General features: G+C 67.0%; 33 protein-coding genes and 4 pseudogenes. 14 read left to right on the top strand and 23 right to left on the bottom strand.

Annotated features, from left to right (window positions below; translation table 11 throughout):
• A partial coding sequence (locus AB0J09_RS10720; protein WP_360688456.1) for a dihydrofolate reductase family protein occupies positions 1 to 469 on the top strand: 469 nt, incomplete at its 5' end.
• A 300-nt stretch (positions 470 to 769) separates the two neighbouring features.
• On the opposite strand, the gene AB0J09_RS10715 is transcribed toward AB0J09_RS10720, so the two are convergent.
• From AB0J09_RS10715 to AB0J09_RS10700, 4 genes are all read right to left on the bottom strand, one after another.
• Positions 770 to 1783, bottom strand: coding sequence for a PHB depolymerase family esterase (locus AB0J09_RS10715; protein WP_360688453.1), 1014 nt, complete (start codon positions 1781 to 1783; stop codon positions 770 to 772).
• 206 nt (positions 1784 to 1989) lie between these two features.
• On the bottom strand, positions 1990 to 2505 hold the full coding sequence (locus AB0J09_RS10710) for a sigma-70 family RNA polymerase sigma factor (RefSeq protein WP_360688450.1): 516 nt from the start codon (positions 2503 to 2505) through the stop codon (positions 1990 to 1992).
• A 1350-nt stretch (positions 2506 to 3855) separates the two neighbouring features.
• Entirely contained in the window at positions 3856 to 4494 is a 639-nt protein-coding gene (locus AB0J09_RS10705; RefSeq protein ID WP_360688447.1) for a hypothetical protein, read from the bottom strand.
• A 353-nt stretch (positions 4495 to 4847) separates the two neighbouring features.
• Positions 4848 to 6140, bottom strand: coding sequence for a dihydrodipicolinate synthase family protein (locus AB0J09_RS10700; RefSeq protein ID WP_360688444.1), 1293 nt, complete (start codon positions 6138 to 6140; stop codon positions 4848 to 4850).
• A 118-nt stretch (positions 6141 to 6258) separates the two neighbouring features.
• On the opposite strand from AB0J09_RS10700, the gene AB0J09_RS10695 reads away from it, so the two are divergent.
• Positions 6259 to 7230: a LysR family transcriptional regulator gene (locus AB0J09_RS10695; RefSeq protein ID WP_360688441.1), complete on the top strand. Its 972-nt coding sequence runs from the start codon at positions 6259 to 6261 to the stop codon at positions 7228 to 7230.
• Here the strand turns inward: AB0J09_RS10695 and AB0J09_RS10690 are convergent.
• Positions 7227 to 7841 (bottom strand): NAD(P)-dependent oxidoreductase, encoded by a 615-nt coding sequence (locus AB0J09_RS10690; protein ID WP_360688438.1) that lies wholly within the window; start codon positions 7839 to 7841, stop codon positions 7227 to 7229. The two genes, AB0J09_RS10695 and AB0J09_RS10690, sit on opposite strands and share 4 nt — an antisense overlap.
• The gene (locus AB0J09_RS10685) at positions 7799 to 8197 is read right to left on the bottom strand and encodes a hypothetical protein (RefSeq protein ID WP_360688435.1); all 399 of its coding nucleotides are present in this window, start codon (positions 8195 to 8197) and stop codon (positions 7799 to 7801) included. Before AB0J09_RS10685 ends, AB0J09_RS10690 begins: the two co-directional genes overlap by 43 nt.
• 517 nt (positions 8198 to 8714) lie before the next feature.
• On the opposite strand from AB0J09_RS10685, the gene AB0J09_RS10680 reads away from it, so the two are divergent.
• The 3 genes from AB0J09_RS10680 (at position 8715) to AB0J09_RS10670 (ending at position 11100) form a co-directional block, all read left to right on the top strand.
• Positions 8715 to 10082 carry a ferric reductase-like transmembrane domain-containing protein gene (locus tag AB0J09_RS10680; protein ID WP_360688432.1) on the top strand — a complete coding sequence of 456 codons (1368 nt, stop codon included), beginning with the start codon at positions 8715 to 8717 and terminating at the stop codon, positions 10080 to 10082.
• A gap of 30 nt (positions 10083 to 10112) precedes the next feature.
• Positions 10113 to 10613: an FMN-binding protein gene (locus tag AB0J09_RS10675; protein WP_360688429.1), complete on the top strand. Its 501-nt coding sequence runs from the start codon at positions 10113 to 10115 to the stop codon at positions 10611 to 10613.
• A 199-nt stretch (positions 10614 to 10812) separates the two neighbouring features.
• The gene (locus tag AB0J09_RS10670; RefSeq protein WP_360688426.1) at positions 10813 to 11100 is read left to right on the top strand and encodes a hypothetical protein; all 288 of its coding nucleotides are present in this window, start codon (positions 10813 to 10815) and stop codon (positions 11098 to 11100) included.
• Here AB0J09_RS10670 and AB0J09_RS10665 read toward each other — a convergent pair.
• The 4 genes from AB0J09_RS10665 to AB0J09_RS10650 all read right to left on the bottom strand — a co-directional run bounded on the left by AB0J09_RS10665 (position 11097) and on the right by AB0J09_RS10650 (position 21775).
• The gene (locus tag AB0J09_RS10665; RefSeq protein WP_360688423.1) at positions 11097 to 11729 is read right to left on the bottom strand and encodes a CPBP family intramembrane glutamic endopeptidase; all 633 of its coding nucleotides are present in this window, start codon (positions 11727 to 11729) and stop codon (positions 11097 to 11099) included. The genes AB0J09_RS10670 and AB0J09_RS10665 overlap by 4 nt on opposite strands.
• Before the next feature lie 180 nt (positions 11730 to 11909).
• Positions 11910 to 12350 (bottom strand): DUF1877 family protein, encoded by a 441-nt coding sequence (locus AB0J09_RS10660; protein WP_360688420.1) that lies wholly within the window; start codon positions 12348 to 12350, stop codon positions 11910 to 11912.
• A gap of 27 nt (positions 12351 to 12377) precedes the next feature.
• Positions 12378 to 13232, bottom strand: a complete 855-nt coding sequence (locus AB0J09_RS10655) for a hypothetical protein (protein ID WP_360688417.1) — start codon at positions 13230 to 13232, stop codon at positions 12378 to 12380.
• 134 nt (positions 13233 to 13366) lie between these two features.
• Positions 13367 to 21775, bottom strand: coding sequence for a DNRLRE domain-containing protein (locus AB0J09_RS10650; protein ID WP_360688459.1), 8409 nt, complete (start codon positions 21773 to 21775; stop codon positions 13367 to 13369).
• A 1867-nt stretch (positions 21776 to 23642) separates the two neighbouring features.
• On the opposite strand from AB0J09_RS10650, the gene AB0J09_RS10645 reads away from it, so the two are divergent.
• On the top strand, positions 23643 to 24200 hold the full coding sequence (locus AB0J09_RS10645) for a hypothetical protein (RefSeq protein ID WP_360688414.1): 558 nt from the start codon (positions 23643 to 23645) through the stop codon (positions 24198 to 24200).
• A 73-nt stretch (positions 24201 to 24273) separates the two neighbouring features.
• Here AB0J09_RS10645 and AB0J09_RS10640 read toward each other — a convergent pair whose 3' ends face one another.
• Entirely contained in the window at positions 24274 to 24591 is a 318-nt protein-coding gene (locus AB0J09_RS10640; protein ID WP_360688411.1) for a GntR family transcriptional regulator, read from the bottom strand.
• A gap of 82 nt (positions 24592 to 24673) precedes the next feature.
• On the opposite strand from AB0J09_RS10640, the gene AB0J09_RS10635 reads away from it, so the two are divergent.
• Positions 24674 to 25294: a DUF4352 domain-containing protein gene (locus AB0J09_RS10635; RefSeq protein ID WP_360688408.1), complete on the top strand. Its 621-nt coding sequence runs from the start codon at positions 24674 to 24676 to the stop codon at positions 25292 to 25294.
• A gap of 47 nt (positions 25295 to 25341) precedes the next feature.
• Here AB0J09_RS10635 and AB0J09_RS10630 read toward each other — a convergent pair whose 3' ends face one another.
• Positions 25342 to 25701 carry a hypothetical protein gene (locus tag AB0J09_RS10630; protein WP_360688468.1) on the bottom strand — a complete coding sequence of 120 codons (360 nt, stop codon included), beginning with the start codon at positions 25699 to 25701 and terminating at the stop codon, positions 25342 to 25344.
• Between AB0J09_RS10630 and AB0J09_RS10625 the strand changes: the two genes are divergently transcribed.
• Positions 25702 to 25959 (top strand): hypothetical protein, encoded by a 258-nt coding sequence (locus tag AB0J09_RS10625; protein ID WP_360688465.1) that lies wholly within the window; start codon positions 25702 to 25704, stop codon positions 25957 to 25959.
• A gap of 99 nt (positions 25960 to 26058) precedes the next feature.
• On the opposite strand, the pseudogene AB0J09_RS10620 reads toward AB0J09_RS10625, so the two are convergent.
• Positions 26059 to 26283, bottom strand: a pseudogene (locus AB0J09_RS10620) (aldo/keto reductase); the annotation flags it as partial.
• Between the two features lie 243 nt (positions 26284 to 26526).
• Between AB0J09_RS10620 and AB0J09_RS10615 the strand changes: the two are divergent.
• The 4 genes from AB0J09_RS10615 to AB0J09_RS10600 all read left to right on the top strand — a co-directional run bounded on the left by AB0J09_RS10615 (position 26527) and on the right by AB0J09_RS10600 (position 31157).
• Positions 26527 to 27729, top strand: coding sequence for an EfeM/EfeO family lipoprotein (locus AB0J09_RS10615; RefSeq protein WP_360688405.1), 1203 nt, complete (start codon positions 26527 to 26529; stop codon positions 27727 to 27729).
• A complete protein-coding gene (gene efeB, locus AB0J09_RS10610; protein ID WP_360688402.1) occupies positions 27726 to 28946 on the top strand; it encodes an iron uptake transporter deferrochelatase/peroxidase subunit in 1221 nt (406 codons plus the stop codon). Before AB0J09_RS10615 ends, efeB begins: the two co-directional genes overlap by 4 nt.
• A 151-nt stretch (positions 28947 to 29097) precedes the next feature.
• A complete protein-coding gene (locus AB0J09_RS10605) occupies positions 29098 to 30822 on the top strand; it encodes an alkaline phosphatase family protein (RefSeq protein WP_360688399.1) in 1725 nt (574 codons plus the stop codon).
• Between the two features lie 107 nt (positions 30823 to 30929).
• The gene (locus AB0J09_RS10600) at positions 30930 to 31157 is read left to right on the top strand and encodes a LuxR C-terminal-related transcriptional regulator (protein ID WP_360688396.1); all 228 of its coding nucleotides are present in this window, start codon (positions 30930 to 30932) and stop codon (positions 31155 to 31157) included.
• A gap of 321 nt (positions 31158 to 31478) precedes the next feature.
• Here the strand turns inward: AB0J09_RS10600 and AB0J09_RS10595 are convergent, their stop codons facing one another.
• The 3 genes from AB0J09_RS10595 to AB0J09_RS10585 form a co-directional block, all read right to left on the bottom strand.
• Positions 31479 to 31691: a hypothetical protein gene (locus tag AB0J09_RS10595; protein ID WP_360688393.1), complete on the bottom strand. Its 213-nt coding sequence runs from the start codon at positions 31689 to 31691 to the stop codon at positions 31479 to 31481.
• A 124-nt stretch (positions 31692 to 31815) separates the two neighbouring features.
• Positions 31816 to 32481, bottom strand: coding sequence for a response regulator transcription factor (locus AB0J09_RS10590; protein ID WP_360688390.1), 666 nt, complete (start codon positions 32479 to 32481; stop codon positions 31816 to 31818).
• Positions 32478 to 34439: a sensor histidine kinase gene (locus AB0J09_RS10585; RefSeq protein ID WP_360688387.1), complete on the bottom strand. Its 1962-nt coding sequence runs from the start codon at positions 34437 to 34439 to the stop codon at positions 32478 to 32480. The genes AB0J09_RS10590 and AB0J09_RS10585 overlap by 4 nt, the downstream gene beginning before the upstream one ends.
• 171 nt (positions 34440 to 34610) lie before the next feature.
• Between AB0J09_RS10585 and AB0J09_RS10580 the strand changes: the two genes are divergently transcribed.
• Positions 34611 to 35327: a hypothetical protein gene (locus tag AB0J09_RS10580; protein WP_360688384.1), complete on the top strand. Its 717-nt coding sequence runs from the start codon at positions 34611 to 34613 to the stop codon at positions 35325 to 35327.
• 259 nt (positions 35328 to 35586) lie between these two features.
• Here the strand turns inward: AB0J09_RS10580 and AB0J09_RS10575 are convergent, their stop codons facing one another.
• Together AB0J09_RS10575 and AB0J09_RS10570 are read right to left on the bottom strand one after the other, a co-directional pair.
• On the bottom strand, positions 35587 to 35715 hold the full coding sequence (locus AB0J09_RS10575; protein ID WP_360688462.1) for a hypothetical protein: 129 nt from the start codon (positions 35713 to 35715) through the stop codon (positions 35587 to 35589).
• An 83-nt stretch (positions 35716 to 35798) separates the two neighbouring features.
• Positions 35799 to 36098 (bottom strand): annotated as a pseudogene (locus AB0J09_RS10570) (GNAT family N-acetyltransferase); the annotation flags it as partial.
• Between AB0J09_RS10570 and AB0J09_RS10565 the strand changes: the two are divergent.
• A pseudogene (locus tag AB0J09_RS10565) lies at positions 36094 to 36318 on the top strand (DDE-type integrase/transposase/recombinase); the annotation flags it as partial. The pseudogenes AB0J09_RS10570 and AB0J09_RS10565 overlap by 5 nt on opposite strands.
• A 356-nt stretch (positions 36319 to 36674) precedes the next feature.
• On the opposite strand, the gene AB0J09_RS10560 reads toward AB0J09_RS10565, so the two are convergent.
• The 5 genes and pseudogenes from AB0J09_RS10560 to AB0J09_RS10540 all read right to left on the bottom strand — a co-directional run.
• Positions 36675 to 37880 (bottom strand): tyrosine-type recombinase/integrase, encoded by a 1206-nt coding sequence (locus AB0J09_RS10560; protein WP_360688381.1) that lies wholly within the window; start codon positions 37878 to 37880, stop codon positions 36675 to 36677.
• Between the two features lie 167 nt (positions 37881 to 38047).
• On the bottom strand, positions 38048 to 38257 hold the full coding sequence (locus tag AB0J09_RS10555; protein ID WP_360688378.1) for a helix-turn-helix domain-containing protein: 210 nt from the start codon (positions 38255 to 38257) through the stop codon (positions 38048 to 38050).
• Positions 38258 to 38561: 304 nt separating this feature from the next.
• Positions 38562 to 38861: a hypothetical protein gene (locus AB0J09_RS10550; protein ID WP_360688375.1), complete on the bottom strand. Its 300-nt coding sequence runs from the start codon at positions 38859 to 38861 to the stop codon at positions 38562 to 38564.
• Positions 38861 to 40816: a hypothetical protein gene (locus tag AB0J09_RS10545; RefSeq protein WP_360688372.1), complete on the bottom strand. Its 1956-nt coding sequence runs from the start codon at positions 40814 to 40816 to the stop codon at positions 38861 to 38863. Before AB0J09_RS10545 ends, AB0J09_RS10550 begins: the two co-directional genes overlap by 1 nt.
• A gap of 10 nt (positions 40817 to 40826) precedes the next feature.
• Positions 40827 to 41627, bottom strand: a pseudogene (locus AB0J09_RS10540) (hypothetical protein); the annotation flags it as partial.

Below are 41627 nucleotides of genomic sequence, written 5' to 3'. Positions count from 1 at the left end.
CGAAAACCGTGAGCCCGACGCCCCGGCGCACCTCGACTTTCTCCAGAGCGCGTACGCACACATCATGGGCCGCACCGCCTACGAGGGCATCGCCGCGGCGATGACAACGTCCACCGACCACCCGTTCGCCGACATCCTGAACGCCGGGCGCAAGGTCGTCTTCTCCCGGACCCTGACGACGGCCGACTGGGCCAACACCACCATCGCCGCTGGTGACACGGCAGAAGAGATCGACAAGCTCAGGCTGGGCGGCGACGGCCACATCGTGGTCTGGGGCGGCGTCAGCCTCTGGCGGTCGCTCATGCGGCTCGACCTGATCGACGAGCTCCAGCTGAGCGTGTTCCCCTACGTTGCGGGCGAGGGCACCCGGCTGTTCGACGGCGTCCCCAAGTCCTGCCAGCTCGACCTGATCTCCAGCACCGCCTCCAGCAACGGGATCGTATATCTGCAGTACCGGCGACACCGCTAACCCAGCGGCCGACATGCACAACGAGCGGCAGTCACGCGAGCACCGCTACCTGTCCGAGGAGTCCACGACCCAACTCAAACCAACCGGCGACACCGGCGGCATCGCCACGATCGACAGCGGCAAGTAGACACCGAGACTCAACCTCAAAGCCCACCACTCCACGGGGCATAGCCTCCGGGTGCTGCTACTTCTCGCTTCTTTGCGGGCCTCGCGTTCGTAGTCATCATGATCTTCGGCATGCTCACGTTCGGATGATGACCGTGGGTCGCTGTGGCGTTATTCCGGCGTGACGGCGCGGCGTTAGCGCGAGGGGGTGTGGTCGAAGGCGTTGAGGATGAGCGCGGTGGCGTCGAGATCGCGGGCGGTCTTGCCGAGCCGCGACACCTCGATCGGGCCCGGCCAGGTGTGACCGCCCCCGTCCACGGTGTACAGCCGCAGCATGGCCCGGCCGGGGCAGGACTTCCAGGATCGCACCCGTACCTGCGTCCCGAAGCGGCCAGCGGCGGGGCCGCTGGTGGGGCTGGTGCAGCCGAGCGAGTGTGCCCACTCCTCGACGGTCCGCTCCACCGGCGGCAGCACCACCAGGTCGGCGAGGGTGCGCAGGCTGCCGGTGGCGTCCCGGAAGGGATGGCCTCCGCGGTAGGGGACGATGCGGTCGGCGGTGCCGTGGAAGACCACGATCGTGGTGGGGGTGGGCCGCTCGCAGGGGCGCACGATGTTCACCCCGGCCACGGGCGCGACGCCGGCCAGGCGGCCCTGCAACGCGCAGACCAGCGCTGCCGCCATCCCGGCCCCGTAGGACATGCCTGCGGCGAACTCGCGGTGCGCGTCCACGCACAGGCCCCGTTCGAGGTGGTCGAGCAGCGCCGCCAGGAAGCCGGTGTCGTCGGGCCCGGCCGTGTGCGGCAGCGTCCAGCCCGTGCGCCCCTGTGCGGCCTGCGGGGTGGCCACGACGTAGCCGCGGCGCGAGCCGACCTCGGCCAGGCGGCTGTAGGCGCTCTGCTGGGCGGCCGAGGAGCCGAGTCCATGCAGGTCGAGCAGGATGGGGTGGGGGCCTGGGCCGTCAGGGACCGACAGCAGGAAGAGCCGATCGAGGCCGCCGAAACGCAGCCGGTGCCGGCCGGGCTTTAGAGGGTGCGCGGTGGCGCACCCGCTGGTGGGCGCGGCCTGCGCACTCTTGCCGAGCTGGCTGGTCCGGCCCGGGCTTGCCGAGGGAGGGGTAGTCGGGGCCGGGCCGGTTGAGGCCGGGGCGGTTAAAGGTGGCGCGCCGCTGCAACCTGCGGCAAGCAGCGCCGCCACCACCAATCTGATCAAGCCCTTGACCATCGTGACTCTCCCCCTCCATTGGCGGCAGTGTGCGCGACTGCGGCCCGCGCACGCTGGCGCCGTCCAGGTGCCGTGAGGCCCTGTGGACATCATGACTCGCCGACGGTGACCACGGTGGGCAGGGCATGACGGCGCCCTGCGGCCCACGACGGCCGCGGCCGCAGCGCTGCCTGTGAACTGGCTGGTCGGGCCTTCTACGCCCGTCCGGTTGCCAGCTCATAGGCGCCTAGGGCGGCTTGGATTGCCAAGCGGTCCAGATTGCGTTGCATTCGTTTCCGGGCATGATGCAGGTTCACCCGGACGGTGTTGGCGCTCAGTCTCAGGAGCCGGGCAATCTGGGCAGGCATGTAGCCCTGACGGCTCAGCTGGAGCACTTGTTTCTGTCGGGGTGGCAGGTCGGCTAGAGCTTGGTACGCGGCGCGTTCCTCCGAGCTGTTAACGACCGGCTGCGAAGGCCTCGACATCGACGTCGGCGGCCCATGCTCGACCAGGTCCCATCTGAACTGTTCGGCATCGGCGTTGCTGGCCTCTACGGTCATTTGGTTCAAGAACGCGGCACGGAGGATCTCGCGCCCTTGAGCTAGACGCCGGTGGACAAGGCGCTGCGGGATGTCGAGCAGGAGGGCGGTCTCCTCGACTGAGTAACCATCCACTCGAAGGGCAATCGTCGCCCGCACTGGCGGCGACAGCGTCCGCATCCAGGCGAGCACGAGGTCGCGCTGGACGCTCGCTTCGGAGACCTGGTCGACGTCCGGAGGCGATCCCGAACATGCTGAGCTGCTGGATCGTCATCGGGAGTTCTCTGCCCCAGTTGCGCGCGTCTTTCCAGACACGACGGCGGGCTACGGTCCCCGCCCATCCTGTGATGCTTTTCGGCCTTCTGCCGCGGCGTAGATCGTTCAGCAGATCCTCGAGGATCTGCTGAACGATGTCGTCGATATCGGGCCGGCCCCGATTCGGCCGCCCTCCTGCACGAGGTCTGGGACGCCGCGGACTTGCCGTTCCGGTCGGGCCTGGCCCTTTGGCGGTCGTCAGCTTGCCGCGCCGCGGTCGGTGGAGTAGGGCATCTCACGCAGGAGGCAGCGAGCGTCCGTCGCGCTGCCGGGGTGTCACCGTCGGCCCGTTCGAAGCCGCAGCCGCTGCGCTCGCGAGGCCCGGACCCGCGGGCGCCCTTGCCGTGGCGGACGTGCAGCTTGCCGAACCGGCCCAGGTCCCACTTGATGTCGGCCAGGTCGAGCTTGCACGCCTCGTTCACGCGCAGCCCGACCTCGGCCATCAACCGGCAAGCGGTGTAGTTGCGGGCGGTCGGGGCGAACTTCCGGCAGGTCGCCAGCTCCTGCCGCCACCCGGCGAACAGCCGATCCACCTGGTCGACAGTGGGCGGGATGCGCAGCTTGCCTTGCGGGCCGCCGCTCGGCCGGTTCATCTCATCGATCGGGCACTCAATGACGCGGCCGGTCATCTGGTAGACCTCGACCTCGTGCCACAGCTCCAGGAACAGGAAAACGTCTTGATCGCCTGGGCCCGGGCCAGCCGGGTGCCCTTCGCAGTGGCGCGCAGTACCTTGCCGAAGTATGCGTCGGCGTCGGCGGGCTCCATCTCCCACAGCGGCCGGCCGAACCAGGCCCGCGCCTGCTCCAGGTGCACCACGTCGGAGGAGATCGTCCCGTCCGACAGCCCCCCGCCGCCCAGGCGAGCACGAACCCTGCCAGCACGTCGGTCTCCAGCGCCTCCAGATCCTCCGTCGTGGCCGGGGCACGCGCCACCCGAAGATCCTTCACCACCGCCAGACCCAACTCCGGCCACCTCGCCTTCACCCGGTCAGTAAGAAGCTCGGTCACATCGACGGATCTTCACGAAGAGTGAAGGTACTTAAACTCAATGTGATCGAACTGAGGAAGGCGGAAAGTTCCAGCCCCCAGGCCATAACAGCGCCATCCGGAGAGCCAGAGATGATGGGGAACTCAGGGGGTCATTTCTTAAGTACTCCCGACGGGCTGACCCGGACGTTCCACCTCTTCCGCACTGCAGCTCGCGCAGATAGGCGTGTTTCGCCTGTCCTACGGGGACTCCGCGGCTGTCACAGAGCGTCGGCGTCGCTCCACAAGGAGGAAGCGGACCACGACGAAGCCAATACTCACGGCAGCCGCCAGCCACACGACTGTCTTCCCGATGGCCGCGATCACCTCGTTTCTGCCGGGCGGGAGCATGACCATCTGGACGGCGGCGCCGACCGGCACAGTCAATCTCGCGAGCAACCCAATAGCACCCGGCCGCCTGACGCATGCACCAACGCAACCCAGAGGCCCTCCGAATATGAAGCTGGCGAACCACCACACGGATTCGGACTCGTACCAGGGGAACTGCCCACCGCTACGGATGGTGTCCACGATGCTGTAGGCGGCCGTGGCCGCAAGCAGGGCCAGCACACCAGCGGCAGCGCCTTGCGCCAGTGCCGCCAGCCGGCTCTCTCCGGCGCGTGTGACCAGCCACCCCGCTGCCACCGCCAGACCCGCCCAAGCCCAGCCGGAGTCGAGCAGCACACTCACGACTTCTGCGACTGACCACCCGCTGGTGGTATAGGCACGGCTTTCAAGGTTGGCGAAGCTGCCGGAGAGGGCGTTGACGAGGGAGGTCGCCGCGCCGAATCCCACTCCGGCCACCAGGGCACTTATAAGGATCCCCACGAGCCGGGTCACACGGGAGCGGTCCCGCCGTCGACGGCCATGTCGCTGATCGCTAATCACGGTGCCTTCCTACCGCACAAGCGCACCCGGCTCCGGAGAGGGTTGCGGGATCTTCGTCTAATGAGGCCCTGGCCTGCACTTACCTCCGAAGGACCATGCCACCTATGGGGTGCTGGCCCACTGTGGACCCACGATCATGGCGCAAATCGCCGCAGCAATTGTTGGTTCGGCTTCGGGGTGCATTCGTGGAGTTCGCGCTAACGTTTGCGGGCGATGCTGAGCAGCTGCGTCGAGTCGCTCACCGGGTCACGCCCCTTGGCCGCCTCGGACAGATCGACGCTGATCCACGGGGACGAGCCATGCTGCTACGTCGTGGGAGTGTCCAGCCGGCGGTCGGGTGTGATCTGAGAGGGGTCGGTGCGGATCTCGATGACGGCGGGGCCGGGATGTGCTCGGGCCGCCGCGAACGCGTCCGCGAACTGGCCGGTCTCCTTCACGACCCAGGCCGGCGCACCGAATGATCTCGCGTACTGGACGAAGTCGGGGTTGCGCAGGTCGGTGGCGATGGCGCGGCCTGGATAGTGCCGCTCCTGGTGCATCCGGATGGTGCCCAGCATGCCGTTGTTGACGATGACGAGAACGAGGTCGAGGTTCTCCTGTACGGCCGTCGCCAGCTCGCTGCCGCTCATCAGGATGCAGCCATCGCCGGCGAAGGCGACCACCGGGGAGTCGGGGCGGACGGCCGCCATGGCGAGCGCTGCGGGGAACCCGTATCCCATGGCGCCGTTGTGCGGTGCGATCTGCGTGCCATGGCGGCGGAACTCGAAGAACCTCTGCAGCCACACGGTGTAGTTCCCGGCCCCGTTGGTGACGATCGCGTCGTCGGGGAGCTCGGACCGGATGTGCCGCATGATCTCCGCGAGGTCAACCGTCCCATCGACAGCGGGAGGTGTGGAGAACCTCTCGTAGCTCGCGCGAAGGGCGTGCAGCCACTTGTCCCGCCCCGCGGGGGCCTCGGCGGTGTGCTCGGACAGCAGCCGGGTCAGAGGCTCGAGGGAGCAGACGACCACGTCGTCCGGTATCAGCGCGCGGCACGCCTCGTCCGGGTCGTCGCTCACCACGATCACCCGCTGCCCCTGCTTGGGCCGCGCGGTCAGGGTGAACCCGTCGGTCGTCGGGTCGTCCAGCCGGGGCCCCAACGCGACGATCAGGTCGGCCTCCAGAGCCGCGCTTCTCAGCTCCGGTGATCCCCCCAAACCGAGGTACCCCGCGTAGACGGCGCTGCGATTGTCCACCGCGTCCTGGTACCGGAACGCCGCCGCGATCGGGATCGAGCTCCGCTCCGCGAAGGCGCGAACGGCCATCTCAACGGCGGTCGCGGTGCCGTATCCGGCAGCCCCCATGACCGCGGTCCCGCGCGGAGCCACAACCACCGCCGCCCTGATCACCTGAGCCGCCTCGGCGAGCGTCAAGGCGAAGAACTCTCCCGTACCGCCGGCGGCCGTCATGCCGGCCGGGCCATAGGAGCCCAGCCACTCCAGGTGAGTCTGGTAAGCCTTCTCGTCGAACCGCAGGTCAGCAGTGGTGTGGGTCACGGGAAAGCACAGAAGACCGCTACCCAGGACGGCCTTGAGCTCGGCAGGTTCGTATCGGGACATGGTCAGCGCTCCGCATGACGTGTGATGGTTCTCGGAGGCTAGGACCACGTATCATTGCGCGTCCAACACAGTCTTGGCATTGATTAATACCCTTATGCGCATAGACCGGAGCGCTGTCATGTACACACTCGAGCAGCTACGTGGATTCGTCGCTGTTGCCGAAGAGCGAAGCTTCGGTAAAGCCGCCATCCGGCTGCGCATGACGCAGCCGCCGCTGAGCAGGCAGATCCAGCGCCTTGAGCGGGCCATCGGCTTCGAGGTGTTCGTACGTACCTCCCGCTCGGTCGCCCTGACCCCCGCCGGCAGGATCTTCCTCGACGAGGCGCGTCGGGTGCTGCATCAGGCCGACGCCGCGCCCCTGCTGGCGCGGCGGGTGGCCCGCGGGACCGCCGGCCAGATCCGGATCGGCTTCACGGCAGTGGCCGCGCTGAACATCTTCGGCGACTGGATCAGACGGATCCACCAGCAGTTGCCCGACATCGACGTGGTGCTCACGGAGATGATGACGAGCTCCCAGATCGAAGCGCTTCTCGCGAGCGAGATCGACGTCGGGATCATACGTGGCGTGCCGCGCTCGAACCTGCTGGACGCCCGGCTGATCCACGCGGAGGCGCTGGTGGTCGCAGTCCCCGAGCGGCATCCGCTGACCGCGTTCACCCGGCCCCCGACGTTGAACGAGATCGCCGACCACGACGTCGTGACGTACGGCCCCGCGCCGGCGCGATACTTCCACGAACTCGTGATCTCGACGTTCCACAATGCCGGAGCCGTGCCGAACTACGTGCAGTACGTGAGCCAGGTGCACAGCCTGCTCGTACTCGTCGACGCGGGCATCGGAATCGCCCTGCTCCCACGGTCCGCCGCCCGGCTTGGCCCGCCGAACGTCCGCTTCCTTGATGTCGCTGGGATGCCCGAGGATCACGTGGAGCTGCACTGCTCCTGGCGGGCTGACAGTGACAACCCCACGCTGCCGGCCGTCCTGGCCGTCCTCGACGAGATCACGGGCTCATCCGGCAGCGTCGATCACGCCAATCGGCTCGGCGAGGTCGCAGCCAGGTGTACGGAGCTGCGGGAGTCGGCTAGCGGCTAGGCGATCACGTCGATCGCGCCGGTCGGGGTGAGACCGCCTAGCACGTCGAGCAGACCCTGCGCGGACACCAGGCCGGAGCGCCGCTGCGCCTCCTCGGTGCGGCCCGCGCGGTGAGGAGTGGCGACGACCTGATCCAGTGCCAGCAGCGGATTGTCCGGCCGGGGTACCTTGCCTTCCCAGACGTCGATCCCGGCGCCCGCGATCCGCCCCTCGACTATGGCCTTCGCCAGCGCCTTCTCATCGACGATGCCACCACGGGAGACGTTGACCAGGACCGCGTCGGGTCTCATCAGCGCGAACTCCGCCGCCCCCAGCATGCCCCTGTTCTGCTCGGAGAACGGCACCTGGACGCTCACGACATGGCACTGCCGCAACAGTTCTTCGAGGCTCGCGGCCGGCTCCGCTCCGAGTGCCCGGACCTCGTCGTCCGTACGGCGTGGATGGTAGGCCAGCACCTCCATGAGGAAGCCGTGGCGAGCGATCCGGGCGACCTCCCTGCCTATCCGGCCCATCCCGATGATGCCGAACCGCTTGCCGGACAGGTCGTGCGACAGCTCACCTTCACGCGTCAGAGCCAGATCGGCTCGGCCGCACGAAGCCGCCGTTCCCACGCGGGGATCCGGCGGAAGGCGGCGAGCGTGAGAGCGAACACCATCTCGGCCACCGTCCGCGAGTTGGCGTCGGGCGTCACCAGGACGGGGATGCCGCGAAGGCGGGCGGCCTCGACTGGGACGTTCTCGAAGCCGGCGCCAGCGCGGGCGACCACCCGAAGCTTAGGGGCGTTGCGGATGACCTCGGGCGCGATGCCGTCATGCCGCAGAAGCAGACCTTCGACCCGATCCAGCACATCGGTAACGGGCTCAGCCTGCGGCCCGAACCCCACATGCACGTCGGCGTGCTCCCGCAGCAGAGCCAGGCCATCGGGGTGAATCGGCTGCGTCACGTACACCACGGGTCTGTCTTTCACGGGTATGAGGCTACATCTGCCCGAAACGGTGATCTCCGGCCCAGCACGAACCACCCTCACGGTCTTGTACTCATCGGCAGCGACTCAACACCGGACATGATCACTCCAAGGCCGTCTCGCTGTCCGCGAAACGATCAAACCTCCGCTCAGCACAACGATTCGGAGGATAAAAGAACAAGCTGAGAGGTGGCACGGGTGTGAATGCGATCAAGCGGAATCCCACGCGCGGACGCGCACGCCTATCACTGACTGATCGCCCCATATGCCGCTCTCATTCTGCATGTCTCCGCTGCCGTCCGTTGGGTTCTGCCAGCTCGCATGACCTGCGGCGTCACATGGGCCGTGGGCTGCAGTGGATGTACGCGGAAAAAGATCGGACAACTCGTAATGCGTGGGGTTGCCGCGAGCGGAGAGAAACTTCTGACTTCTCTCTGAATCGGGGGGCGAGTGGTGCGCTCAGAGGGCCTGCAGAAATTCCATTGGAAAAGTGGCAGCCCGAGTCGACGAGAGGAGTCCCGTGGCTACCACGTCAACGTACGCCACCCGTGCCAGGGCTCACCCCCGGCAGCCCGCCGTACTATCCCCTGGCACCGTTCCGATCCTGGCCCAGCTGCTGATCTACGCCGGAGCCGCAGTTGTGGTGGGCCTCTGGTGGGTCGACACCACCTCGGTGGTTGGTCTCACCGGGTGGCTGACCGACGCCGGCCGGATCACCGGCCTGCTCGCCGGTTACGCCTGTGCGGTGCTGCTCGCGTTGATGTCCCGCTTTCCGCTGCTGGAACGGGGTGTTGGCTCGGACCGCATCGCCCGCTGGCACGCGCTTGGCGGCCGCTACACCATTTCGCTCACCCTCGCCCACACGCTGCTGATCATCCTCGGCTACGCGGCGGGCGCCCACGTCAGCGTCGTCAGTCAGACCACCACGCTCGTCCTCACCTATCCCGACATGCTCAAGGCCACTGCGGGCTTCCTGCTCCTGGTCGCTACCGGAATCATCTCGGCTCGCGCCGCGCGCCGCCGACTGCGCTATGAGACGTGGCACTACCTGCACTTCGCCACGTATCTCGCCATTTTCCTGGCCTTCTTCCACCAACTCTCCGACGGCGTCGACTTCGTCGCGCACCGCCCTGCCGAGCTCGCCTGGTACGCCCTCTACATCAGCGTGGCAGCGTTGCTGGTCTGGTACCGCTTCCTCACCCCGGTGCGGCAGGCGCTACGGCACCGGCTGACCGTGGCCGAGGTACGGCCGGAGGCACCCGGCGTGGTGTCGGTCATCATGACCGGGCAGCACCTGGACGAGCTGGGCGCCGAGCCCGGCCAGTTCTTCCGCTGGCGTTTCCTCGCCCCCGGGATGTGGTGGACGGCGAGCCCATACTCGCTGTCCGCGCCGCCGAACCGGGACTTCCTGCGGATCACGGTGAAGGCCGTCGGTGGCCACAGCGAGGCGCTGGCCAGGCTCCGGCCCGGCACCCGGGTGTGGGCTGAGGGGCCGTACGGCGCCTTCACGGCGGCGCGGCGCAGAGCACACAGAGTCCTGCTGCTGGGCGGCGGCATCGGCATCACCCCGCTGCGTGCTCTCTTCGAGACGCTGCCCGGCGAGGTCACTGTTGTGTACCGGGCACGTCGGCCGGAGGAGCTGGCGCTCTGGCAGGAGCTCGATGCCATAGCGGCCGATCGCGGCGCGACCGTGCACTACGTGGTCGACGAACCCATCCAGCACTCCTCGCCACTCACCGCGGCGGGACTGGTCTCCCTCGTGCCGGACATCGCCAAGCGCGACGTCTACCTGTGCGGCCCGCCGGGAATGACGGCCGCCGCCATACCGGCGCTGCGCCGGGCCGGGGTGCCGCGCCGCCGCATCCACCACGAGTTGTTCGCGTTCTGAGCGTTCCCAGATCCTCGAAGGAGCACTCCCATGGCAATGCGCCGTGCCGCCGTTCTGACCACCTCAAGCATCGCGGGCCTGGTCCTGCTGCTGGCCCTGAAACCGCACCATACCGTCCTGCCCGTGCTGGCCACTTCCCGCGGCGGTGCCACAGTGTCCTCACCCGAGCCGGGCCCCAGCTCCAGCCGGTCGAGTAAGTCCAGCAAGTCCGGCAAATCCAGCACGCAAAAGCGCGGAAGCAGCAGGGGCGGCGCCACCGGCACCTACACCGGTGACGTCGAGCAGACTCCGTTCGGCCCGGTCGAGGTTGCCGTCACCCTCTCCCACGGCAAGCTGACCAAAGTCAAAACACTGCAGACCCCGAACGATGCCGGGCAAAGCCGCGCGATCGCCGCACACGCGGTGCCCATCCTGACCCGGGAGGCGCTGGCCGCGCACAGCGCGCACATCGATGCCGTGTCCGGCGCCTCCTACACCAGCGAGGGATACATCGAGTCCCTCCAGAGCGCACTGGACAAGGCCCGCGCTTGAGTGCCCGTGTACAAACTGATCCCTGAGCCCGCTGCGTGGGACGATAAATGGGCAAGTTGGTGACGTAGCGCGAATATTCAGAGACATAGAGTAACTTTCTGATGAACACCGACACCGACATGACGAAGCTGAAGTTCCTGGCCCGTGACCGCGGCCAGTTCACCGATGCCTTCGACGCGGTCTTCGCCTCCTGGACAGCATGCTCATCCTCAACGAGCACCATCTACGCCGAACCCTCACCCGCTACCTGGCGCATTACAACACGGCCCGACCTCACCGCGGCATCGAACAGTTGTCCCCATCGCAAGCCGAAACAGGACCGCCAACCCCCAGCCCGAGTTGGCCAGCAGGGTCCCCGAGCCGTCAAACGCACCCGACGAAGCAGCTACAGGGAACGCCACCCCCTCCGACAAGGGCATCCGGCACGCAGGACCGGCCACCGTCACGCTCTTGCCGCGGCAACCTCGAACCAGAGAATGATCGTTAACTAATCGGCATTGGCGTCGTTCGCCGTGATGATCGCAGCACGAGCCAGGGAACCACCACCAGGGACATCAGGTCCAGCCAGAGGTGCAGCACGATCGGCACGAACAGGCTTCCGCTCGACAGATAGATGATCGCAAGAACAACGCCGATCACGCCTGTCCGCAGCATGCCCTGCACACCTTGATAAAGATGCGCGAAGGCAAAGGCGATCGACGATATGGCCACTGCCGTCCACGTCGGCAAATCGAGCAGGCCCGCGAACAAAGCGATAAGGAACCCTCGGTAGAACAGTTCCTCCGCGACTCCTGCCGTCACCACCAACGAGAGGACCACGGGTAGATCTTTGCTCGACTGCAGTATCAGCAGCCGGTCCGGGCGGCGGGCGATCAGGTCATGACCACGCCGGCGCACTGTCATCACTGCCAGGGCGACGCCGACCACTGCACCCGCCGTGACGGCGACCAGGAAGAACGTGGGAGCCAACGCAGCGCCGAAGCCGATGTCGGACAGCACGAAACGCGGATCAAGGAGCAGCCAGCCGCCGATGAGCAGACATATGATGAGCCAGTTCAGATTTCGTCGCAGGATATATCGAGCTCGCGTCCGGTGGGAGAGCCGGGGCACGGCCATGAGTTGAAGATACCTCCTGTGGCCATATATCGGTAATACCACGACCACGAATATTGTTAAGCCCAGTGCTAGCGTACTGGCAGCCGTCTCTCGAATGACATTCATGGGGGCAACCTCCCCTGTGCGGACACATAGAGATCATTGAGGGCGTGCATTGTCGTCAACGCGATGGCGGCCGGACTAGCCGCTGAGTCTTTTCACCACTGCGTTTCGGGCCTCGGCCGCGGCCCGGTAGAAGCTACGCAGTTCTTCGAACCTCGGGAGGAGATCCTCGTTCACGATCTGTTCCACATCGCCGCCACAGGCGGACTCCAAAGCTCGGCGATGCCGCGTGACGAGTTCGGAGAACGAGCTCTGTGCGAGATGTGCGGCGGCGCGTCGTACCTGGACGTCATCGATCGAGATCAGCATGCCGCCCGCGGTGGTCGGTGTCGTGCGGCCACCCACGATCGCCAGTTCGGCATCGGTGCGGCCGGTCCACCCGCTTTGATCACCTGCCAGCACGGTCTGCAGGAGGTCCCAGGATTGGCCAAGGGTCAACGGGTCACCTACGACAGCGGTGACCGAGTCCGAAGGAGAGGCATCCGCGTCGACGCGGTAGAGGATGAGTGTGGCGCTCATGGCTTTCCTGTCAGATCGAAGGGAGCGTCAGCCACCGTATACGAGCCGCCAGTGAGGAAAATGGGGGTCGAACTTCGGTGTGCCCCAGGGCAGCACTGGTGCGAGCGCCGCGTGGACCCGCTCTACAGCCGCATCGGTGTACTCCTGGAACGTCGTCGTCGCCCGGAGGAACACACGCCCCTCGGGCAGTGGGTCAATGGAGACGAAGGCTCCCGTCGCACGCAAGTGCTCCACCCCCCCGGCAGCCTCCAGCACGTCCGGACCGATCACCATGACCCATGAGTAGCCTCTTACGGAATCGTCACTGCGAGGGCGTGTGTCGTCCTCGAGGAGGCCCAGTGAGCTTTCCAGGGCACTGGACGGCGGCTGCGCGTCGTCGGCGACGAATCCGAATTGCGGTGGCCGCCCCTCGGCGTGCTGGTGGAGCAGGGCCGCACACTTCTCGGGCAGCGGGTCGCCATGCGCGGCGATCGGCTTCGTCGACCGAATCTCGGCTGTCAGGGTCATCCACTCCGGCACGTCCATGAACCGATGGGCACTTATTTGCAACCGAGGAAATCCCAGGTCTCCAGCGGCATCTCGCGCCGCCACGGAGAGGGACATCTCCTCCGGCATTTCGAGGCCTGCCCGCAAGAAATTCTGATAGTTGTCGGGCGTCCAGTCATACTCTTTGGTCGTCCTGCGCCCGCGCCTCAATGACACGACGCGCAGAGTCGACAGCAATTCGCCATCCGGATCGCGGATCTGATCCACCGCCTGACCGAAGACGTCTTCGCCCAGCTGACAAAGGGCCATTTCCGTCCAGTCGAGCACGAGACCCTGGAACTCAGCGCCCTGGGCGGGTGTCCGATGATCTACGAGCACGGCCAATTCGGCAATCATGCCGTTCTCCTCTGTGCAATGGGCGATCACTGAGGTGGGCGGTTAATAGGTTGAGCGCCACCGGATTCGGGGCCCCAGAGCCTCGCCTCCGGTGGCACTCAACTAGCGTTTACCGACCTTACCAGGGCAGTAGCTTATTGGGTCGCCGCACCTCCGGACAATGCGCCTCCGGCGAACGCTAGTACGGCAAGCAGGCCGGCTGCCGTACCTTCGCCGACGGCACCCCAGTCTATGGACGGCATCTGCCATTGAGGAGCACCGAGCGGGGGATGGTTCGGCACCGCGGTGGGTACCGGAACAGGGCCAGGCACGGGCACCGGCACAGGATGCGGCTCCGGCGATGCGGGCGGCCTTATCTTCGTGATCGTATAGACCTCGACACCTTTTCCTCGCGAAGTGACGGAAATGAATTCGCGCGGATTTGATCGGTTTACGCCACCGCGTGGAGAGATCGTGAAGCCGAGCCGAATGGGCCGATTATCACCCTTCGCGCGCAGCTGCTTCTTGAGGTATTTGATGTAGTTCTTCAGCTGCCCCGGAGCTTGCTGCTCAGCAGGGCCACCTGCATGTTTGACTTCCCAGATGTAGACCGCGTCGTCCGTCCAGTACAGCACATCCGCGTAACCCGGCTTCTTCCCAGGATTATCGTAGGACCCGCCACGAATATAATTATCCGTACGCGAAGTGGTGACTCTGCCCTGGCCGCCGTTATTCATCAGATCATGCAGCCGCAGATACATGGCCGTCAGGTCGACGGCCGTCTCATGCGGCTCCTTGTATATATCCCACCATTTCCGTTCCTCGTCGTCGTCCGCCGCCTTCACGGCTGCCGCGGACACCTGCTTGCCGTACTCCTCGGGCGACATATCGATGGGGATATGTCCGTCGAGTTCGATATTGCCGATCGGGTTGCCGCCGGCGAAGGCATAACGGTTGGCGGTCCAGGGATCAAGGCCGAGACTCAGGTCGTTCAGGGCACCGTTATAGGAGTCACGAACCAGGAAACGGTTGAGGCCCGGGTTGTAGTCGCGGAACCCCATGTCGTACATGCCGGTGGAGTTGTCCCAGCGCTTGGCGTTGAAGCGGTAGGGGTTGTACTCCTCCTTGGCGGTCGGGTCGACGGGGTCGGGCTTGTCGACGCCGGTGAAGAGCTTGTCGTCGTTCTTGCCGTAGGCGGTGTAGCCGTAGGTGGCGCGGGTGTCGCCATCTTGCTTGGTGATCTGCTCGACGTCGGTGTGCGGGTTGTAGCCGTAGTAGGAGTTCTCCTCCGACCCATTGGCATCGACCTTCACCTGCGACAAGCGCTCACCCCATGGCGAGTACTGGAAGGACTTGGTTAGTTTGCCGGCCACCTCTTCGTCCAGGACCTCCGCCGAGAGGCCGAGGTAGGAGTAGGCGGTGGTCTTGGCCTTGTCGGTGCCTTCCTTCTCGGTCTTGCTGGTGGTGCGGTCGAGCGGGTCGTAGGTGTAAGTGGTGACGGTGTTGGTAGTGCCGTCGGTGCCGAGCTTTTCGTGCTTGGTGACGTGGTCGAAGCCGTCGTAGGTGTACTTCTCCCAGGTCTTCCCGCCACCCTGAATAGTGCGCAGCCGGCCGTAGGGGTCGTAGGTGTAGGTTGCCGTGACTCCGTCGGTGGCGGAGGTCATCAGGCGGTTGCGGTCGTAGGTAAAGGTGGTCTTCTTGCCTAAGACCTCCTGCTCCCAGACGTTGCTGTTGGGGTCGTGGGAGTAGGTCTCGGTCTCCGCGGTGCCGCCGCCGACCGGGGTCTTGACGGTCTTGGCGATGCGATCGCGGGGGTCGTAGGTGTAGGCGTAGTCGTGTTCGAGGTAAGCGCCGGGGGTGTCGGCGCTCTGGATCTTGGCGTGGTCGCTGGCGCGCTGCAGGTTGCCCTGGTAGCCGATCGTGTGCTCGGCCACGACCGTGGCGTTGGGCTTGGTCTCCAGGCTGTGGCGCAGGAGGCCGGACAGGAAGTAGTCGTAGGTAACGGTGTTGCCGTTGCCCTTGGTCTCGGTGAAGCGTTCGCCGCGACTGGTGTAGGTGTAGCGGGTGGTCTTCGGCGCCGGATCGGCGGCCGACTTCTTGTTGACCACCTGCTCTACCAGGTCACGGACGTCGTAGCCGTAGGTGGCGACCGTCTTGTCGTGCGTGCGCTCCACCACGGCGCTGTTCTCGTTGTAGCGATAGCCGGTGGTGTTCTTCAGCGTGCCCTTGATCGACTCCTTGATCGTGTCGATCTGGTTGAGGTTGGTGTAGGAGATGTCCCACAGATCGATCTTCGCGGTCGGGGACTTGTCCTCAATCGTGGTGAGGTTGGCGTTGGCGTCGTAGGTGTAGGAGAAGTCCTTCTTCTCGCTGTCGGACTCGCCGCTGTTGTCGCGCACCAGCTTGACCGCATCGGCCGCCACGGTGCCGTTGGCGTCGTCGGTGAGGGTGACGCTGTGGGCGGTGCCGGCGGTGAAGGTGTAGGTGCCGAGTTCGACCCAGGTGCCGGGGTTCTTGGTCTGGTCGAGGGTGGCGCTGGCCTCGCCGCCCTGGTGCTTGACCTTGTATTTGGCGTTGGTGGCTGTGGCGCCGGAGGGGTATCGGACCTGGACCTTGTAGGTGCCGGCGGTTGGGGTGGTGAGGTTCCAGGTGAAGGAGGACTGGCCGGTGCCGGCGGGGGCGGTGGCGTAGTCGTAGCCGACGAACCCGGTGGTCGGCTCGGCCTGGGGGCCGACGATGTTGGATGCTGAGCTGCCGCCGGTGCCGAGGGTCCAGGTGCCGGTGGTGGTGGTCTGGCCGGTGTCGGAGTTGTCATTCATGACGACGTCGAGGCCGAGGGGGACGCCGTCGTCGGAGTGGGTCTTGAGTTTGCCGTCGGGGTAGTAGGACCAGTCCAAAGCGCGCTGTGACGAGCCGCCTGCGCTGGTGACGGTGCGGTTGGTCTGCAGGCCGAGTTCGTTGTAGTCGTAGGTGGTCTTGATGTCCCACGGGTCGGTGGTGGTCTTGGACCAGCCGTTGTCCCAGTAGGTCATCGTGCTGACGTTGCGGATGCTCTGCCCGTGCGAGGGCGGCTGGGAGATCTCCTTCAGCCGGGAGACCGCGTCGTAGGCGTACAAGACGCTGTCGGGCTTGTTGTAGACCGGGTCGGACCGGTCGTAGGGGTAGATCTCCTCGATCGGACGGTTCAGCTTGTCGTATTTGGTTTCGGCGACGAAGTCGACCAGGTCGCCGCCGCGTTCCACCCCGCGTGGGGTGATGGTCTTGGTCTTGTTGCCGACCTCGTCGTAGACGAACTGGGTGGTGACGTACTTGAGGGCGTCGCCGGTCCCGGAGTGCGGCACCTTGGTCTCGGTGACGTCGCCGCGCTCGTTGTAGCCGATGAACGTCGTGTTCTTGTCCTGGTCGGTCTGGCTTACGACCTGGCCGTCCAGGTCGTACTCAGTGCCCGTCTCGAACCCGGCCGCGTCCTTGACCGCGGTGACGCGGTGATTGCGGTCGTAGGTGGAGATCGCGCTGTAGTCGCCGGTGTCGGCGGTGGCGTTCTTGCGCGGGTCGATGACCTTGGTGACGTTGCCGACGTCGTTGTACTCGTAGGTGATCTTGTTCTGCCGAGCGTTGGCGACGTCGGTGGTGATGGCGCTGATCAGCTGGTAGATCGGGTCGTACTTGTACGTAGTGGTGAATTCGGCCGGGTTCGCGCCGGGCAGGTTGCCCTTGGGCTCGGTCTGGGTGGCGAGGTTTCCGGCCTCGTCCCAGGTGAAGGTGGCCTTGCGCTCCGGCCCGTCGGTGGTGTCCTTGGGCAGCACCGACTCCAGCAACTGGTCGGCCTTGTCATACCGGGCCGTGGAGACCGCGCCGTTGGGTGCGGTGGCCTTGGTGATGTTGTCGTTGGCGTCGTAGACCGGCGCCGGGGTGACGATGAACACCGGCGGGGAAGCGTCCTGGTCCTTGGGAACCTTGGACTCGAGCGGGCGTTTGAAGATGTCGTAGGTCTGGGTGGTCTTCTTGCCAAGTGCGTCGGTGACTGACAGCACGTTGCCGCGCACGTCGTATTCAGTGACGGTGGTGTGGTCGTCCTCGGCCGCCGTTTCGAGGCCGTACGCGTCGGTGATCTTCCGCGGGTAGCCGGTCGGGTGGTAGTCGGTGTAGGCGGTGGTGTTGCCGTTGGCGTCGACTGTCGTGGCCAGCTGGCCGAAGGGGTCGTAGGTGTAGGTGGTGACGTAGTCGTCAGCGACGTCGGTGGTTTTGACGCCGAGCGGGTCGGTGACCTTGAGCAGGTTGCCGTTGGCGTCGTAGTCGAACTTCCACGTGTGGCCCTTGGGGCTGGTCTTCTCGGTCAGGTCGGCGATGTAGCCGTTCAGGTCGCTCTGGTACTTCAGCACCGTGGGCGGGGTGCTGTTCTTGTTGGCCTCGGCGTCGGTGATCTCCAGCGGGTAGCCGGTCAGCGGGTCGTACTTCCACGTCGTGGTGGCGTCTTCCGTGGTGCGGTCGGGACGGCCTTTCTCGATCAGTGTGGTGACATTGTGATCGGCGTCCCACACCAGATCGGTGATCTCGCCGTTCGCGTTCGTGATCTCATCGGGACGGCCGTAGGCGTCCAGGACGTAGCGGGTCTGGTGCTGCAGCGGGTCGGTCACCGTGGAGTGAATGACCGCGTCGCCCGGACCGTCTGGATCCTCATAGGCGAAGCCGTTGTCTTGCCCCAGACGGTCGGTCAGGGTCTGGACCTTCCACAGATCTTCCGGGTCTTCGGTGGCGTCGTAGTAGTCCAGCTTGGTGGCGTACTTCTCCGAGCCCTGCGGGGTTTCCGTGTGGGAGCGCGGGTCGATGACCTTGACGAGTTTGACGTTCTTGTTGCCCTGGGTGGCGTCGTATTGGAAGGCGAACGTCTTGGCCTCGTCGTCACCCGCGCCGTCGATCATCCGGGCGAGCAGGCCCTTGTCGGTGTAGGCGAAGGTGACCTTGCGGCCGGCGATGTCGCTGATCGACTCGACGTTGTCGATGATGTGCGGATTGGTCAGCTTGGTGTCGTCGACCGGCTGCCAGTTCTCGTCGTCGATGTAGGTGTAGTCCTGGCCCTTGGCGTAGTAGTCGAACCTCAGAGTCTGGCGGCCGGCAGCGTCGGTGATGTACTGCAGGAACTTGGTCGGCTTGTTGTTCGACCTGCGCCGCTCATAGGTGAACGACATGGTGTTGCCGTTCTTGTCGACGATCGCGGACTGGAAGCCTTCGTCGTCGAAGAAGAACTGGGTGCGGTCGGGCTTGGTGAACACCCATTGCCGCTGCGGGTCGTCGGTGGGGTAGTCGGGGTAGCGGTCGTCGGGGACGCGCTGCAGGTACAGGTGCACGCCGCGCGGGTTCTTGTAGCCGCACGTGGAGGGGGTGCAGGTGTTGGGGTCTATGCCTTCGGGCAGCGTCCACACGTGTGTGGTGCCGTCGCCGTCGGTCAGCCTGACCTGCGATGGCCAGATCTTGCCGGGTGGGTGGAACTGCAGTTGCGAGCCCAGCTTGGACAGCGTGCTGGTTTGCAGTGACCAGCCGTAGCCGAGTGAGGCTGTTGAGGTGTCCAGGGAGTTATAGGTCATGCGGGCGAAGGTCTGCACGCCGCGGGAGGGGTTGGTGAAGACGTTGTAGTTCCAGACGACGTTGCCGGCGTAGGGGTTGACCAGCGCGGTGCCGCCGGCGCCGGTGTTCTTGCCGGTGTAGGTGTAGAACTTCTCCAGCCCCAGCAGGTCGCTGGTCGGAGAGTCGATGCGGATCTGCTGCGGCAGTTCCGGCAGGTGGTGGGTGGCCGACTTCCAGTTGTTGGTGGTGGTGTCTTGGACGTCCCACACGACCTGAGCGCCTTCGGCCAGGTTGGTGCCGGGGCCGGTCACGGTCGGTGCCTTGACGGGGACGGTGACGACCGTCGTCTCACCTGGGGCCAGCGGCGCGCCCAGCGTGGTCTTGCGCTGGTTGTCGGGGGTGGAGATGTCGGTGCCGTCGGGGAGCTTCCAGTGGTAGGAGACTGCCGTGGTGGTGGCCGGCCAGGTCTCGTTCGTGGTGTTGATGACCACCACCGGCAACTCGATCGTGGCGGCCGAGTCCAGTCGCTCCGGTGTGCCCGGCACGTAGAACGTCGATGCGCCGGTGGCCTTGTCCCGGTAGACGATGCGCAGCCGTGGACGTAGGACCGGCTCTTCGGCCTCGCTGGACAGGAAGGAGACCGCCTGCTTGGCGGTGCCGGCCTCGTTGGCCACCTTCAGCAGCAGGCCCTTGTTGGCGGCTGGGTCGGCGACCCATGCCTTGGCTGCGTCGGTGACCGTCAATCGCCGCCAACCCGGCGCGGTGTTGCCTGCGGGCGTGCTGCCGAGCGCGGGGGTGGCGAAGTCGCCGCCCGTCGTCGTCCACGGGCTGGTCCAGGTGGCCGCCTCGGTGAAAGCGGTGGTCAGCCGGTGCGCGGCCAACGTGGTGCCGGAGCCGGTGGCCGAGGCGCCCCACATCGACAGGGTGGCCTCGCTGATGTCGGCATCGGCCGGCACGGCGTCGGCGAACTTGCTGAACGACATCACTGCGCGGGTGTTGCCCAGGGCGCCGGTGGTGTTGCCGACCGGTACCCGCGCCTGGTCGTGTCCGGCCACGGGCTCGCCCGAGGACAGCATGGTGTCGGCGTCGGCGTACAGCGTGGTGGCGATTTGTCCCGGCCGGGGCGCGACCACGGTCATCTCCTGCGATGGCGAGCGCTTGCCGTTGGCCAGCACCGCCACCACCCAGTAGGTGATCTCGTGAATGTACTGGGAGTCGGCTACCGCTTCGGGGTCGCCGCCGCTGGCGGTGTCGGTGTGGGAGGTGACGTCCGGCGGCAGCGTGGTCACCAGCGACCCACCCCCCGTCTGGGTCGTCACGCCTCCGGGGAGTTCGCATCCCGACGGGCAGGTACGGTGCAGCTCGTACCCCACCAGGTCGTCGGAGGCGTCCTGCGGGGTGGGGTCCTCATAGGCGGTCCACGACAGGGAAGCGCCCACCGAGGTGGCGGTGGTGACCGGCTTGAGCGTCACGCTCGGCAGGCCGTAGGTGACCACCAGCTTCGGCGTATTGACCGTTTCGGCCGCATAACCATCGCCGCCGTAGACGCTTTCCGTGGCCGCCTCGTACACCGGGCCGCCCACCTTCGCGGTCGCCGACTCATCAGCCGCCTTCAGCATCAGCCCGTTCGACGTGAACTCCTGGCCCAGCCAGCCCTGCACCACCTGGGTGACGTCGAAGGAGTGCCAGCGCGACAATTCACCCGGCTGCCGGGTCACCGTCGCGGCCGGGGTGGCGTTGAAGGACGGCTGGGAGCTCCAGGACACGTCGTAAATCGACCAGTCGGAGGTGATTTCGTGGGCGCCGATCGTCACCGGCCCGGCCTCACCCAGCGCCTGGTCGAAGTACACCTCGAACCGTGCCTGATCGACCTGCACATTCTCATCTGGCAGCTCGTCCAGCACCGGGATGTTGATCAGCGACCGGTTGATCGCGCCCGCGCTGGTGCGGCCTACCGGCAGTTGCCAGGCGTCTTGGAAGTTGCCAGTGCTGCTGGCCGAGGTCACGTAGGTGTCCTGGGACCAGAACCAGTCCGGCTGAAGCCGGATCGTCGGGTCGATGACCACCGGCCACTTACGCTCCGCCGCGGCCAGCCAGCCCGCATCCGGGGTGAGCGTGATCGTCGCCTCGCTGCCCTGCTGGCTGACCTCCTGCCGCACCGCCTCCGACGAGCGCCATCCGTACGGCGAGGTGGCGTCCTTCTCAGAGTCGATCATGAACGGCTTGGGGATCGTGAACGCCGCCGTGCCGTCCGGCCCCAGGAACGCGATCGACCCGTCCGACCGCGCCTGCGCCTGCATCCCGCCGGTCTTGACGGTGAACGCATACGACGCGCCCGCGGCCGGCGGCCCGGTCAGCACGAGATACTCCTTCACCCCCTCCGAGGTGAGCCGGTAGACCAGGTCGACACCGTCCCACACGCCGGGATAGGTGACCGTGGACCCCTCGACCTTCGGCGTGATCTGCCGCGCCTCGCCCGGCACGCCCAGGGTGAGCTGCTGCTCGCCCGTCTTGACCCGCACCAGCTTGTCGCTCTTGTCGCCGAAGCGGGTGGAGAAGCCGGTCTTGTCGTTGCCGTGCGTGAAGCCGTCGTCGGCCAGCCCGTCGATCCGGGTGTCGATCGGCTGCCAGGAGCCGTTCTTGTCCCGGTAGCGGAGCGGACGCGAGGACACCTCAGCCTGCCGCCGGCCGTCTTCCAGCTCATACACGGTGGTGAACCGGGAAGCCTTGCCCGGCAGCTCCTTGACCCGTTTGCCCGGCGGCGCGGCCACGCGCCGCTGCTCGGCCGGGCTGGTGTTGCGGCCCGGCAGGATGATCTTCTGATCGCTGGGGCGCATCTCGCCCTTGGGATCCTCGGCGAACCATCCCGCCACCTGCGCGGCCAGCCAGCTCGACACGCGGGATATCAGGTTCGGCTCGGCAGACGTCGCGGTTGCGGTCTGCGCGGTGGCGGGCGGTGCGGGGGCCAGCGTGATCACCAGCGTGGCCGCCACGACCACGCTGATCAACGTGCGTAACCGTGTGTGACGGCGAGGTCGGGGCCTGTCGGCCGGTTGCGGTCGTGCGAGGGGTAATTGCGGCACGGGCACACTCCATAGGCATGCGACCCACGAGGGTCGCAGATAAGGAGGATCTAAAGATCCCTCAGGCAAAACATCCGCATCACGCCACAAATCGGCACATTCGGTCAAGAACCACGGAAAGTGACTTACCAGAAGAGTCGAACACACTGTTGAATGAGACGCGGCAAGCCTGCCGGGCTGCGAAGATCCACTCGAAGGCGGGGCCCCAGCCGATCCCCAAGAGATGTAACGGAGAGTGAAAGATCCAGGTCGCCGAGACCACCCCTCAACGCACCTGGCAGTCAATTCCCAGCTAACTCACAGCAATTGACACAGTCCGTAAACACTTGCTCCAGAACACCTATGACGTGCAGAAAGGCGCGTCAGGCGGGTCTACGGCGACGAATCTTCGCAAGACGGCCTTGACCGCTGTCACCATCCATGTCTAGATCGAAAAGGTTTGCCGTTGCCCGCCCTCACACCCCCGGGAGGACACCCATGACAGCGACCAGAACGCCCCCGCGGTGACCACCCACCCTCACGAACCCATCACCGAGCAGCGACACACCCGCGGACAGGCGATCCGCACCGCCACCGTCCTGGCCGGCCTCCTCCACCTCATCGCCGCCGCCCTCCTGATCGGCATCCCCGCCAACTCCCCCACCCTCGACGAAGTGCCAACCCCAGAAAGCGACACCACCAGTCCGCCACCGGCTGCTCTCGTCGCCCGGCCAAACTCCACACCGGCAAGCCCCACCTCAGCTCCTCGCCGGATCAGCGCCGCCACCATCACCCCGACAAACAGCCCACGCCCGACCACTGCTTCACAGCGAAAGCGCACCACACCACCCGCCGCCGCCCAGATAACACCTGCACGACAGCAGCCGCAGACCGCAGCCGCGCTACCGAACGTCCCCAAGTCAACGAAACCCACCAGCCGACCCGCCACAACCGGCACACAGCAGGCGTCACTGAGCACGCCTCCCAAAATCAGCCATGTGCACACCCCACCCGGCCAAGCCGGACAACCACCGGGACAGGAAAAGAAATCAACACAACCGCCCGTGGATGACCAGCCCACCCCACCCGGCCAGGCGCGGAAAGTGACCTCGCCGTAACGCGTCTACAGCAACGCTGGGCGAGCCTGTGTGGCGAGGTGTAGCGGGTTGCCCCAGCCAGGACGCTCGTGCCAGCAGGCCCGGTGCCTCCGCACCCGCTGCAGCACCCTGGGGACGCTTGGACATGGACCGGAACGCTCTCGGGCGTCCTGCTGCTTCTGCGGCCTGAAACGCGTTGAGTTGTCGCCGAGCTGAGGTTAGTTGTGCGTGCATTCGCCGTGTTGCCAAAGAGCGAACTTTCGCCGAGCTCACGAGCAGCCCTCTGGACCGGCCGTGACGATAAGGCGACAGGCTGATGAGTGACTACTGGTCGGAGACGCGCCCCATCTTGCCGCTGTACACCAGCGAGAATCGGGCGGCCGGTACCACGATGTCGGCAATCTCCGCCACGCTCGCGCTCGGCCGCGTCCGACGCCTGGCTGGCCATGCCTACCGACGTGGCTACCAGCACGCTACCCGTCAGCCTTATGGCTCCTAACACCATGATCGCTGGCTTGCTCCGCTGCCTGTCTGATCGTTGATCTGCGCGCGAGGAAGGCAGGTCGCTCCATGTACGCCCTGAGCGAGCTGCCGCCTGAATGCAGAGTCACTCACCGCCATCCGGACGCCAGCACGCGGCCGGGGGTACCAACGCCGGCACTAAACTCACGCACGGGACGAACCTTTGTGATCGACGGAGGAGCACTGTGTCCGGGTGGCAGGACGCTTCGGTCTTCTTTCTCCCCCCTGTCCGTGAGGCAGACGAGCGGTGGTTCCGCGGCCTATCGGCGACCATCGGGCTCCACTCCGACGGCTACCTTTTTCAGGAGAAGGAGAAGAGTCTGCCCGGCAGATGGGCGAACCTGGACGTTGGAGCGCAGCTGATCAGTCGCCCGGCGGGCAGCACCCTCGTGATCAGCTACTTCTCCCGCGACTTCTACTGGGACGTGGCGAAGGCCCCGGACCGGTGGGTCGGCTTCTGCCATGTGTTCGCCTGGGCCTGCGTCGCGCTCTCCCCGTTCGCCGCAGTCGCCCTCGACACGATCTCCGACGACATCCTGCGCGACGTTCGGATATACGAGGAGCCGGTAGCGGAAGTTGACGGCGCCCGGCTCCTGAACATGTCGTACGCGCTGCTGTATCTGGGCCCGGAACTGAACCGGGCGGCGCTGGAGAAGTCGCCGCCTTGGGGCGTCTACAGTCATTTGCTCAGCAACGGCGGACGCGTCGCCTCGTCTTGGCAATACGACGAATTTCCCGAGTGACGGCGAGAGCGGCACTACCGATCGCCCGCCCGGATCTGCAGCCAGTGGCCAGCGATCATGGTGCTACGAGCTATTAGTTGAGCTTCTTTACGAAGGTGCCCTTCGGGGCCTGCGTCGTTACGAGATCACGCTCACGCGGCAGCGCGAGAGCAGCCCGCACCACCTTGCGGTTCGAGCCGAACTCCTCAACCAGCCCCTTCTCCCCCGGCTGGTAGCGGCCTGACTGGATCCGGGACGCGATCTCCTCGGCCAGGGCCTCGCCCTTCGTCGGCGGCCGCCGTACCTTCGTGCCCTCCGGGCCGACGAACCGGCCGAAGTGGCCACGCGAGTGGATCAGCCCCTCTTCGCGCAACTCCCGCCGCACCAGCCCTACGGCTACAGCGGCCCCCAACCGACGCACGGGTACGGGTACCAGCCGCCCACCAGCCCGCCACCCCCAGCCGCCGCGACGCAACACTGGTCTGATTGTCCTCTTGGCGGTCGGCATCCCCCTGCTTCTCCTCGGGGGCTGTGCCGCCGTCGGCTTAGTCCTGTTTTACAGCAGCAAGGACAGGGTGGTGACCGAGGCCGACTCGCCGGTCGCCAGGATGCCGTCCAAGCAGCCAGAGGCGAACCAGCCACCCGCAACGGAACCCGCCCAGCAGCAGCCGCAGGAGCAGCTCAAGCAGGAGTCATCCACGGCAACGGTCGGCGGCTCGATCACCCTTCAGGGGACAGACCCAGGGTTGCAGGTACCGGTCACAGTGAACCAGTTGGTGAACCCCGCCAACCCTGCTCAGGACTTCATGAAGCCGAAGACCGGCAACAAGATCGTCGCGGTGCAGGTGACGCTCGCGAACGTGGGTCGCGCGGTGTACAGCGATGCTCCGACGAACGGTGCTCTGCTGATTGATGGTGAGGGGCAGCAGTATCGTTCGTCGTTCCATGACGTGCGTGAGGGGCAGTCGCTTAGCGGCATGGTGACGATCAACACGGGGGATTCCCGCAAGGGGATGATCGTGTTCGAGGTGCCTGAGGGCGCGAAGTCGGCCAAGCTCCAGTTCGCGTTGAACAGCGGGTTCGCTGATCAGAAGCGAGAATGGACGCTGTCCTAGCTCGACGGAGTCTCGACCGGGTCGGCGTTGTGGCCCGGAGGGCGCGCTCAATCGCAGGGTACGCCGGCCAGGGCGTGAGCCGCCTGCGTGATGGCCGCGGCCTCGCTGGTCAGGGACTTGTCGACGATGACCAACGGGTTGCCGAAATAGCTCTTCGAGCGCCGCATCCGCTTGACCAACCGGGGCGGGGCCGTGCGCAGGGTCTGCTCCTCGTCGGCCAGCACGAAGCCCACGATGCGGTGGGCACCGCTGCGGCCGGTTCCCCGCGGGAGGGGCATCAGGCGGACGGCCGAGATCTGCGACCACGGCACGGTGAAGCCGTGGCGGGGCAACGTAACCCCCGATTCGTCCAGCACGAGCACGGGCTTGTCGGGCCTGATCGGGAGTGGCCGGGGCGCGGTGGTCATGTGTTTCGCCGTTGGCGGGGAGCCAAAACCCAAGCGATCACAGTCGGAGCTGGACGTCACACTTCGCACAAGATCAGCGGGGCGGCCGGGCCGCTGCCCGACCTGGCCGTCGCCGGTCCAGGCCACTACCGCCTGCGCGTCCACGCCCGCACGCTGCCATGGGACGAGAACGACCCCGACGCTCCGCTGGAGGAGCACCTGCTCGTCGTCTATCCCGGCCGCTCGACGGACAAGGTCGTCTACCGCCCGCGCGGCTGACCTCGCGGAGCGCGTGCGTTCAGCTCGGCGGCGAAGCGGACCGCACCGCGTTGGGCCTGGACCCGTGCCACCCCAGCCTTCGGGCGTTTCACCGACAGGCACCCGCTCGCTGTGCCCGGTGCCGTACACGTCGGCCGTGTCGAAGAACGTGATCCCGAGGTCGAGCGCCCGGTGCACGGCGGCCACGGACTCGTCGTCGTCCACCTCCCCCCATCCCGCGAGCTTGCCACCGAAGGTGAACGGTCCCCCGATGGCCCAGGCGCCGAACCCGATCGCACTCACCTGGATGCCACTTCGCCCCAGCTGCCGGATCGGAACCGTCATGTCAGGCTCTCCTTCTGGCGTGCCGTGAACGTCTCGGGAATGACGCTGTCACCTGGAGTGGGGTCCAGGTCAAGGCGCCATGGTCATGACGGAGGCCACGATGGAGGCCACGGCAGGGCATGGAAAACATCAGATGAGCAGTCTGTGAACAAGACGCCATGCGCCAAGCTTTCGACCTTGTGCTCCATATCTTGCAACTAGCATTCGTCTGCCCTTTTTACGGCGATTTGCTGGGAGAAGAACGTGGATGTCAGGCGGCCGCGCGCGGTGATCCTCGCGTCGCTCCTCCTCGTGACCGGCGTGACCGGTTGCTCGGCAACCCACGCTCACGAGCACGCCCCGCCACCCACGCCGGCAAAGCCGTCCTCGCCCGCCGCGAGCGCCGATCCCGTCGTACAGATCTCCGCGAGCCATTGCGGCGAAGGGTGGACGAACCCGCACGCCGGCCAGCAGACCCTCATGCTCAGCAACACCGGGGACGCCCCCTCGGAGGCCGACCTCATCCAGGTGCCGGGCGGCGCCGTGTACGCCGAGGTGGAGGGGCTGGCCCCCGGGGTGACCCGGCCCATGCAGGTCAGCCTCGCCCAGGGCACGTACGCCATCCGCTGCGAGATCGACGAGCGTGACCCGATCGTCGGCCCGTCCGTCAAGGTCACCGGGCCGGGCGAGGGCGGCCCGGCGACCACGCCGGTCTCCTACAGCGACCTGCTCGCCCCGGCGAAGGCGTACACCCAGTACGTCGCCGGTGGGCTGAAGACCCTGCGGGCGAAGACGAAGGCGCTGAAAGGCGCGGTGGACCGGGGGGACCTGGCCGCCGCCAGGAAGGCGTGGCTGCCCGCCCACCTCGCCTACGAAAGCCTCGGTTCCGCGTACGGCACTTTCGGCGACTTCGACGCGACGATCAACGGGCGTCCCGCGGGGTTGCCCGGCGGCGTCCACGACAAGAACTTCACCGGCCTGCACCGGGTCGAGTACGGCCTGTGGCACAGGGAGTCGGCGAAGACGCTGCGCCCGGTCGCCGACCGCCTGTACAAGGACGTCGAGGCGCTGTGCGACGACTTCCCCGACGAGCGGCTCGAACCCGCCGACCTGCCCCTGCGCGCGCACGAGATCCTGGAGAGCACCCTGCAGTTCGAGCTGTCGGGCCGGGCCGACGAGGGCAGCGGCACCACACTCGCCACCGCCGCCGCCAACGTCAAGGGCACCCGCGCGACCATCGGCGTGCTGCGCCCGCTGCTGGACGGCCGTTACCCGGGGCTGAAGCAGGTGGACGAGCAACTCGACCGGGTGGAGGCGCTGCTCACGGCCCAGAAGCACGGCGACACGTGGACACCCGTCGACCGGCTGGACCCCCGGATCCGCGAATCCATCAACGGCGCGGTCGGCGGGCTGCTGGAGGGGCTGGCCCCGATCGCCACCATTCTCTTCCCGAGGCGGACACAATGAGCAGCCACAACCGCAGGGCGTTCCTCACCGGAGCGCTGGCCACCGGGATCGCCGGTGCCGTCGCGAGCACCGCCGCGCGCACGGTGCCACCGGCGGCGGCCGACGCGGGTGCGCCACCCGTGCCCGGCTTCCACGGCCCGCACCAGGCGGGGGTGCTCGACGTTCCCCGGCGCAGAACGATCGTCGCGGCCTTCGACGTGCTCGCCGACGGCAAGCACGAGCTGACGGAGCTGTTCCGTACGCTCACCGACCGGGCGCGCGGGCTGACGACGGGCGGGGCCCCGCCGCAGCTCGGCATCACCGCGCCGCCCGCCGACTCGGGCATGCTCGGGCCGAGCCTGCCCGCAGGGGCCCTGACGGTCACCCTCGGACTCGGCGCGTCGCTCTTCGACGACCGCTACGGCCTGGCCGCGCGCAAACCGGCCGGCCTGACCCAGATGCCCGTCTTCCCGAACGACGACCTGGATCAGACGTGGTGCCACGGCGACCTCAGCCTGCAGTTGGAGGCGGACGACGACGACACCGTCCTGCACGCGCTGCGCGACATCGCCCGCCACACCCGGGGCGTCATGCAGGTGCGCTGGCGCATGAACGGGTTCACCAGCCCGCCGCGCCCGAGCGGCACGCAGCGCAACCTCATGGGGTTCAAGGACGGCATCGCCAACCCCGACACCAAGGACGCCTCCGAGATGGACCGCCTGGTGTGGGTGCGGGATGACAAGCCGGACACGGCCTGGACCACGGGCGGCAGCTATGTCACCTTCCGGCTGATCCGGATGCTGGCGGAGTTCTGGGACCGGGTGGGGCTGAGCGAGCAGGAGCAGATCTTCGGCCGTACCAGGGACGCAGGCGCGCCGCTGGACGGCCGGCGCGAGGAGGACGTGCCCCGATACGAGCTGGACCCGGTGGGCAAGGTGATCCCGGTCACCAGTCACATCAGGCTGGCGAACCCGCGTACGCCCGCGACGGACGCCAGCCGCATCCTGCGCCGCAGCTTCAACTACGACCGAGGCGTGGACGAGGTGGGCAATCTCGACGTCGGGCTGCTCTTCACCTGTTACCAGCAGGACCTGCACCGGCAGTTCGAGGCGGTGCAGAAGCGGCTGGAGGACGAGCCGCTGGTCGACTACATCACGCCGTTCGGGGGCGGCTACTTTTTCGTGCCGCCCGGCGTCCGGGACACATCGTCCTTTTATGTCAATAATATGCTGATTTGACCATATTTATAGCTGTATTTACCTGTTTGTCATCTTTGTAGCGTTAAGGCGTTGCGTGTGTCCGGTGGTATCCCCTGGGGCGCCCGCGAGTCGTCTTACTCCCTGCGCCGCCCGAGCCGAGAAGCGGTTCGGCTTCTTCGAAGGAGGCACCGTGGGCACTGGCCCAGGTAAGAAAGCAACGCGCTGGTACGCGGCGGCGGCCACGCTGGCAGCCGCCGGAGCGCTCGCGGTCGCGGGCACCACGCCCGGTTCCGCGGACACCGTGACGCCGTCGGCCACGCCGACCGCGTCCGACACCGCGTCCCCCACCGCGTCCGCCACCCCGTCGGCGACGGCCAAGGCCCTGACCCCGCAGGCGCTGGCCGCGGCGCAGGCCAAGGCGAGGGCGGTCCGTACCAACACCCCCATCAAGCACGTCGTCGTGCTCTTCAACGAGAACGTGTCGTTCGACCACTACTTCGGCACCTACCCGAAGGCGGCCAACACCGACGGCACCACGTTCAAGGCGGCCAAGGGCACCCCGCCGGTGGACGGGCTGACCAAGAAGCTGCTCACCAAGAACCCGAACGTGTACAACCCCAAGCGCCTGACCCACGAGCAGGCGCTCACGTGCAGCCAGGACCACGGCTACGCGCACGAGCAGCTCGCCTACAACGGCGGCAAGATGGACAAGTTCGAGGAGCACGTCGCGCACGACACGTGCGGCGGCAACAACATCTACGCCACGCCCGGCCTGGTCATGGACTACTTCGACGGCAACACCGTCACCGGACTGTGGAACTACGCTCAGAACTACGCGATGAGCGACAACTCCTACAACACCGGTTTCGGCCCGTCCACGCCCGGTGCGCTGAACCTGATCTCCGGCCAGACCCACGGCTTCAACGCGGTGGACCCGACGAACGGCACCAACGTCTCCGACGGCAGCGTCGTGTCCTCCCCGGACACCAAGGGCGTGGGCACCGTGATCAACGACCCCGACCCGGCGTACGACGACTGCTCGGACAACAACCACACCGCCAAGAACAACCTCGCGGCGGCCACGGGCCCGAACATCGGTGACCTGCTCAACCGCAAGAACGTGACCTGGGGCTGGTTCCAGGGCGGCTTCAAGCCGACCGACACCTCCGGCACGTACGCGGTGTGCGGTGCCACGCACCAGAACATCGGCGGCAACTCGGTGGTGGACTACAGCCCGCACCACTCGCCGTTCCAGTACTACAAGTCGACGTCGAACCCGAAGCACCTGCCCCCGTCCTCGACCGCGGCGATCGGGTACACCGACCAGGCCAACCACAACTACGACCTGAGCGACTTCGACGCCGCCCTGCAGTCCGGCAACCTGCCCGCGGTGAGCTTCCTGAAGGCCGCCGCGTCCCAGGACGGCCACCCGGGCAACTCCGACCCGCTGGACGAGCAGCACTTCGTGGTCGACACCATCAACAAGATCCAGAACTCCAAGGAGTGGGCGTCCACCGCGATCATCATCGCCTACGACGACTCCGACGGCTGGTACGACCACAAGATGGCGCCGATCGTCAACGGCTCGCGTGACACGGCCACCGACTCCGCCGCGCTCTGCGGCAAGGCCGAGGTGACCTCGGGCTTCAACGACCGCTGCGGCTACGGCCCGCGCACCCCGCTGCTGGTCATCTCGCCGTACTCCAAGGTCAACCACGTCGACCACCGCCTGACCGACCAGACCTCGGTGCTGAAGTTCATCGAGGACAACTGGAACACCGGCCGCATCGGCGGCGGCTCCATGGACAAGGTGGCGGGCTCCCTCGACGGCCTATTCAACTTCTCCAAGGCCGAGGCCGACCGCGTGATCCTCGACCCCACCACCGGTGCGGTTGTCACCAAGTCGCACCACTGACCAGCGACGCTACGGCCCCTTCCGGACGATCCCGGGAGGGGCCGTGGCGTATCCGGCTCACCTCACCCGGTACTGCTCGGCGGCGAGCCGGCCCGCAACATCAGGCCGTGGCCGCCGACGCGCGCAACCCCGACCACCCGTTCCCGTCACTGTCAGCACGCGAACGCGACATCCTCGACCTCATGGCCGCCGGCAGGTCCAACGCAGCCATCGCCGAGGCTCTGGCCCTCAGCGAGAAAACCGTCCGCAACAACGTCTCCAACATCTTCACCAAGCTCCAGGTGACCAGCAGATCGGATGCCATCGTCAAGGCACGCCGTGCCGGACTGGGCTAGCCCGCTACCCTCGGCCGCAGCCAAGCCGATTCCTCCCAGTCCTCCAAGCACGGGTGATATCACTCATCTGGTCTGTCCCTCGGCCGGGATCGTTTCGGGGACCCTTCACTGACTGCAACGGCGAGCGTACCTTTCGTTACATCACTCCCCCATGCCCTCCGAGGGCCGTTCTTGGGGTCCCCGTAGCTTCGCCCGGAAATCCGACAGATATGCCTCTGGCCTGCATGGCCTGCAATAGACAGGCAGGGCTAACCGGAAAACCAGGCGGCAGCGACCCCTGGCCGATGATCGCCGGTCAGGGTCTGGTGGGACCGGTAGTGGTCAGGCCACTTGATCGGCGAGGGTGAGAGTGACCTTGTGGCCGAGTACTTCGAGCTGGCGGACGAGATGGTCGGTGCGGCGGCGGATGTCGATCTGGCGGGTGTAGCAGTCGGTGCCCTGATCTTGGTAGCGGGCGGTGGGGTCGGACAGCAGCTCGAAGACGATGACCTGGATGGTGCGACCAAGCGCGGTCTTGGCCTTGCTCTTGGGCATCCGCTTGACCAGGCGGCGATATCGCTCACCCAGGCGCGTGTCGGTTTTGGCGGCGCTGGTGGCCGCGTGATGTCGCCCGCCAGCCTGCCACGAGCGGGGAGGAGCCCGCTCACTTGCTGAATGGTTATGTGCTGTTGCCTAGTCCTGCTTGACGTGCGCGGACGATGGCTTCGGCGCGGTCGGCGACCTGCAGCTTCGCGAAGATGGCAGAGATGTGGTTGCTGACGGTTTTGGTGTTGATGACCAGCTGGCGGGCGATCGCGGCGTTGCTCTTCCCCGCGGCGATGAGGTCGAGGACCTCAAGCTCGCGTGGGGTGAGCTCGGGGAAGAGATCGGCGGTGAGGAGGGTCTGCGCCGTGCCGGTGAAGAAATCGATGATGCGGCGTGCCACGCTTGGGCCGAAAACGGCATGGCCTGCGGCGACGGAGCGGAGTGCCTGGATGATCTCGTCTTGCTGGGCCCCCTTGACGAGATAGCCCGAGGCGCCGGCACGCATGGCGGCGAAGACCGATTCGTCGTCTTCGAACATCGTGAGGACGAGCACCCGGGTCGATGGCGTGGTCTGCAGAATCGCCCGGGTCGCCGTGACTCCGTCGGTGCCGGGCATGTGCAGGTCCATGACGACCACGTCCGGGCGAGTGAGTTGGACTTCCCGGCGGGCCGCCTCGCCGTCGCCCGCTTCCCCCACCACCTCGATGTCGGGCAGCGAGGCGACGAGGGCGCGCAACCCCTCGCGCATCAACGGGTGGTCGTCGACGACGACGATCCTGACCGGGCTGTCGGTGCTCACGAGCGCTCCAGCGGTAGCAGGGCATGGACCCGTCCTCCCCGGTTGGTGGGGCCGGCGGTGAGTGTGCCGCCGAGCTCGGCGGCCCGTTCGAGCATGGAGCGCAGGCCGACGCCATGGGGCCACGCGCCGTCCATGCCGCCGTCGTCATGCACTTCCACGTGGAGGCCGTGGTCGGCGCGGAGCTTGACGCGGCAGGCGCCGGCGTTACTATGCCGCAGCGCGTTGGTGACCGCCTCGGTGACGATCCGGTAGGCGGCCACTTCCACGGCGGCGGGCAAGTCCGGCAGTTCCTCGGGGACGTCGATGGTGACCACGAAGCCGGCGTGGTCACGGCGCCAGGACTGCTGGGCCCGCTGGCGGAGCGCGCCGACCAGTCCGAGCTCATCCAGGTCGGGTGGGCGCAGGTCGTAGACGAGGCGGCGGATGTCGGCGATGGCGTTGGTGAGGTCGGCACGTAGGTCGAGCAGCAGCTTCGTGCTACGCTCTGCGTCCGTCCGCTGCAGATTGTAGACGGCGTCGGCCTTGAGCGTGACGGCGGTCAACGCGCTGCCGAGGCCGTCATGCAGGTCGCGGCGCAGCCGGCGGCGTTCCTCCTCGCGCGCGGCGACGATGCGCCTGCGCGACTCCCCGAGCTCCTGGCTCAGCCGCACCGCCTGCAGGGCGAGACCGACCGGGGCGGCGAGCAGGCCGAGGGCGCGCAGGTCCGCGCCGGACAACTTCTTCTCACCGGCACGCAGGCCGACGAGCAGGTCGGCCCGGGGACCTTCCGTCGTCTGCAGCGCTACCGTGTGCCGCAGCTGCGGAGGCTGACCATACGTGGCGACCAGGCGACCATCCGAGCTGATCGCGGCATAGGGCATGCGCAGCGCCTCGCACACCGCTTGCAGCACACCGTCCAGGTCGGGGCCTAGACGAACACCGACCTGGGCAGCCGCCTCAGCAGGATTCTTACGCTGGCCGTACATCAGCCGATCCACGAACGACTGTACGGCGGAGCGGCCCGGCGCGAACGCGACGGCGATGATGCCGGTCGCGACCAGCGGGCCGATCGACAACTGGTCCCTGGCCAGCGCGGTCAGGGCCGCGACAATGCCCAGATACGCGCCGATTACACCCAGCGTGAGCAGGCCGTAGACCACCGACCGGTTGACGATCAGCCGGATGTCGTACAGCTGATGGCGCACGATCGCCACAGTGACCGCCGCCGGGATCAGGGGCAGCGTCAGCAGGAAGAGGATGGGCCCGTCGGTGGTGACGATCCTCTGGACGTTGAGCGTCACGAACAGGCCCACCGCCCACAGCAGCCACATGACCTGCAGCCGTTGCACGCCGTGCGACCGATGGGCCCGCAGGCCGAGAGAAACGAGGCTGGCCAGTAGCGCCAGCACGTCGGCGCCGACGAAGAAGGGCACCAGATCTGCAATTATTCGACCGGCCGCCTCCGGGAGGAACGGGCTGCGGTCGGCGATCGGTTCGTTCGCCAAAGTGTCGGGTGTCAGTGTCAGCGTGGGCGTGACCACGAGCATCGCCAGGGTCGCCACGGTCAGTGCCCGCCATCTCGGGGAGAGTGGCCGCCCGTCGGGGAACAGCTGCAGGATCAGAGGAAGGCACACCGCCGGTGCCGGGATCCATATCGTGATGCCGACGAAGTCGATCGCGCGCTCCCAGGCCGGCGACAGGGCGAACGCGCCCGACAGCAGGCCGAGGCACCCGACGCTCGCGGTGTCGCACGCACCGAACGCGACGAACAGCAGACCGATCCGGTGACGCGGCCGGTGCGCCAGCACCAGGGCGCCGAACGTGGTGAAGGTCATCGCCATGGCTGTGTTGGTGAGCAGGTACGACCCTGCCGCGTCGGCGATGGTGAGACCGCCGGCGAACCACGACACCCACGCCGCGCCGACCATCGTCGTCGTCACCGACACGACGGCGATCGGACCGGCCTGCCGTACTGACATGCAAGCAATCATGGGGCCGGTCGATCCCGGCGGCTAGGGGAAACACTCCTATCCCGAGTAGGGGTACGTGGGAGCCAACGTAGGAGACCACACCCACGACGGCGGGAACGGCGGCGTCCACCCTCAAGTCAGGAGGCACAAACGACAGCCCACGCGCTCGGGAGAAATCACATGCATACCGAAACCCACCCCAACGGGGCAACGCATGACAAGCCGCTCCGCGACACACGCGGCTTCTGGCGGCTCCTACTCGCGATGATCGCGCCCCTGCCCATGCTCGCCAAGGCGGTCTACTACCTGCTGAGCCCCGTCGACGGCGGTGCGGAGTTCGCCGACACCGTGACCGCGTACACCGCCGATCAACAGCTCGCAAGCGCGTTGCGATGGTTCGACGCCGTCTTCGTCGTAGGGCTGATCCCGGCCACCATCGCGGTGGCCTGGGTGGCTCGGCGCGGCGCCCCCCGGCTTACGACGGTTGGCGCCGTGATCGCGCTGCTCGGCGAACTGACCGGGTTCGCGCTGCTCCGCGGAAGCGACGGCCTCGCCTACATCACCATGCAGCAGGGCTTCGACGTGGCCGCCACGGCCAAGCTCGCCGACGCCATCGAAAACGACGCCCTTCAACTCGTGGCATCACTGCTCTTCATCGTGGGCATCGTCATCGGTCTCGCCCTGCTCGGGATCGCGCTGTGGCGCAGCCACGTCGCGCCGGCCTGGATGGGCATCGGCCTCGCCCTGGGTGCCTTCACCCACCCGTTCGTCCCCGGTCACCTCGCCCAGGGCATCGGGCTGGCCGCGGCTGCCATCGGCTTCGCGGGTGCATCGCTTGCCCTGCTGCGTATGCGCAACGACCAGTTCGACCTGCCGCCCGCCCGCCTCGACTCGTGACGCGACGCTCTCACCGGTGGCCTACGTGTGCACACGCCAGCCGACGTTGCCGACAGTTTGCCCATCCGGCGTCCAGCGGCTGCGCGAACAGGGGGTTCAGAGGGCGTTACGCAAGTTGATGCGATTCCGTCGCTTGCGCTCGGGATGGCGTGCTGGTCAAGGGCTCTGCGGGGCTTCGCCTCATCCACGACCTGCCACCATCGTGAAGATCACCAACGGCATCCAGGGAAAGCGTCAAAGCCAAAATCGCGTAGCCCCATCACGTGGCCGGGGGCCGCAGGCCGAACCACTGCTCGGCGTCCCCTGCCTGGAACCGCTCGACCTCGGTGAACCCCAGCTTTGCCGCGAGGCGCATCGAGCCGACGTTGGCGCTCTGGGTGGTGAGCACCACCGCTCGCCGGGAAGGACGCCGTCAAACCAGTCGAGTGCCGCCGCGCACGCCTCGGCGGCGTACCCTTGCCCCCAGGCCTTCGGCAGGAACAGGTAACCGAGATCGGCCTTCCCCACAGCAGCCGGGCGACGGTGCACGGCTGCTCTCCTGAGCAGGATCTGGCCGATCATCGCCCCGTCGAGCTCGAGTACGAGACTCCCGGGCCATCGCTCGGGCACCTCGGGCATCTCACGCTCAAGCTCGTCACGCGGGCGGGGACCGCCGAGGTAGGTGTGCACCTCTGGCGAGGCGAGCAGCTCAATGAACGTTATACGGTCCCGCGCCTCGGGCTCACGGAGCACGAGCCGCTCGGTCCGGATCAGCTCAGGCGGCCAAGCCATCGACGAGCGGTGGTGCGGCGATATCACCTATCTGCCGGTCGGCGACTCGTGGCTGTATCTGGCCACGGTCATCGACATCGGATCCCGCCGGCTGATCGGCTGGTCGATCGCCGGCCATCTGCGCACCGAACTGATCAGCGACGCGCTGACGGCAGCGGTGCGGGCCCGTGGCGGCCGGGCCACGGGTGTGATCTTCCATGCCGACCACGGGTGTCAGTACGGCTGCATGAAACCGGGTGTCCACACCCCAGGGGGAACGCCAACCGAGTGATCGATCGTGGTCCACAACTGGTCCACAATCAGCGAGCCTCAACGAGGACGAGCGGGACTCCGTGAGACTGGAGGCCCGCCCGTACCTGCGATGTTCACCCTGGTCAGCGGCCGGAACCGCCGGTCAAGATCGAGTGCCCCCTGTAGGATTCGAACCTACGCACCCGGCTCCGGAGGCCCCTCCACGATCATGTCTCTGCCTGGACTTTCTCCCGCCCGCGCCGGATGCCTGCCCGTGCGGTGCCCGCCACAGGCCGAATTCGTCTTTGAGAGACCGTCCTCGCGGACACGGCAACCCATCATGCTTCATGACTGTTCCTCGCCTCGGGCTCGGTTCATCCGCTCGATCCAGACGTCGTCGTATCCGGCCATGCACCGGTGGTAGATGCGCTGAAGCACCTCCACGCTGTGCCCCGCCCACTCAGCGACCTGCGCAGCCGGGACACCTGCTGACAGCCGCCAAGTGACGCCAGCGTGCCGAAGGTCGTACGGTCTGCCCATCAACGGTGTGCTCAGTTGCTCGGCGGGAAGCGTGAGCGCCCGGACCTTCTTCCATAGTCGGGAGTAGGTGGACTTCGGCACCGGACGGCCGCTCTCGGAGCGAAACAGCCTGCCGTCAGTGGCCACGCCGTACACGGCGATGTGGCAGCGCAGCAGCGTCACCAGCTCGGGCGGGATGGGCACTACCCGGACGGTCTTCTTCGAGCGGCCCTTTAAGGAGCGGTCGTCGTGCAGCTCACCACTGTTGGTGTAGTCCTTGCCGACCTCGGGCTTGGACGCCTCCAGGATGAGCTTGCCCCAGCCGGACTCGGGCAAATGGCAGTCGGCCCGCCGTAGACGGCCTACTTCGGCCGGCCGCATCATCGCGTAGTACATGCAGCCAAAGAAGGCCACGAAACGCTCGCCCTGGCGGCGACCGACATAGCTGCACGCGGTGAGCGCTTCGGCGATCTGGCGCGGATTGGCCACCGCGCGCGGGTCCACCGCGTCGTCCACGTCGGGCTGGGCCCAATCACTCTTGAGCGCCTTATCATCGAGCGGATTCGCTCCCAGCCGTTCCTCGACGACGGCATAGCGCAGCGAGTTGTAGAAGACGCGGCGCCGCCGCCGGTAGTACTCCGGTGAGGCTTCACTGCCGTCCAGTTGCGTGGCGCAGGCGTTGAGCGCCTTGGCGACGACCTTGCGCTCAGTCAGGGCGGTCAGCGGCAAGGATGCTTTGCGCAGCCACCGGAGCGCCGCCTGCACCTCGTCCGGCCTTTCCTCCTCCGGCCGGGACGGGATGAATGCCCATCGCAACGCATCGCGCAGCATCTTGTCGTCGGGCGCGCCGCGCAGGTCACGTACCAGCACCGGCGTCAGGGCGAGCATGCTCTCGACGATTGACCGACGGGAATGGGCGGAGGCCTTCGGCCACTTCTTAGCGACGTAGTCCAGCGCATGCTGAAACCAGGTGATGTCCTGCTTCTCCCGGTGCATCGACTCCGGCAGACCTGTCTCGGTGTCGAACGCCACCCCCTTGCGAGCCGCCGTCATGAGCTCTGAGCGGTAGGAGTCGGCCAGGCCGGAGGTCGCAAACGACTCGTTGAACTCCGAGCCAGCGACAACCCACCGGACGATGTACGGCCTAGGTCGGCCCTTCCGCTCCTGGATCTTCCAGAATTGGACGTCGTAACTCTTCATCACGCGTCCTCCTGCGCTTCGACCCACTCGTCGAGCCAGTCGCGCCTGATCCGGATCGGGCCGTTGCCCGCGAGCCGTTTGGCCCGAGGACCGGTTCCTTTCGCCCGCCAGCGGTCCCATGTACGACGGGACACGTGCAGCTCATCGCAAAGCTCCTCAACGGTGAGCCACTGATGGCGGCTGGATCGGGCCATGGTGCGATGCGTCATGATGGGGAGCGCTCCTTTCAAGTCGTACGGCTGTGGGGAGTGCGGCCCCGGGCGTTGTGCTGCCAGGCGTCAGCCCGGGGCCGGTCTTGCTAGGAGTCCGGCTCGATGAGCCGCACCTCGACGTAGCTCCGCACGTTGTGACAATGCGAAACTCATGTGTCTCGTTTGGAATTCCAGTCGTGACAGTCGCGACTTGGACACCTTAGCGCAATGCGTGCTTTTGTCCAGCATGCGATGTCAGGTCGTGTCAACATCAGACTGAGTAGATAAACGTGTTTGTGTCGCATTTGTCGCCCAGCGGTAGTCACCTCATGCCGCTGCCGTCCCAGGTAAGCCACACCACAATTCCTGCCGCCGACGCCACCAGCGTCGACGCCCACCCCTCACCCCACGTCCGCGCCGCCAGAAGCCACGCAGACGTCACCGTCAACACCACAGGCACCGGACGAGCCCCCATCTGGAGAAAAGGCACCAGCGCCGACGACAGCAACACCGCCACAGGCACCACCAGGCCCAGCTCGCCACTCACCCCCGCGACGCCCGCCGCCACCTGCGACGAGCTCAACCACGCCAGCACAACCAGCACCCGCGCCACCGTCTCCATTACGCCACCTGTTCCTTCTCCGCGATCACGTACCGGTCACCAGCCCGGCACGCCCGGCCCTGCTCCACCAGCGACCCGGCCACCCGGAACGCCACCGGCAAAGGCAACCCCGACTGCACCGTCAACTCCGGCCCGGCCAACCCCGCCTCGCCGGCGTCGGCCAGCAGCGACAGCACCTTCTCCTGCGACTCGGCGACCTCTGCCTGCGCGAGGCTCGGCATCTGCGCGGCCGCGTCGAGATCAACGACGTCGGCCGCTGCAATCGCAGGCGCGCGGCGCCCCTTGCCCTTCCGCCGCGCCGGCGCGTCGTCGTCCGCAACAGCGACCTTCGGCAGCTTCACCGTCATCGCAGGCATGCCGCGCATGACCGCGCCCATCTTCGGGATGTGGCGGGCACGCATCATCACCGGCCGGTCGGTCGCGCCCAGCAGGTAGCCGCAGCCCTTCGTCTTGTTCTGCGTGCCCGGGAAATGAATCTTGATCAGATGCGGGTAGGCGGTCATCCGCTCCCCGAACGTGGCCGACGCGATCCTCCTGTCGGAGACCCGCAGCACCACGATGTTGCCCGACGTGACCAGGGCGAGGATGTCGCCGCCGCCCATCCCGGCGACGTACACGTTCTGGTCGAGCGTCCACACCGTCATGCCGCACTTCGACCCCTCGGCGAGGATGTCGTGCACGATCGTGGCCAGGTCCTCGTGCCGCGCGATCAAGTGGAATTCGTCGATGGCGATGACCAGCATCGGCATGCCGTGCACGCCCGGGTGGTCGTACGACTGCACTCCGCGCTGCGTGATCCCGTCCTCGTCGGTCCATTCGATCTGCGACAGCAGCGCGCGGCGCCGCTGCATCTCCGCCTGGTAGGCGTACAGCCGCTCACGGATGGCGTCGATGCCGAGCGCGTGCGGCACGTACGGCAGCAGCGATGGGCAGCTCTGCCCGTCCTGCGGGTCGAGGTAGTCGAGCACGATCCGGCCTTTGGTGCGGGCGAACTCGGCTGCGGCGATCTTCAGGATGGAGCTCTTGCCCGTCCGCATCGCGCCGAAGATCCCGACCGGCAGAGGACCGCTGCCGGGCTCCCACACCTGCAACGCCGCGTCGCCCCAGCCGTCCTCGAACGGGCCGACCGGCAGCACACCCGTCTCCATGTTGAGCAGCGGCTCAGTCCACAACTCAGGATCCTCAACGGCGAGCCGCTTCAAGAACGTGACCACGGCGGCGTTCTGCGCGCCGTCGTCCGGCTCCTCCACGTGCACAAAGTTGATCGCCACCCCGAAGTCGGAGCAGATCCGCTTGCGCGCCATCATGGCGTCCTCAGTCGTCTGCCCGTCCAGGACCACGCGGTAGCGCGTCCCTTCGGCGCCGCCGCGCACGAACTCCTCACGGTTCGTCAACTTGGAGTCGGCGAGCGCGCCTTTCTTGCCCGCCGTCTTCTGAGCCCAGCGGATCACGATCGGGTCGGCCGCCTCCAGCTCCTTGGCCTGCGCTGCCTCCAGCGCGCGGCGCTTCTTCTCGGGCCGGACGATGTAGTTGCGGTTTCGCCACACGTACGGCACCGTCCACAGACCGGCGGCCGCGAAGTACAGGCTCTGCATCGCCCCGAACGGGCCGAGCACGTCAGCCGCGGGCAGCCACGCGCCAGCGCCGGCCTGCCACCAGCGGAAGGAGAGAGCCTTACGCGTCGAGGGGATGAGCGCGCGGACCGTCGCCGCCGCGGCGCAGACGGCTGCCTCGCCGGCGAAGACCTGCCAGGCGGGCACGTCCGCAAGGTGCAGGGCCACGCCTGCGCCCCACACGCCGAGGGCGGTTGCGTGCGGGGCGATGGCGTGGCGGTAGCGGAACATGGTCTTGCGGGTGACGGCGGCCGCGGCCTTGGCGAGGGCCTCCGTCTGCTCGTCCTCCTGCTGCTCCGGCTGCTCATCGAGCTGCTTGTCGGGCGTGGTGTGGCGGGCCACGTGGTGCTCCCTAGTTCTGGTACCAGCTGAACTTGCGGACGACCCGGACGGGCGCATACCTCACCGCTCGGGCGATGTCGCCGTGGCCGTAGTCGAGCGCGCTGATCACGGCCGCCACGGTGGGCTGACCACCGCCGCACGCGATCACCGTCTGGGCGGTGGCGTGGGTGGCCAGCGCGGCCGCGGTGGCTTCCTGCTCGGCCTGAGCCAGCGCCTCCCACATGCGGGTGATCGTGCGCGGGTCCAGGCCGTCCGCCTGAACGGCTTGGAACGCCTGCAACGCCAGCACGTACTTGTTGCGGGCCCGCGTGGCGACGTTCATCGCGTCCTCGTGCACGTTGCGCGCGTCGGCCTCGAGCACGCCCGACGCCCTGAAGAAGGCGCGCAGCCAGGTCATGAACCGCTCGAACCCACCCGTGGCCAGCGCTTCCTGGAGCTGGGGGACGGTGGGGAGGTGGGTGGGGGTGCCATCACCGGCAGGCACGAGGGGGGCCTGCGACATGTCGATCCCTTCGAGTTCAACGGGTGGTGTGGGCCAGCCGTCCGGGCGTGGCCACTCGACGACGTCAGCGGCCTTGGCCTCGATCTCGGGCGGCCGGGGCGTGCTGGCCCGTTCGACAGCGACGTCGACCTTCGACGAGGGCGGCGGGGCGAGAGCAGGCGCCGCAGGCTGCTCAGGTGGCGGCGGGGCCTGCGGACGTACCTGCTCGACGTGCACGGGCTCGACCGGCTGCAGCTCCGCGTCGTCGCCCTGGTCGTCGCGGGCGCCCGGGTCGCTGCCGGGGGCGGCGGGCCGCTCGGGCCGGCCAGG

It is taken from the genome of Nonomuraea sp. NPDC049784, from assembly GCF_040659615.1.
GTDB lineage: Bacteria > Actinomycetota > Actinomycetes > Streptosporangiales > Streptosporangiaceae > Nonomuraea.
The sequence above is the reverse complement of the archived record's forward strand: the minus strand, read 5'-3'. Positions and strand labels throughout refer to the sequence as shown.

Excerpts from the sequence above, each read along its gene's own strand:
- AB0J09_RS10700 (WP_360688444.1), bottom strand. The coding sequence starts at position 6,140 with ATGTCCCGATACGAACCTGCCGAGCTCAAGGCCGTCCTGGGTAGCGGT.
- AB0J09_RS10695 (WP_360688441.1), top strand. The coding sequence starts at position 6,259 with ATGTACACACTCGAGCAGCTACGTGGATTCGTCGCTGTTGCCGAAGAG.
- AB0J09_RS10675 (WP_360688429.1), top strand. The coding sequence starts at position 10,113 with ATGGCAATGCGCCGTGCCGCCGTTCTGACCACCTCAAGCATCGCGGGC.
- AB0J09_RS10670 (WP_360688426.1), top strand. The coding sequence starts at position 10,813 with ATGCTCATCCTCAACGAGCACCATCTACGCCGAACCCTCACCCGCTAC.
- AB0J09_RS10665 (WP_360688423.1), bottom strand. The coding sequence starts at position 11,729 with ATGGCCGTGCCCCGGCTCTCCCACCGGACGCGAGCTCGATATATCCTG.
- AB0J09_RS10660 (WP_360688420.1), bottom strand. The coding sequence starts at position 12,350 with ATGAGCGCCACACTCATCCTCTACCGCGTCGACGCGGATGCCTCTCCT.
- AB0J09_RS10655 (WP_360688417.1), bottom strand. The coding sequence starts at position 13,232 with ATGATTGCCGAATTGGCCGTGCTCGTAGATCATCGGACACCCGCCCAG.
- AB0J09_RS10630 (WP_360688468.1), bottom strand. The coding sequence starts at position 25,701 with ATGACCACCGCGCCCCGGCCACTCCCGATCAGGCCCGACAAGCCCGTG.
- efeB (WP_360688402.1), top strand. The coding sequence starts at position 27,726 with ATGAGCAGCCACAACCGCAGGGCGTTCCTCACCGGAGCGCTGGCCACC.
- AB0J09_RS10595 (WP_360688393.1), bottom strand. The coding sequence starts at position 31,691 with ATGCCCAAGAGCAAGGCCAAGACCGCGCTTGGTCGCACCATCCAGGTC.
- AB0J09_RS10585 (WP_360688387.1), bottom strand. The coding sequence starts at position 34,439 with ATGTCAGTACGGCAGGCCGGTCCGATCGCCGTCGTGTCGGTGACGACG.
- AB0J09_RS10580 (WP_360688384.1), top strand. The coding sequence starts at position 34,611 with ATGCATACCGAAACCCACCCCAACGGGGCAACGCATGACAAGCCGCTC.
- AB0J09_RS10555 (WP_360688378.1), bottom strand. The coding sequence starts at position 38,257 with ATGACGCATCGCACCATGGCCCGATCCAGCCGCCATCAGTGGCTCACC.
- AB0J09_RS10550 (WP_360688375.1), bottom strand. The coding sequence starts at position 38,861 with ATGGAGACGGTGGCGCGGGTGCTGGTTGTGCTGGCGTGGTTGAGCTCG.